We start from the raw sequence: 49,568 nt of genomic DNA, 5'->3' as shown, positions 1-49,568 counted from the left end.
CCTCACTTCGACGACCCCCCCAGGGGTTCTCATCCCGCGGGACGCAAAAAAAGCTCTCCTACCGGAGAGCACACCGACGTCCCAGTCGGGGTACAGCCGCCAGGCGGCTGACTTCGTTCCGCCATCCGTGAATCGGATGGCCTCACTTCGACGAACCCCTCTCCGGGGTTCTCATCCCGCGGGACGTAAAAAAGCTCTCCTGCCGGATAGCACACCGACGTCCCAGTCGGGGTACAGCCGCCAGGCGGCTGACTTCGTTCCGCCATCCGTGAATGGATGGCCTCACTTCGACGAACCCCTCTCCGGGGTTCTCATCCCGCGGGACGCAAAAAAAAGCTCTCCCAAAGGAGAGCTTTCACTTGACGTCCCAGAAGGGATTCGAACCCCTGACCGACGGCTTAGAAGGCCGTTGCTCTATCCAGCTGAGCTACTGGGACAAAAAATAAAATCGAGCGAATAATAATATATCATAACCTGAAGGAGTTAGCAAGGTGTTTCTGCGGAAGGACTCTTTTTTTACTTTTATAAACGGTATGTTATAATCTACAAATCATTGAGGAACGGTGGAAGGATGTGAGCCTATATTAACGGGAATCAGCAGAGCGCCAAGGATAATCTAGTTTTATTCCCGAAGACGCTCGATTATTACCAGGTTGAGCTTACCCGTATGCTGGAAACGGAATGTTACGCGAAAGCAGCGGAGCTGCTTCGCTTTTTGCTGCGGTGCGAAGTGCAGGATGACCGCCATTATGAGGAATGGGGGGCGCTGCTGAAATGGCTGGAAGAAGCATTTCCCGCCTCGGCAGGAGCAGGTAAGGACAAGCCTGGGGCCGAGGAAGAGGAGCCGGAGCATGAAGCTGATTTTGCGCGGAAGCACGCGGAGGCAAAATTTGCCGAGAACAAGGATTATGCTGCCAAGCTGCTTCAAACGGTTACGGAGAAGCCTTTGTCCGAGCATACCTTTCTTGCGCTTGAACAGCTGGCCTTTATTCAGTCACCCGAGATTGACGATGCGCTTTTGGAGTGGCTGGAACGCGGGGAACGCCATCCGATGCTTCAGTTCAGAGCCCTTCAGACGCTTCGCAAGCGTGAGGCGGGCGGTACGGTTCATTTGATCAGGGCGCGCGGACGGGTAACGATCGACATTGATTCGGTACCCTTAACACTGGAGGATTTTCCGCCTGCTGTCGGCGATGTGCTGGAAAGGGTAGGACGGGAAGCTCAGGTGCATGATCCGGCCATGTTTTATTTTGCCCAGGAATTCTGGTATCAGTTCATTATGGGAATTTACGGGACGGCGGAATACGCTTCAATCACCCGTGAAGACGACGCGTCACTGGACATCTGGGCGGCGGCGCTGCATCAGACGGTGACCGAAACGCTGCAGGGAGGAAGCGGCGGACCGGACGAAGACTTGAGGGCCGCATACGGCATAACGGGCTCTCTTCGTTTGCGGTTTGAGCAGGCTCACCGGGCAATGAAGCAGTTTGCGGCGGAAAGCGCGGTATTATGAGCAGGCTTGAATATCCGGCAGGGCTTGCTGCTCAGGAAAAAGATGACATCCGGCAGACCGATTTCGCCCACTTGTAATATCAACTATTCTTGTATATAATATAGTGGTTATTCTAAACGTGAAATACGATAGGACAAGACTGAAATCGATAACATCAAATCGTTTTTCATTGTCAATATGTGAACAATTTTTGGAGGGGAAAGCATAAAATGAAAGCAACTTGGGAAAAAATAGAGAAGAACCTCGGCGTTCTCGAGGTTGAAGTCGAAGCGGAACGCGTAGCGGCGGCGCTGGATAAAGCTTTTAACAAAGTAGTAAAGAAAGCAAATGTGCCTGGTTTCCGCAAAGGTAAAGTGCCTCGGCCGATTTTCGAAGCGCGCTACGGTGTGGAGAGCCTCTACCAAGACGCCATCGACATTTTGCTCCCTGAAGTATATGGTGAAGCGGTTGAACAAACGGATATTTTCCCTGTTGACCGTCCTGAAGTGAACGTTGAACAATTTGCAAAAGGACAAGCCTTTATTTTCAAAGCTAAAGTAACAGTTAAACCTGAAGTTACTCTTGGCGAATACAAAGGGGTCGAAGTTCCGGCTGCATCCGCAGAAGTTACGGAAGAAGAACTGAGCGCAGAGCTTGAGCGTCTGCAGCAGCGTCATGCTGAACTGGTCGTTATTGATGAAGAACCGGCTCAAAACGGCGACACGGTTGTAATCGACTTTGACGGTTCCGTTAACGGCGTGCCATTCGAAGGCGGCCAAGCAGAGCGTTATTCCCTTGAACTGGGAAGCGGCTCCTTTATCCCAGGCTTTGAAGATCAAGTAGTCGGTATGGCTACTGGCGACTTCAAGGACGTTGTTGTAACTTTCCCTGAAACTTACCATGCAGAAGAGCTGGCCGGCAAAGAAGCCGTGTTCAAAGTGAAACTGCATGAAATCAAACGCAAGCAGCTGCCTGCTCTGGACGACGAATTCGCGAAGGACGTATCCGAATTCGATACGCTTGACGAATACAAAGAAGACCTTAAGAAAGAGCTTGCTTCCCGCAAGCAGAAAGACAACGAAGCAGCACGCGAGTCTGCAATCGTTGAGAAAGTTGCCGAAAATGCGCAGGTTGACATTCCAAGACCTATGGTGCTTGGCGAGGTTCAAAACATGGTCCGCGATTTCGACAACCGTCTTCGCACCCAAGGTATGAACCTGGATATGTTCCTGAGCTTCTCCGGACAAACTCTTTCTGAGCTGCAGGAGCAAATGGAAGGTGACGCTGAGAAGCGCGTCCGCAATAACCTTGTTCTTGAGCAAATTGCGAAAGAAGAGAACATCACAGTTGGCGAGGAAGATATTGATCAAGAGCTGGCGAACATGGCTGACATGTACAAGCGTTCTAAAGAAGAAATCAAGAGCATTCTTGCTTCTAATGGTTCTTTGGGAAGCTTGCGTGAAGAAGTACAACTTCGCAAGACAATTGAATTCCTTGTAGCGAACAGCAAAGAAACAGAAGCTGCAGCTGAGTAATCCGGACTTCCGGATCTAATCAAGTCACATCTTCATATGGAAATAAGGGGAAGGCACGTAGATTTTTTGCGTGCCTTCGTTTTTCAAATGAGAGCACGAATTGTATATCCTTCAATGAGAAGCGAGAAGGATGATTCCAAGAAGAAGAGGTACCTCTTAAGCGGGTTGACAGGCAGAACGCATAGCATATAAATTAGCTGTTGCTGATACAATGTATCACTAAAGCTTTATCTTGGGAAAAATGACATGGCTCTTGGAACATGTTAGAATACAGGTGTAGCTGATGAGATGATAGGAGAAGGGGTCGGTGGCATGAGCTTAGTACCAATGGTTGTAGAACAGACTAGTCGTGGAGAACGGTCGTATGATATTTACTCTAGACTGCTTAAGGACCGGATCATCTTTCTCAGCGGCGCAATTGATGATGAAGTGGCTAATCTTGTTGTAGCTCAGCTGCTGTTTCTGGAAGCGGAAGAACCAGGCAAAGACATTCATTTGTACATTAATTCCCCGGGTGGTTCTATCACGGCAGGGATGGGTATTTATGATACAATGCAGTATATTAAATCAGACGTATCCACAATTTGCGTAGGTCTGGCTGCCAGTATGGGATCATTGCTCCTGACGGCAGGCGCCCCGGGTAAGCGTTACGCTCTTCCGCATAGCGAAGTGATGATTCACCAGCCTCTGGGTGGTGTTCAAGGTCAGGCAACGGATATTGGAATCCATGCCGAATGGATCCTGAAGACGAAAGAGAAGGTTAATCAGATTTATGTGGAACGGACCGGGCAGCCCCTTGAGAAGATACAGCGCGATACAGACCGCGACTATTTCCTTAGTGCCGATGAGGCTAAGGCTTATGGGATTATTGATAAAGTGATTGATAAGCCTAATATTTGAATAAAGGGGTGTTGTCATGTTTAAGTTTAACGAAGAAAAAGGCCAGCTGAAATGTTCCTTTTGCGGTAAATCGCAGGATCAGGTCCGCAAGCTAGTTGCCGGACCTGGCGTTTATATATGTGACGAGTGTATTGAACTGTGCACAGAGATTGTGGAAGAAGAACTCGGACATGATGAAGAGTTTGACATGAAAGAGATTCCGAAGCCGCGTGAAATCCGCGAAATTCTCGATCAATATGTAATTGGTCAGGATGCTGCGAAGAAATCGCTGTCCGTAGCGGTTTATAACCACTACAAGCGTGTTAATTCCGGTAGTAAAATTGAAGATGTAGAGCTGCAGAAGAGTAATATTTTGCTGCTTGGTCCTACCGGCTCCGGTAAAACGCTGCTGGCTCAAACCATGGCTAAAATTTTGAACGTTCCGTTTGCGATCGCTGATGCTACCTCTCTGACTGAAGCCGGTTATGTAGGGGAAGACGTTGAGAATATTCTTCTGAAGCTGATTCAGGCTGCGGATTATGATGTTGAGAAGGCGGAGCGCGGCATCATCTATATTGACGAGATTGATAAAGTGGCCCGCAAGTCCGAGAATCCTTCTATTACCCGCGACGTATCCGGTGAAGGTGTACAGCAGGCGCTGCTGAAGATCCTGGAGGGAACGGTTGCCTCTGTTCCTCCGCAGGGCGGACGCAAGCATCCGCATCAGGAATTTATTCAAATCGATACCACTAATATTCTGTTCATCTGCGGCGGTGCATTTGACGGCATCGAGCAAATGATCAAACGCCGAGTCGGCAAGAAGGTAATCGGCTTTAACGCTGCCTCCGACGGGCAGAAAGAGCTTAAGCCGGGCGAATACCTGCAGCTCGTTCTCCCCGAGGACCTGCTTAAATTCGGCCTGATTCCGGAATTTGTCGGCCGTCTTCCAGTCATCTCCTCTCTGGAGCCGCTTGACGAGAAGACGCTTGTCCGCATTCTTGCTGAACCGAAGAATGCCCTTGTTAAACAGTACCAGAAGCTGCTGGAACTGGATAATGTGAAGCTGGAATTTGAACCAAAGGCCCTTGAAGCGATTGCCCGCGAAGCGATTAAACGCAACACGGGTGCCCGCGGTCTGCGTGCCATTATCGAAAGCATTATGCTTGAGGTTATGTACGAGGTTCCATCCCGCGATGATATCACAAGCTGCGTGATTACCGAGAAGGTTGTGGAAGAGAAGATCATTCCGGAACTGAAATCGGGCAAGAATAACAAACAAGAAGAGAGCGCGTAAGGCCGGTTCTGGCTTAGCTGCGATCCAAGAATAAAATGTCCATTCCTCCACCTCTACTGGTTTAGCTAGCTTTGGCTAATAACCGGCAAGGGGTGGAGATTTGGCGTTATAGGAGAGGAAGCTAATGTACCTAAGACATCAAACACGTCCGGTTAAGGTCGGTAATTTGACCATCGGCGGCAATAATGAAGTCATTATTCAAAGCATGTGTACCACGAAGACGGCAGATGTTGACGCGACAGTAGCTGAAATTTTACGTCTTGAAGAAGCGGGCTGCCAGGTCGTCCGGGTAACAGTCAACAATGAGGAAGCAGCAGCGGCAATTAAAGAAATCAAGAAGCGTATTCATATTCCGCTTGTTGCCGACATTCATTTCAACTATAAGCTTGCCTTAATGGCCATCGAGAACGGCATTGATAAAGTCCGGATTAATCCAGGCAATATCGGCCGGCGTGAGAAGGTGGAAGCCGTTGTAAAGGCATGTAAGGATAAGGGCATTCCAATCCGGATTGGCGTCAATGCCGGTTCTCTGGAGAACCATCTGCTTGAGAAATACGGATATCCGACTGCGGATGCGATGGTGGAAAGCGCGCTTTACCACATTGGCATCCTTGAAGAGCTGGATTTCCATGATATAATCGTGTCGCTTAAGGCTTCCGATGTGCCGATGGCGATTGAAGCTTACCGCAAAGCGGCAGAGGTTATTCCTTATCCGCTGCACCTCGGCATTACAGAATCCGGTACTTTGTTTGCCGGAACGGTGAAGAGCTCTGCAGGCATTGGGGCGCTGCTGTCCATGGGCATCGGCTCCACTGTGCGGATCTCGCTGAGTGCGGACCCTGTAGAAGAAGTGAAGGTTGCCCGCGAGCTGCTGAAGACGTTCGGATTAATCTCGAATGCTGCAACCTTGATTTCCTGTCCGACCTGCGGACGTTTGGATATCGACTTGTTCTCGATTGCCAATGAGGTAGAGGAATACATTTCAAAGATCAAGGTTCCGATCAAGGTCTCCGTACTTGGCTGTGCCGTTAACGGCCCGGGTGAAGCCCGCGAGGCTGATATCGGGATTGCCGGAGCGAGAGGCGAAGGCTTGCTGTTCCGCTATGGGGAAATGATTCGTAAAGTGCCGGAAGCGGATCTGCTTTCCGAGCTGAAGAAGGAAATCGACAACATTGTTAAGGCTTATGAAGAAACGGGAGAAATTCCGGGCCGCAAGCAGCATGGTGTGGCTCAGCCGTCTTAATAGAATTTATACGGACTGTCCGCTTCGGCGGGCAGTTTTTTTATTTTTCCAGTCTTCCTGCAAAGGGTTCATCATTTTATATGAGCAAAAATTAGCCCCTAACGTTTAGCCGTTTCCGAAAAGGCTATACTACCAAGTATTAGTCAATAAAGGAACAGCGAGAAGAAAACGGAAGGTTGGTGTAACATGAATCTGAGCGTCATCGTAATGGTCGTCAACTTGTTCTTTGGCGTTATTATCGGCATGTATTTCTGGAATCTGCTGCGCAGCCAGAAAGGCAGCCGTACGGCGGTAGACCGCGAATCGCGCAAGGAGATGGAGAAGCTGCGCAAGCTGCGCTCCGTATCGCTGACCCAGCCGCTCGCCGAGCGGACGCGTCCGGCATCAATGAAGGATATTGTGGGTCAAAAAGACGGGCTGCGCGCGCTCAAGGCTGCGCTCTGCAGCGCTAACCCGCAGCACGTGATTGTTTACGGGCCGCCGGGCGTCGGGAAAACCGCCGCTGCCCGGGTCGTTATGGAGGAAGCGAAGAAGAATCCCGCTTCACCTTTCCGGTCAGACGCCAAGTTCACCGAGATTGATGCCACTACCGCTCGTTTTGATGAGCGCGGCATTGCCGACCCGCTGATCGGCTCTGTGCATGATCCTATCTATCAGGGAGCCGGGGCCATGGGGGTAGCGGGAATTCCGCAGCCAAAGGCAGGTGCGGTAACGAAAGCGCATGGCGGGATCCTGTTCATTGATGAAATCGGGGAGCTGCATCCTGTTCAAATGAACAAGCTGCTGAAGGTGCTGGAAGACCGCAAGGTATTCCTCGAAAGTGCCTATTATAACTCTGAGGATACGAATACGCCTGCGTTTATCCATGATATATTTCAGAACGGCTTTCCTGCCGATTTCCGGTTGGTAGGGGCAACTACCCGTTCGCCGCAGGAAATTCCGCCGGCCATCCGTTCCAGATGCATGGAGATCTTCTTTAGGCCGCTGCTTCCGGAGGAAATTGCGCAGATCGCCGAGGACGCGGTGAAGCGGCTCGGGTTTCAGCCCTGCCCTGAAGCGGTGGATGTCGTCAAGAAATATGCGACAAACGGCCGTGAAGCGGTTAACATGGTTCAGCTGGCGGCCGGCCTTGCTTTGACCGAGAAGCGGAACACTCTGGCGGCGTCCGATCTCGAATGGGTCGCAACGAGCAGCCAGCTTGTTCCGCGTCCGGACAAGAAGGTCGCCGAATTTCCGCAGATCGGTGTGGTTAACGGCCTTGCCGTGTTTGGGCCGAATATGGGTACGCTGCTGGAGATTGAAGCGACAGCCGTGCCGGCGCCGGAAGGCCGCCCGGGCGTCTGCAACATTACCGGCGTGGTGGATGAGGAGGAGCTTGGCGGCGGAGGAAGCCGGACCCTGCGTCGCAAGAGTATGGCCCGGGGTTCGGTCGAGAACGTGCTTACTGTGCTGAAGAGTATCGGCGTTGAGCCGGAAAAATTCGACCTGCACATCAACTTCCCGGGCGGAACGCCGATTGACGGGCCATCTGCCGGGCTGGCGATTGCGACAGCGGTAGTCTCCGCGATCCGCAAGACGCCGGTCAATCCCAAGATCGCCATGACCGGCGAGTTGGGCATTCACGGCAAGGTGAAGCCGATCGGCGGCGTGGTAGCGAAAGCGGAGGCCGCTTTCCAGAGCGGAGCAACCACAGTGCTCATCCCGAAAGAGAACTGGAACTCGATGTTCGAAGGGCTTGAAGGTGTTCAGGTCATTCCGGTCGAGACAATCCAGGAGGCCTTCGGATGGATCTTCGGGCCGGATCAGCCCGAGGAAAGCGAGGAGCAGGCATCCAAAAGTGTGGCGGAGCTCTTTATGCCGCCTGCCGCTCATCCGCCTTTTCTTCATGCGAAGCCGAACCAGTCCGGCAAAATGTAGGATGGCCAAGCAGCCTAAATGGACACACTGTCCTTAGGCTGCTTTTTTATTTTTCCATAAAGGCAAAGGTGTAGAAGGTGATCAATTGGAGTTTTAAAAGAACATTTGCTAAAATAGGAATGATATTGCAATGGCTGCTGCAAAGAGCTGTAAGACAGCAGGCAGGCAATGGTAAAAGGGAGCCAATGGAGGTGCGAAGCAATGGGACATCATAAATCCAAGGGCCGCCGGTTTCCGCTGCTGCCTTTGCGCGGTATTCTCGTCTACCCCAGTATGGTTCTCCATCTGGATGTAGGCCGTGAGAAATCCGTTAAGGCGCTGGACAAAGCGATGGTTGAAGACAACCTGATTCTCCTGTGTTCTCAGTCAGAAGTGAACATTGAAGAGCCCACGCAAGAAGATATTTTCCGTATCGGAACCGTTGCCAAAGTAAGGCAGATGCTGAAGCTACCCAACGGCACAATCCGTGTACTGGTTGAAGGCCTGGAACGGGCAGAAATCACCGAATATTTAGATAACGACGAGTTCTACGAGGTTATTGCCGAGGAACGTCCGGAAGAAGAAAGCTCTGATTCTGAAGTGGACGCCCTGATGCGCACCCTGCTGACTCAGTTTGAGCATTATATTAACCTATCGAAGAAGGTAACGCCTGAAACGCTTGCGGCAGTCTCGGATATCGAGGAGCCCGGAAGGCTGGCAGACGTCATCACAAGCCATTTGTCCTTGAAGATCAAGGAGAAGCAGGAAATTTTGGAGACGATCGATGTCCGCACCCGCCTGGAGAAGCTGCTGGACATTTTAAATAACGAACGTGAAGTGCTGGAGCTGGAGCGGAAGATCAACCAGCGCGTCAAGAAACAAATGGAGAAGACACAGAAGGAGTACTACCTGCGTGAGCAGATGAAAGCGATCCAGAAGGAGCTGGGCGACAAGGAAGGCCGCGCCGGTGAAGCGGATGAACTCCGCAGCCAGATGGAGGAGAAGAATCTGCCGGAGAAAGTCAAAGAGAAGGCCGCGAAGGAAATCGACCGTCTGGAGAAGATGCCGGCAAGCTCAGCCGAGGGCGGAGTCATCCGCAACTATGTGGATTGGCTGTTAGGTCTGCCGTGGAATGAGAAGACGGAAGATGACCTGGATCTGGGTAATGCGGAAGCCATCCTTAATGAAGATCATTATGGACTCGACAAGCCGAAGGAGCGTGTGCTTGAATATCTGGCCGTTCAGAAGCTGGTCAAGAAGCTTAAGGGGCCGATCCTGTGTCTCGTGGGTCCTCCGGGAGTCGGCAAAACCTCTCTTGCACGTTCCATTTCCCGTTCCCTTGGACGCGAGTTTGTCCGCATATCGCTGGGCGGGGTAAGAGATGAGGCCGAAATCCGCGGGCACCGCCGCACGTATGTGGGTGCCATGCCGGGCCGTATTATCCAGGGCATGAAGACAGCGGGCTCCCTGAATCCGGTCTTCCTGCTGGATGAAATCGACAAGATGGCGTCTGATTTCCGGGGAGATCCTTCGGCGGCGCTGCTGGAAGTGCTGGATCCGGAGCAGAACAGTACGTTCAGCGATCATTTCATTGAGCTGCCGTTCGACCTCTCTAACGTGATGTTCATTACGACCGCCAATACGGTTCACAATATTCCAAGACCGCTTCTCGACCGGATGGAGCTGCTGAACATTCCCGGTTATACGGAGCTTGAGAAGCTTGAGATTGCAGAAAGATACCTGCTGCCCAAGCAGAAGAAAGACCACGGCTTGAGTGAAGAGCAGCTGGAGATCGGCAACGAGGCGATTCTGAAGACGATCCGTGAATATACCCGGGAATCCGGCGTGCGGAATTTGGAACAGCAGATTGCGGCACTTTGCCGCAAGGCGGCTAAACAAATCGTCGCCAATCCGGAGCAGAACATTGTCATTGAGCCGGACCAAATCAAGGATTATTTAGGCGCGCCCCGCTTCCGCTACGGCGTAGCCGAGCTTGAAGACCAAATCGGTACGGTAACGGGTCTTGCCTGGACGGAAGTCGGCGGGGAGACGCTGGTTATCGAGGTTACTGTCGTTCCGGGCTCCGGCAAGCTGACCCTGACCGGCAAACTCGGCGATGTGATGAAGGAATCGGCGCAGGCAGCCTTCAGCTATACCCGTTCGAAAGCGAAAGAGCTGGGCATTCCTGCTGATTTTCATGAGAAGAACGATATTCACATCCACATTCCTGAAGGAGCCATTCCGAAGGACGGACCTTCAGCAGGGATTACGATTGCAACGGCGCTGATCTCCGCGCTGACCAACCGTTATGTATCCAAGGATATTGCCATGACCGGTGAAATAACGCTGCGCGGGCGTGTCCTGCCGATCGGCGGGCTGAAGGAGAAATCGCTTGCGGCGCACCGCGCCGGTTATAAGAAGATCCTGCTTCCGAAGGATAATGAACGCGATTTGAAGGATATACCGGACAGCGTGAAGAACGATGTCGAGTTTGTACCGGTCTCGCATATGGACCAGGTTTTGGAGCACGCGCTTGTGCAGCACAGCGAAGTGCATTAGAAAGGGATTGTTTTGAATATGGAAGTTATGAATATGAAAGTAACAAAGGCCGAATTTATTATCAGTGCGGTCCGGCCTGATCAGTATCCTGACGACGCCTTGCCGGAGATCGCTCTGGCAGGGCGTTCGAATGTTGGCAAGTCCTCGCTGATCAACCGGATGATATCCCGCAAGAACCTGGCGCGCACCAGCTCAACGCCGGGCAAGACCCAGCATTTGAACTATTACCGGATTAACGACGACCTTTATTTCGTTGACGTTCCCGGCTACGGATATGCGAAGGTGTCCAAAACTCTGCGTGCCGTATGGGGGAAAATGATCGAGGATTATCTGCTGACCCGTGAGCAGCTAAAGCTCGTCATTCAAGTCATTGATCTGAGACACCCTCCGACCAAGGACGATATCATGATGTATGACTGGCTCAAGGCCAACGAGCTGCCGGTCTGCATCGTGGCAACCAAGGCGGACAAGATTCCGAAAAGCCGCTGGCAGAAGCATATGAAAATTATCAAGCAGGATCTGCTGCTGCGGGGCGGGGACCCGATTATCATGTTCTCTGCAGAGGAAGGAATGGGCAAAGAGGAACTGTGGGAAGTCATTAGCCAATATTCTTCCGTGGACGAAGAAGAGATTGAGGGCTGATTATTAGAAATAACTGTGGATTTTTCGGAATCCATGGTTATTTTTTATATAGGAAGGCAACGATAAAAACTGCACGGTGTCACTCTCAACCAGCAACTTTTCATAAACATTTCATAATCCTTTCAGTAACAGCGGAGAGTTGTGTGATATAATTAACATTGCTTAAGAGCGCGATCGGAATGATTAACGCACTATTTTTATAGGCAGGTGAAACTTACAATGCACGTTATGGCAGTAGGATTAAACTATCGCACAGCGCCGGTAGAGGTAAGGGAGAAATTTACTTTTGCAGAGCAGGATCTGCCCAAAGCGCTTGCGGAGTTAAAGCAGATTAAAGGTGTATTGGAAGCCGTTCTTCTCGCCACCTGCAACCGAACTGAATTTTATGTTGTCGTAGACAGGCTGCCGATGTGCGGGTATTTTATCCGCAGTTTTATGGAGCAGTGGTTTGGGGTTCCCCAGTCTGAGTTTACACAGCATTTGTATATATACGAAGAGGATCAGGCCATCGAGCATCTGTTTCGCGTAGCAGCGGGCCTGGATTCGATGGTTTTGGGTGAAACGCAGATTCTGGGCCAGGTCAAGAACGCCTTTTTATTAGCTCAGCAGGAGAAAGCGACCGGCACCTATTTTAACCGGTTGTTCCAGCAGGTCATTACACTCGGCAAGAGAGCGCATTCGGAAACGTCGATCGGTGAAAGCGCGGTTTCCGTCAGCTATGCGGCTGTTGAATTGGGCAAACGGATCTTTGGTTCCTTCAGCGGCAAGAAAGTCATGATTCTCGGGGCTGGGAAAATGAGCGAGCTGACAGTCAAGCACCTGTTTGCCAATGGAGCGGAAGAAGTTATTGTGGCGAACCGTACGCTGGCCCGCGCGCAGGAGCTGGCTTCGAAGTTTAACGGCACGCCATGCACAATGGATGAGGCGGCGCAGCGGCTGGGTGAAGTGGATATTGTCATCAGCTCAACCGGTGCTGAAGGGTACGTGCTGAAATCCAGCGAAGTATCGGAGGCCATGAAGAAGCGGCCGTCACGGCCGATGTTTATGATTGATATTGCCGTTCCGCGGGATTTGGATCCACTGATTGCGGGCCAGGCCAATGTGTTCCTCTATGATATTGACGATCTGGAAGGCATCGTAGAGAGCAACCTGGCGATGCGCCGGAACGAAGCAGCCAAGATTGAAGTGATGATTATGCAGGATATGGAAGCATTTGCTTTGTGGCTGCAGACGCTTGGCGTTAAGCCGGTGATCCGCGCGCTTCAGGAGAAAGCGACAACGATTCATGAAGATACGCTTCAGAGCTTGTTCAACAAGCTTCCGGAGCTGGATGAGCGTCAGCGCACCGTAATCCGCCGCTTGACGAGAAGTATTGTGAATCAGATGATGCATGATCCGATTAACCGGATTAAAGAAATGGCTGCCGAGAAGAACGGCAGTGATGCTTTGGACATGTTCAGCCAAATTTTTGCGCTGGAAGACCAGCTGCTTGAAGACGGCAAACAGCCGTCCGAAGCCAGGGAAGCGGGAGAAGAACATAAGGTCCGTACCTCTTCGGTTCCGGGCAAAGTTTCATATCCTGTGGCACAGATGTCCGTATAAGGCGGTGAGCAGCCTTGATGCAGCTTGCGATTATTGATGATGCTGTTATTTATATCTATGCCCTGAGCCTTCTGTTTTACTTCTCGAATTGCTTCTACCGCAATCCGGGAGCAAAGCGGATGGGCGCAGGGCTTCTTGCTTGTTCCCTGCTTTTGATGCTGGTTATTTTTGGAGTAAGGATTGCGCAGGAAGGCTTGTCAGCCTTTTTCTCCACCTATGACTACCTGCAGCTCGTAGCGCTGTGCCTGATGGCCGCTTCAATCGTACTCACTTTTCTGCCAAGGAGTGAGCTCGCGGTCATGCTGATCAGCCTGATCGGTTTTATCGGACTGCTGGCAAGCCGTCTCGGTTCCTCGGAGGGTCAGGAAGCCTATCTGCACGGGTATGTGCTGCACAGCTTGTTAACGCTCCATATTGTTCTGGCGGGGGTAAGCTTTGCGGCGCTGACGATGGCCGCGGTGCTGGCCATTTTATATTTATTTTTGCACCACAGATTGAAAGTGAAGAAATGGGGCGACATTATGCGCCGGCTTCCCAGTTTGGAATCCCTGGACAGCTACATTCCCGCGGCCGTATTGTGGGGCGTTTCGCTGCTGGCGGTTTCCCTGCTGATTGCGGGAGCTATTATAGTAAGAGAAGGAACCTGGGGGGCTTTCCTCGATTTTAAAATGCTGCTTACCATTGGCTCTTTTGTTGTGTACCTGCTCTACTTCGCCATCCGCAGACACAAGCGTTCTACAGGCGTCTCGATGGCAAAATGGGTGCTGCTGGGGTATGCTGTTATTATCGTCAGCTTTCTGAGCAATTCATTCTCAGCCTTTCACAGCTGGAATTGGAGGTAGCCCGGACATGGCATACTATATTCCGATTATGCTTGACTGCGAAGGCTTGAAGGCAGTGATTGTCGGCGGAGGCCGCATTGCTGCCAGAAAGGCAGCCCCGCTGCTGGAGGGCGGAGCAGCTCTCATGGTCATCAGCCCGGAGCTGGGCTCCGAACTGGAGAGAGAGCACGAGGCAGGCCGGATTACCTGGATTGGGAAAAATTATGCGGCTGGAGACCTCATCTCCGCCCAGCCTGGCCTGGTCTTTGCCTGCACTCCTGATGAAGCGGTGAACCGGCTGATTGCGGAAGAAGCAGGGCATTTGCATATTCCTGTAAATGTGGCGGCCCGGTCCGCGGACGGCAATTTTATTACGCCGGCGGTGGTGCGGCGCGGAGATCTGATCTTCTCAGTATCAGCTTCCGGCGCCAGCCCGGCCCTGTCGCGGAATATTGCGAAGGAGCTTGCCTCTCATTATGGCGAAGAGTTTGAAATCTATCTGTCTTTGTGCCGCAGGGTCAGGCAGCGGATCAAACAGGTGGTTCAGGAGCCCGCCAGGAGGGCAGAGCTGCTGAACAAATTGACGGAACTGGATATTTTGGAACAAATCCGGTCAGGGCAGTTTCAGGATTGGCCGGAAGAACAAATAGACGAATGGATTGTGAAAGGATGAACAGCATGCGCACAATTATAGTAGGAACCCGGCAAAGCCAGCTGGCTCTAACCCAAACAGGCCAGGTAATCGACGATTTGACCCGGATCTGCGAGGAGAATCATCTCCCTTACCGGTTTGAAATCCGCAAGATCGTAACGAAGGGGGATCAAATCCTTGACGTTACTCTTTCCAAGGTTGGGGGTAAAGGTTTATTTGTAAAAGAAATTGAACAGGCCATGCTGGACAAAGAAATTGATATGGCTGTCCACAGCATGAAAGATATGCCGGCCTGGCTCCCTGACGGATTAATCAACGGCGCGGTTCCCCGCCGGGCGGATGTGCGGGATGCCGTCATTTCAAGGCATGAGAACCTGACCTCCCTGGCAGATCTGCCTGTCGGCGCCAAGGTCGGCACTAGCAGCCTACGCCGGGCGAGCCAGCTGAAGGCGCTCCGTCCGGATTTTCAAATCGAATCCCTGCGCGGCAACATCGACTCCAGACTGCGCAAGCTGGAAACGGAAGGCTTTGATGCGATCATTCTGGCCTCTGCCGGACTTCAGCGTATGGGCTGGAGCGACCGGATCAGCTATTTCCTTCCGGCAGATGTCTGCATTCCTGCTGTAGGGCAGGGGGCGCTCGGCATTGAATGCCGCGAAGAGGATAAAGAAGTGCGCGAGCTGCTGGCGCTGTACAACGATCCGGCTACAGCCTTGACCGTGCAGGCCGAGCGGCGCTTCCTGGGCGAGCTGAACGGCGGATGCCAGATCCCGATCGGCGCTTTTGCAGAGCTGTCATTTGACCAAGAGAATACGGGCCAGGCTCCCGAACTGACCTTAACAGGTATGGTGGGATCGCCGGACGGAAGCAAAATCCTGAAAGAGACGATCAAAGGAACGGATCCGGAACGCCTTGGCAAAGAGGTTGCGGACAAGCTGATGGCCCAAGGGGCAGGAGATATTTTGGCTGAAATTAGGAGATGATAACGGATGGCGGGAAAAGTATTTCTGGTAGGAGCGGGTCCTGGGGACGCGCGGCTCATTACGGTCAAAGGACTGCAGTGTATCGAACAGGCTGATGTCGTTGTGTATGACCGTCTGGCCAATCCTTCTCTGTTGAAGCATATGAAAAGAGGGGCGGACAAAATTTACGTCGGCAAACGGCCGGACCGCCACACGATGAAGCAGGAGGAGATCAACCAGCTGCTCGTAGATCTTGCTCTGGAAGGTAAAACCGTTGTCCGGCTAAAGGGCGGCGACCCGACGATCTTCGGCAGAGTGGGCGAAGAGGCCGGGCTTCTGCGCAAGCACAGCATCCCGTTTGAAATCGTACCGGGGGTTACCGCATCGATTGCCGTTCCGGCGTATGCAGGTATTCCTGTAACTCACCGCGACCTGGCTTCATCACTCTCCATCATTACCGGCCATGAAAGTCCTGACAAGCTGGACCATTCCATTAAGTGGGACAAGGTGACGAATGCGACCGGCACGCTGATCTTCATGATGGGGGTTGCGAAGATCGGCTATATCAGCAGACAGCTGATGGAGCATGGCCGTTCGCCCGAGACGCCTGTGGCGCTGGTCCGCTGGGGAACAAGAGCCGAGCAGGAGACGCTGACGGGGACGCTTGCGGATATTGAGGACAAAGTGGCTGCCGCCAATTTCCAGCCGCCCGCTGTCATCGTGGTTGGTGAGGCTGTGCTGCAGCGCGAGGAGCTGCGCTGGGCGGAGGAGCTGCCGCTGTTCGGCAGACGCGTGCTCGTCACCCGGGCGAGATCGCAGTCAAGCCAGCTTGTCCGCCGGATCGAGGAGCTCGGCGGGGAGCCTTACGAATGTCCCGTTATCGAAACCGTAATGCCAGTGTCAGAGGAGACGCTGCAGCATAGCCGCCAGGTCTTATCCGCCTTGGGCGAGTATGACTGGGTATTTTTCACCAGCGTCAACGGGGTGGAGTTCTTCTTCCGCCATCTCCAGCAGTCCGGCGTCGACATCCGCTTGCTGTACCGGGCGAGAATCGCTGCGGTAGGGCCCGCTACCCGGGCGGCGCTTGCGGAACGCGGCATCGTGACTGAAGAGCTTCCGGAACGTTTTCAGGCTGAGGGCTTGGCAGAGCTGCTTGGCGAGGAATGGGAGTCCGGACAGAAGGCGCTGCTGCCGCGCGGCAATTTGGCGCGTTCATGGCTGCCTGAGGCTTTGCGCGGGAAAGGCCTGGAAGTAACGGAGATGGTCACTTATGACACAGTTGTGCCTGAAGAGAACGACGACGAGCTGATTTCCCTGCTTGAGGAAGACAGCATTCATATCATAACTTTTACAAGCTCGTCCACGGTAACCAACCTCATCGCAATGCTGAAACGAATGGGCTTGTCTGATCCGGCTTCCGTGTTGAACCGCTCGGCAATCGCCTGCATAGGGCCGATCACAGCCAAAACGGCGGAGTCCTGCGGGCTCCGGGTAACTGTCACGGCCGAGGAATCCACCATCGACAGCCTGGTTGAGGAGCTGTGCCGGTTAAATCATAAAACATAGATCAAACTAAGGAGCTGTTTAAATATGTCTTTCCCCATTGTACGTCACCGGCGTTTGCGGCAGTCCGCGAATATCCGTAGTCTTGTCCGTGAAACGGTATTGACGGTGGACGATTTCATCCAGCCTATCTTTGTCACCTACGGTACCGGAGTCAAGAAAGAAATCCCGTCCATGCCCGGAGTCTACCATTTTTCGCTGGATACCCTGAAGGATGAAGTTAAGGAGATTGCCGAGCTCGGCATTAAAGCGGTGCTGCTGTTCGGCATTCCGGAAACGAAAGATGCGGTCGGCAGCTCTGGCTTTGCAGAGGACGGCATTGTGCAGGAAGCGACGCGGGTAATCAAATCGCTATATCCGGACCTGCTGGTTGTAGCGGACACCTGCCTGTGCGAGTTCACGGACCACGGCCACTGCGGCATGGTGCACACCTTTGAGCGGGACGGCCATGTATGCGGCGATGTGCTGAACGATGAATCCCTCGAGCTGCTGGCCCGTACAGCTGTATCCCAGGCCCGCGCCGGCGCGGATATTATTGCTCCATCCAACATGATGGACGGCTTTGTGCAGGCGATCCGCCATGCGCTGGATGAGAACGGTTTTTCCCACATCCCTATCATGTCTTATTCCGTAAAATATGCCTCCGCCTTCTACGGTCCGTTCCGGGAAGCGGCGGATTCGGCTCCGCAGTTTGGAGACCGCAAAACGTACCAGATGGACCCTGCGAATGTGCGCGAAGCGCTGCGCGAGGCTGAGTCTGACGTGCTTGAGGGCGCGGACATGCTGATGGTGAAGCCGTCCCTGGCGTTTATGGACGTGATCCGCCTTCTGCGCGACCAGTTCGACCTTCCGCTGGTAGCCTACAATGTAAGCGGCGAGTACTCCATGGTGAAAGCAGCTGCTATGCAGGGCTGGATTAACGAGCGTGCCATCGTGACGGAAATGCTGCTCGGCATGAAGCGCGCGGGTGCTGACATGATCATTACGTATTATTCGAAAGATATGGCCCGCTGGCTCCGGGAAGTTTGATCCAAAAAAAGTGAAGGCAGAAGCCCAGGAGAAGCTGGAAGCTCTGCCTTCCTTACATAATAAGGAGTGAAAATGACATGAGTACAGAACAATCGAAACGCCTCGACACCAAGTCACAAGCAGCCTTTGAAGAAGCCAAACAGTACATCCCGGGCGGCGTCAACAGCCCTGTCCGTGCTTTCAAATCTGTTGGATTAACCCCGATTTATGCCGATCACGGTGCAGGCTCCAGAATCTATGATATCGACGGGAACTCTTTTATTGATTACGTAGGCTCCTGGGGACCGCTGATTATGGGACATGCTCATCCGGAAGTGGTACAAGCCCTGCAGGAAACAGCCGCCAAAGGCACCAGCTTCGGCATGCCAACCCTATTGGAAACGGAAATGGCCAAGCTGGTTGCCGAGCGTGTTCCTTCAATCGACATCGTCCGGATGGTCAACTCCGGAACCGAGGCAACGATGAGCGCGATCCGGCTGGCACGCGGATATACCGGCCGCAGCAAAATCCTCAAGTTCGAAGGCTCGTACCACGGGCACGCGGACAGCCTGCTGATCAAAGCAGGGTCGGGTGTTGCCACTCTGGGACTGCCGGACAGCCCCGGCGTACCTGAAGGGGTAGCGGCCAACACGATTACAGTGCCGTACAACGACTTGGAGACCGTCAAGCTGGCCTTTGAAAAGTTTGGCGAAGAAATTGCCGGTATCATTGTGGAGCCTGTAGCCGGAAATATGGGCGTAGTGCCTCCTCAGCCGGGCTTCCTGGAAGGCCTGCGCAGCGTGACCGAGCAGTACGGCAGCGTGCTGATTTTTGATGAAGTAATGACCGGCTTCCGCGTCGGCCTGAACTGCGCGCAGGGCCGGTTCGGCGTGACGCCGGATCTGACTTGCCTTGGCAAGGTGATCGGCGGCGGACTTCCGGTCGGTGCTTACGGCGGCAAGCGGGAGATCATGGAGCAGATGGCGCCGTCGGGCCCTATCTATCAGGCCGGTACGCTGAGCGGCAATCCGCTCGCGATGACCGCCGGATTCACGACCTTGTCCCTCCTGACACCGGAGGTATACGACCGTCTTGAGACCCTGTCGGCGCGCCTGCAGGGCGGCTTTGAGCAAAATGCGAAGGAACGCGGCATCCCATGTACGGTTAACCGGGTAGGTTCCATGGTCTGCCCATTCTTCACCAGTGAGAAGGTTGTTAACTTTGACACGGCCAGAACAAGCGACCTCGATCTGTTCCGCCGTTATTTTGCAGCCATGGTGGATGAAGGCATCAGCATTGCTCCTTCCCAGTTTGAAGGCATGTTTGTGTCCGGCGTGCACTCGGAAGCTGATATTGACGATACGATCGAAGCGCACCGCCGCGCCCTTCAGCGTCTGTAATGAGCGGGAGATTCGGACAGCGCAGGGGAGAGTGGCTGGAGCTTACGCCAGGGAAGGCGTTAAGAGGAACTGAGGACCGGATGGCCGCTGCCCTCGTCTGGCTGGAGAAGGATGCCGGTATTCCGGAGAAGCTGGTCAAGCGTTTATGGTCAGGCGGAGACATCAAGCTGGCGGGAGACCGGCTTAGAGTTAGAGTTTTTCCTGAGCGGGAATTCGGCTTTGAGCCTGCGGCGCAGCCGGCTTCCATTCTGTACGAGGACGATTACTGCCTTGTAGCGCACAAGCCTGCAGGGATGAAGGTTCACCCGGACGGGGAGGACAAACGCCAGACGACTTTGGCCAATGCGGTAGCGGCTCATTACCGGGATGCCGGCGAGCGCGCGGCTGTGCGCCATATTCACCGGCTTGATGAATATACCTCCGGTCCTGTGCTGTATGCCAAAAATGAATGGGCCCAGCTGAAGCTGGATGAGGCCATGGCCGCCAAAAAAATCGGGCGCACCTACGCAGCCTGGGTGGAGGGCGCCGTTGACCCTGCGCTGAAAGTAATCGATGCGCCGATCGGCAGAGACCGTCACAACAGCCGCAGGCAGCGGGTTTCGCCAGGCGGCAAGAGCGCTGTAACCCATGTGGAGCGGCTCGCCGTATACGGAACAGGCAGGGGAGCCGCCTCGCTCGTCCGCCTCACGCTGGAAACGGGAAGAACGCATCAAATCCGCGTGCATATGGCGTATGCAGGTCACCCGCTAATTGGTGATCAGCTGTATGGAGCCAAAGGCGGACAGCTTGCGTATCAGGCGCTGCACGGCGAACAGCTGACATTTGAACACCCTGTTACCGGGGAGATTGTTTCGATTGGAGATCCGTGGCCGCCGGAGCTTGTCCGGTTGGACAGGGAGCTGGCGCTGCTCAGAAGTTGAATCTGCTAGCCATGCTTCATTAATTCATCAGCAGTGTAGTGAACTATGAATTCTCAGGGTAGGCCAAAAGAATGGCATGCTCTCCTTTTTGCGGCATATAGATAGAAACGAGCGATGATTGAGCTTCGTTGTTTTGTTACAAGCGAAGAATCCCGTTTTGGCAAGCGTAAAAAGGAGGTATGTGCCCTTGTCTGATCAGTCTTACGGTTTGAGATTTGATATTTATGAACGTGTCCATTTATCGGCAGAAGAGACCGGCATTGACGAGTTGGAAGAGATTGAGCTTTACCCGCGGATTCAGGTATTTTCCGGTGAGGATTACGCCACGCTTCGCGGTCATTTGCTGCTTACAGGTCTTTACCGCGGGGAAGGAGAATCCCGTGAGCTGTCCCATCTCATCCCGGTTGAAATTACGGTTCCGCTGAACCGCGTCAACCGGCTGGAGGACATCTCTGTCGAAATTGAGAATTTCGATGTGGATCTCTTGAACGAGCGGAGTCTGAACGTAACCGGCGTGCTGTCGCTGCAGGGCATTGAAACGGCTGCTGCCTTCACCCCTGCTGCCCAGGACTGGACCAATCGTGAATACACGGTTTCTTACGAGCAGAGCGACAGCTTTAATCTGCCAAATGACCCTTGGATCACTGCGGACGCATCGACTTTGCAGGCGGATAAACAGGCAGCACCGGAAAGCCCGGCGCAGGCTGAGTCTTCCGCTGATTTTTCCTCCAAGGAGGTCTACGTTTCTTCGAGTACGGCTGCTCAGGCAGATGACGATCTGGAATTTCTGGAGGAGGAGCCTGGCGCTGCCGGCGGTGACCCATTTACTGCAGACAGCCTGACAGATTTTGCGCGTTTTGGACAAGAAGAGCCTGAGGCGTTCAGCTTCCCGCAGGAAGCTCTGCCGAAGATCAGCTTTGCCGCGCTTGACCAGTCTTCTTCTCAGGAGCAGGGCGGCTGGAGCATCTTTGGGGACGTTCCGGCACAGGCATCTGCCTCTCAGGAGGCTGTGAACGAATTCGAATCGTCCGCTCAAGAGCCGTCTCCATCTGAATTCTCGTCCGGGTTCTCATCTGAAATTCCGGTATGGCGTCTTGATTCTCCGTTAGCGGAAAATGCCTTCCAGGCGGGGAGTGCAAACAACGCCTTCGCTGCCGAGGCTGCCGCCCGCCGTTCGGAGGAGCCGCCGAAGCAAACGGAAGCGCAGCAGACAGCACCTCAGCAGACAGTACCTCAACAAACAGTACCGAAGCAAACGGAGGAGAAGCAGGCTCCTGCTGCCAAGGAGAAGGGGACAGAGGTGAAGCCTGCCGAAGAGAATGCGCCGGAGAATGTTCTGCCGGAGCAGACGGCGCCTGAGCAGGAAAATGTCCTCCCCGGGAACCTTCCGGCCGAGAATAATCAAGCCCCATCAGAGGAGAATACGGCTCCGGAAGCCGAGAAGCCGGCTGAGCCCAAAATTGCGCTGGGCAGCAAAAATAAACCGGCCGCCTCAGGCAGCGAGCATTTTGGCTTCAGCAAGCTGCTGCATTCCTTTTCCAAAGGGAAGGATTCAGAGGATTCGCGCTCGCAGGAAACGGAACAGCCGGCCGAGGAGCTTTACCACACCGACCGGGAAGACCGGCTCTGGAAGCAGGCCTTTATTTCCAGCCTGGATGATGCCTCTTCTTTCCGCAAAGTGCGGATGGTCATCGTGCAGCGCGAGGAGACGATCGACGAAATTGCCGACCGCTACAGCGTAAGCGCGCGGGAGCTTCTGCTGCACAACCGGTTGTCGGAGCAGAACATTTCCGCAGGCCAGATTTTGTACCTGCCGTAAGCTGTCCGCAATCCCTTGCTGCAGTCTTTGCCGCAGTCCTTTGTCAAGTCTTTATTGATCGTAGTTTGTTACCCGCAATCCTTTATCCGCCACTGGCTGAAGCCTGAACGCTCAAACGGGCGCGGGTTTCCGCGTCCCGCCATTGACTATGTCCGGCAAGAAAGTTATGATGGACTATAGTCAAAGACGATGACCGGGAAGAGTAGGCCGTATGACCTTCAGAGAGTGGAATCACTTGCTGTGAGATTCCGCAGGAAACAGCCGCTGAAGTCGCCCGTAAGTTGCCTGTTTGAAGCCGTGATGAGATCCAGGTTAGAACAGGCCGTTTCGCAACCGTTACCTTGCGCTAAAGTGTCGTTTGAGTACGGCCTGCTGCTTCAGCTTACATACCGCAGCTATGCCTGTTCAAGCGAAACAAAGGTGGTACCGCGAGAGATCGAGCCCTTTCGTCCTTTGAGACGAAGGGCTTTTTTTGCATTTCTGACGTTATCTTCAGACCAATACAGGAGGGTAATCCAAACATGACAGAGGAACAAAAAGCACCGTCTTCGGCGGAAATGCCGACAACCTATGATCCGAAAGCGGCGGAACAGAAATGGTACCGCTACTGGATGGACAATGAATTTTTCAAAGCAGGACAGCGCAAGGACGCCGAGCCTTACACCATCGTTATTCCCCCGCCTAACGTAACCGGGATGCTTCATATCGGCCACGCGCTGGATTTCACCCTGCAGGATATTCTGATCCGCACCAAGCGGATGCAGGGCTATGATGCCTTGTGGCTCCCAGGCTCTGACCATGCGGGCATTGCAACCCAAACCAAAGTCGAGCAGAAGCTGCGCGAGCAGGGCGTATCCCGGTATGACCTGGGACGCGAGAAGTTTCTGGAGAAGGTTTGGGAGTGGAAGGACCAATACGCGGCGACCATTCATGAGCAGTGGGCCAAAATGGGCTTCTCCCTGGACTACTCCCGCGAGCGCTTTACGCTCGACGAGGGCTTGTCCGATGCGGTTCGCGAGGTATTCGTCAAGCTGTATGAGAAAGGCCTCATTTACCGCGGCAAGAAGATCATCAACTGGGACCCGGCCGCCCGTACGGCGTTGTCCGACATCGAAGTTGAATACAAGGAAGTGAACGGTGCCCTTTATCATCTGCAGTATCCGCTCAAGGACGGCAGCGGCCATTTGACGGTGGCGACAACCCGTCCCGAAACGATGCTGGGCGATACAGCCGTCGCGGTGCACCCGGAGGACGATCGCTACAAGGACCTGATCGGCAAAACTTTGGTTCTCCCGATCATCGGCCGCGAAATTCCGGTCATTGCAGACGAATATGTGGAAAAAGATTTCGGCAGCGGAGCCGTAAAGATTACGCCTGCGCATGACCCGAATGACTTTGAAGTCGGTCTTCGCCATGACCTGCCGCAGATCATCGTCATGGACGAATCCGGCATTATGAATGAAGAAGCCGGCAAATATCAGGGCATGGACCGTGCGGATGCGCGCAAGCAGATCGTCAGCGACCTCAAGGAGCTTGGCGTCCTGATCCGTATTGAAGAGCATGTTCACCAAGTTGGCCACAGTGAGCGCTCCGGCGCTGTTGTCGAGCCTTATCTGTCCACACAGTGGTTTGTAGCGATGCAGCCGCTGGCTGAAACTGCAATCAACGCGCAGAAGTCCGGCGAAGGCGTTAACTTTGTGCCTGAACGCTTTGAGAAGACCTACTTGAACTGGATCGAAAATGTCCGCGACTGGTGTATTTCCCGCCAGCTGTGGTGGGGACACCGCATCCCCGCCTGGTACTCCAACGAAACCGGCGAGTTTGTTGTGGCCAAGAACGAGGAAGAAGCCCGCGCGAAGCTCGGCACGGACGACATCCGCCAGGACGAAGACGTGCTGGATACCTGGTTCAGCTCCGCCCTCTGGCCGTTCTCCACACTGGGCTGGCCGGATGAGAACAGCGAGGACTTCAAGCGGTATTATCCGACAGATGTGCTCGTTACCGGCTACGATATCATTTATTTCTGGGTAGCGCGGATGATTTTCCAAGGGATCGAATTTACAGGAAAAATGCCGTTCAAAGACGTGCTGCTCCACGGTCTTGTGCGCGACAGCGAAGGCCGCAAAATGTCCAAATCGCTCGGCAACGGCGTCGACCCGCTTGAGGTGATTGAGAAGTACGGCACGGATGCCATGCGCTACATGATCTCCACCAGCAGCACGCCTGGCCAGGATCTCCGTTTCCGCTGGGAACGCGTAGAGCAGGCCCGCAACTTTGCCAATAAAATCTGGAACGCTTCCCGGTTTGCTCTTATGAACCTGGAAGGCGTTACAGCTGATCAAATCGACATTACCGGCGATCTCAGCACAGCTGACCGCTGGATTCTGCACCGGTTTAATGAAACGGCCCGCGACATTACCCGTTTGATCGACAGTTATGAGTTCGGGGAGACTGGACGCCTTCTGTACAACTTTATCTGGGATGATCTGTGTGACTGGTACATCGAGTTCTCAAAGCTGTCCCTGTACGGTGAAGATGCGGCCGCCAAGGCCAAAACGCAGTCTGTACTGGCCTACGTGCTGGACCGCACGCTTCGTCTGATGCATCCGTTTATGCCGTTTATTACAGAGGAAATCTGGCAGCACCTGCCGCATGTGGGCGAAACCATTACACTTGCCGAATGGCCGAAATACGACGAAGCCCTTTCAGCTCCGGATGCGGTTCAGGAGATGAACCTGCTGATCGACATCATCCGTTCTGTACGGAACATCCGGGCGGAAGTGAATGTGCCGATGAGCAAAAAAGTCGAGCTGCTGCTGAAGCCGGCTTCCGATGAGCTGCAGAACATCATCGACCGCAACGCGCACTACATCCGCCGGTTCTGCAACACGTCCGAGTTTGCGTCCTCGACGTCGGCAGAAGCTCCGGATAAAGCAATGACGGCGGTTGTCACCGGCGCCGAGCTGTATTTGCCGCTCGCAGGCCTGCTGGATATCAGCCAGGAGATTGCCCGCCTGGAGAAAGAGCTTGACCACCTGAACAAGGAAGTGGAGCGGGTCGAGAAGAAGCTGGGCAACCAGGGCTTTGTCTCCAAAGCACCGGCTGCAGTCATTGAAGAAGAACGCGCGAAACAGAAGGACTACGCGGACAAACGCGATAAAGTGCTTGCCCGGATTGAAGAATTGAAAGGGTAAGGTGAGCAGCCATGAACCAGCATGATGGGGAACTAACGCCGCTGCGGACCTACCAGGAGGCGGTGGACTGGATCAACGGGCTGATTCCATTCGGAATCCGGCCCGGGCTTGAACGAATTTATGCCTTGATGGAACGGTTCGGCAATCCGCACCGCCGCCTGAAATTCATTCACGTGGCCGGTACGAACGGCAAAGGCTCTTCGTGCGCATTTTTGACAAGTGTGCTGCTGGAGAGCGGCTACAGCGTGGGGACTTATACGTCCCCATATATTACAAAATTTACGAATCGTTTTCAGTATAACGGTGAAGATATACCCGAGGACGTTTTGCTGGAGCTTTCGAACCGTCTTCATCCGGTAGTAGAGGAGCTGGCGGCAGCGGAGCTGGGCTCCCCGACCATGTTCGAGGTTTCTACCGCTTTGGCGATTCTGTACTACGCCGAAGTTTGTTACCCGGACGTTGTGGTTTGGGAGACCGGCCTCGGGGGGCGCATGGATGTGACCAACATCGTGACGCCGATTGTTTCGCTCATTACGAACATCGGGTATGACCATATGGACGTGCTGGGCGATACGCTGGAGAAGATCGCCGGAGAGAAGGCCGGCATCATCAAGCCGGGAGTGCCTGTGGTCAGCTGCGTGGAGCAGCCTGAGGCTGTCCAGGTGATCAAGGAAACGGCTGCCCGGAACAAATCGACGCTCTACCTGATGAATGAGCAGTTCTGTTACGAGCGGGGCGAGCTGAAGGAAGGGGCACAGCAATTTCTCTTTAAAGGCCCTTTCCGCAACCTTGAGGCAGAGATCAGCCTGCTCGGCGAGCACCAGTGCAAGAACGCCTCCGGCGCTTTAATGGTGCTTGAGGTTCTCCGCCAATATATGGCGTTTATCCTCGACGATGAGGATGTGGCCCGCGGACTGCGGCAAACGGCATGGGCCGGACGGCTGGAGCAGGTGAGCACAGAGCCGCGGATTGTGCTCGACGGCGCGCATAATCCGGAAGGTGCGGAGATGCTTGCACGGTCGATTCCGGAAGCTTTCCGCTATAACAAACTCATTTTAATGATGGGTATGCTGTCCAATAAGCATCATCAGGGATACTTCAAGCATATATTACCGATAGTGGATACAATAATCCTTACAGAGCCGGATTTCCGCCGAAAGATGGACGCGGAAGCGTTGTTAGGCCTTGTTGAAGAATTGAAGGAAACGGCAGCGAAACCGGGATTGGAAATCATAGTCGAACCTGATTGGAAAACGGCTCTAGAAATATTAAAGCAGAATACAAAGGCAGAGGATCTGGGCGTCGTATCCGGTACGCTGTATTTAATTTCTGATGTTCGGGCAGCGCTGCTGCATCAAACCGATTCTGAAAAAGGCTGGTGAATTCAATGTCAAACACGGTTACAGAACACGTTCATTTTATCGGGATCGGCGGTTATGGCATGAGTGCAATTGCCCGGGTCATGCTGGAAATGGGCTATACCGTTACGGGTTCAGATGTCGCATCCCAAGAACTTACCGAGAAGCTCGCGGCTAAAGGAGCTAAAATTTATATAGGGCATACCCCCGAACAGGTACACGGCGCCGATATGGTTGTTTATTCCACTGCGCTGCCGAAAGATAATGTGGAGCGCTTGGAAGCGGAAGAACAGGGGATACCGATTCTGCACCGTTCCCAAATGCTTGCAAGGCTGCTTAACGAACGCAGGGGAGTTGCGGTTGCAGGCGCGCACGGCAAGACGACTACCTCTTCAATGATCGCGCTTGTTATGGAGGAATGCGGAACAGATCCGACCTACATTATCGGCGGAGAAATTATGAATATCGGAACGAACGCCAAAGCCGGCAAAGGGGAGTACGTTGTGGCAGAGGCGGACGAGAGCGACGGCTCATTCCTTCATTATTTCCCGGCGCTTTCCGTTGTGACCAACATCGAAGCCGACCATCTGGAGAACTACGGCGGAGATTTTGAGCGTCTGAAGCAGGCCTATGTTCAGTTCCTGAACCAGACCAAATCCGATGGAAAAGCCGTTGTCTGCGGGGATGACCAGATCATCCAGGAGCTGCTTCCGCAGGTGAAAGCGAACGTCATTACTTACGGAATGAATCCGGACTGCGAATATACGGCGGGCGATATTAAGCTTGGAGACCGGAAAGTATCCTTTACGGTAAGCCATCATCAGCAGAAGCTGGGGACGATCGAGCTGTCCGTTCCAGGCAAACACAACGTTTATAATGCGCTGGCTACTGTAATAGTATGTCTGGAGGCCGGAATCAAGTTTGAGCGGATTGCCGGGGCCATTCATCTGTTTAACGGAGCGAAGCGGCGTTTTCAGGTGCTCGGAGAATCAAATGACATTTTGGTTATCGACGATTATGCCCATCATCCGACGGAGATTCAGGCAACGATCAGTGCTGCTAAGGCGACGGGCAAGCGGATTGTGGCGGTATTCCAGCCGCAGCGGTACACACGGACCTTCTTCCTGCTGGATGCGTTCAGCAAAGCTTTTGCCGATGCGGATGAAGTCATTATTACCGATATTTATTCTCCTGCCGGTGAGAAGCAGATTGAAGGGGTAAACTCCTCCAAGCTGGTTGAGCTGATCAAGCAGAACAGCAATCCGGGCGCGCGCTACATTCCGACCAAGGAAGAAGTGCTCGCCGATCTGGCGGGACGGGTTAAGCCGGGTGATCTTGTGCTCACAATGGGCGCTGGAGACATTTGGAAGGTGGGCTATGCCCTGGCCAAACAAATCCGTGACTAAACCTAAACCCTGACCAAGCAAGAGTGAGGCAGCTGAAAAAGAATACAACCGCAGACCCGGCCGGATTCCTCCGCTGCCGGGTCTGCTGCTTGTATGGCAGAGCAAAGCGTTTAGCGGCTGCGCCTGGCTATTTTTAGTGGCATAACTCCGGGTCTTGTCTCATAGGCTGGAAGTAGAAGAGACGGACAAGGAGAGTGTGACGGTGAATAAAGCCAGAATGACATTCCGCTTTGATGACCGGGGGACAAGCCAGCCGGCCCGAAACGAACCGTTATGGAATCCTGCAAATAAGAAGCCAATGGAAAATAATTCTGATTCACGTGCAGAAGCGGAGCATCCGCATTTGGAGCTCGTGCAGCCGGAACAGGAGCAGCCGAAGCGCCGCAGCTATGCGGATATGAATGCGGCGATCAGCAACTGGCCTGAGGAAGACCCCGGCAATCCGTTTCAGGCGCATTCCGGACTTGGCATGTACGGCTTCCCCGAAGAAGAGGAGCTGGAGAAGGGCGGCAGACCGGGATGGAACAGGGAGGAACGCTCCGCCCGCACAGGATACGAGCCTTTTCCGCAAGTGGACAAGGAGGACGAAGGGGGAAGCTTCGGGCCTGCATGGTCAAACGATCATTGGTCAGACGATCATCGGTCAAACGATCATCGGTCATACGATCGGTCACACGACCCGGTCCGGCACCGCACGCCAGGCCGCAATTCCGGCTGGAAAGTGATCGGATCGGTAACCGGGGCTATTGTAACCGGGGCTTTGTTTGGCATGGTGGTATTGTCTTTCTTCAATAAGGAAGCGGAATTTCCGATTCCCGGCCTTTCGGCAATCAGCGAATCGGCCCAGAAGGCAGTCCAGGCTCTGCCTGTTGTCGGTGAGCTGAAGCAGGAGGAGACAAGCGGCGCGGCCGTACAGATTGCCCTGCCGGCGCAAACCTATTATTTTCTCCAGTACGGGGTCTTCAGCTCGGCCGACGGCGTGGACAGGGCGCAGCAGGAGCTGAAGGATGCCGGTTATGCCGCAGCCCAGGATACGCTGGACGACAGCAGAGTATATGCCGGCATATCCGCAGACAGGGAGCAGGCCAAACTGCTGAGCAGTGAACTCAAATCAGAGGGCGTTGACCTGATTCTGCATGAGGCGTCGATTCCGTCTGCGGCAGCTGTGCCTTACAGCAAGGAGACCGGAACACTGGAGCAATACGCGGTGCAGAGCGCGGAATTGGTCAAGCTGCTCAGCGAAACCTCCGCTTCTTTGCTGCTTGAGGAGTCCCCGGACCTGGCTGACGATCAGATCAGCGCGCTGAAGGACCAGCATGTCCAGTTCACCAAGAATGCGGCCGCGGTGCGCGGCGGCTTCAGTGGAAGCGGGGAGCAGCTTATCGAGAATATGGAGACCGAAATGAACAGCGCGGTGGAGGCCCTTCTGCAGTTTGACAAGACCAAGGCCAAATCCCATTTGTGGGAAGTACAGAACTCCATGATGCGTTATGTGCTGGATGAGCAGCGGCTTTTTAGTGACAATTAAATCTTCAGGATTTGAGAATCCGGCATAATGTGGCAATCACATCCAATGCCGGATTTTGTTTGTATTGTGAAACAAATGACCTTATAATAAGTAGTGTCAAAAAATGGCGAGGCTTGACAGGGTTAACAGCTTGTCACAAGTTGGGCCATTTTGTTTTTTTGAGGCGCATTTTATGAAATCGTTCCGTACATTTTATGGACATAGACCTGTTTGAAGGAGAACGTTACGTTTGAATAAACTACCTTCCAAATCCATTATTTTAGCCTCAACCTCTCCCCGCAGACAAGAACTGATCGCCGTTTTAGGCATCCCGTTTACCGTTATACCCAGCCATGCGGACGAAACGCTGTCACAGGAATGGACTCCGGCAGAAGCTGTGTCCGAGCTTGCCCGCCGCAAGGCGCAGCAGGTCTATCAGTCCCTGGAGCAGCGCCCCCGTGCTGTAATTGTAGGCAGCGATACGGTTGTGGTTCGGGATGGGGTCATATTGGGTAAACCGGACAATGAAGAGCATGCGCGGCAGATGATTTTCTCACTCCAGGGGCGGCAGCATGAGGTTTACACAGGCGTAGCTTGTCTCGATGCCGAAACCGGCCTGACGGTGGTAGACTGCAAAATGACAAAAGTAACGATGAAACCGATGTCCGAAAGCCAGGTTGCTGCTTATGTGCGCAGCGGCGAGAGCCTGGACAAGGCCGGGGCTTATGGGATTCAGGGACTTGGCGCCGCGCTGGTAACCGGAATTGAAGGCGACTATTTTAATGTGGTCGGACTGCCCTTGTCCCTGCTTGCCGATATGCTCGGCGGGTTTGGTGTGCACGTGCTGAAGGAAGACGAAATTTGAAGAGACATGTAACTTTTGCTTGTCCTGAAACGTTACTTGAATGCCTGTTTGAAACAGAGACCATCAAATTAGGGTGAAGAGAGGGTACTAGATGGAAGCGCCGATTTACAGGCTGCGTGACATCCCCCATGAAGAACGACCTAGAGAACGCTTAATCAGATATGGAGCGGAGGCGCTGAGCCATGCCGAATTGCTGGCCATACTGCTGCGTACAGGGACTCATCAGGAGTCCGCGATTCACGTTGCGCAGAAGATTCTATCCAAAGCCGGAGAGATCCGCGGTCTGGTCGATTTAAGCTTGGATGAACTAATGGAGATCAAAGGAATCGGGGAAGCTAAGGCGATCCAGCTGCTCGCAGGAATTGAAATCGGGCGCAGGCTGGCCAGATCTGTACGCAGGGATGCGGTGGTCATCCGCAGTCCGAAGGATGCGGCCGAGATCGTGATGGATCAGCTCCGGTACCTGAATAAAGAGCATTTTATATGTTTGTTTCTCAATACGAAAAATCACCTTATCGGTCAAGAAACGCTTTCCATCGGAAGCTTAAACGCTTCTATTGTTCATCCGAGGGAGGTTTTCCGGGCGGCTGTGAAGTGCAGCAGCGCGTCGATTGTCTGCGTACATAATCACCCCAGCGGTGATCCCTCGCCCAGTCCGGAAGATATTCAGATTACCAAGCGGTTATGCGAAGCCGGGGAGATTATCGGAATCGACGTATTGGATCATCTGATTATCGGTGACGGACGGTTTGTCAGTTTGAAGGAACAAGGCTTGATGTAATATAATAGTCCAGATATCCAGCCGGTCAGCGGCGATATAAGAAAAGGAGATAACAGCATGTTTGGTGGTAAAGATTTAGGAATTGATTTGGGAACAGCTAATACACTTGTATATGTACGGGGCAAAGGCATCGTTGCCAGAGAACCTTCCGTCGTAGCAATTCATACGGATACGAAAAATATTGTAGCGGTAGGGGAATCCGCTAAGAAAATGATCGGCAGAACGCCGGGCAATATCCGGGCCATCCGCCCGATGAAAGACGGCGTTATCGCCGATTTTGATACGACGGCAACTATGATTAAATATTTTATTTCGCAGGCCCAGAAGCAGCGTTCCATGTTCCAGCGTCATCCGAATGTTATGGTTTGTGTGCCTTCAGGCATTACAGCGGTTGAGCAGCGCGCGGTTGAAGACGCGACGAAGCAGGCGGGAGCCCGCGAAGCTTATACCATTGAGGAGCCGTTTGCGGCGGCGATCGGCGCAGACCTTCCGGTCTGGGAACCGACAGGAAGCATGGTTGTAGACATCGGCGGCGGAACAACGGAAGTTGCGGTTATCTCCCTCGGCGGAATTGTAACCAGCAAATCTGTACGCGTGGCCGGAGATGAAATGGATGAATCCATCATTCAATTTATCAAACGTCAATATAATCTTATGGTGGGCGAAAGAACAGCTGAGCAGCTCAAGATGGATATCGGCTCGGCAATGCCGCTTGAGACGGTTGAAACGCTTGAAATCCGCGGCCGTGACCTTGTAACGGGTCTGCCGAAGACCATTACCATCACCTCTGACGAGATTTCCGAAGCGCTGAACGACACCGTCAACGCAATTGTTGAGGCTGTTAAGGTGACCCTGGAGAAATGTCCGCCGGAGCTTGCAGCCGACATTATGGACCGGGGCATTGTGCTTACAGGCGGGGGAGCTCTGCTCCGCAACCTAGACAAGCTACTGGCCAAGGAAACAGGCATGCCGGTAATTGTAGCCGAGAATCCGCTGGATTGCGTCGCGATCGGCACCGGCCGTGCGCTTGAGAACATCCATATGTTTAAATCGAAGAGCCAGTCAAGCCGTTCGAAACGCTAACCGTTCGAAATGCTAAATAAATAGAGATTGACAAAGATAGACCACCCTTGAAGTGGGAGAGAATATGATGGTTAGAGGGTGCTTAAACTGTTCAAATTGCTGGGCAATAAACGACTGTTTTTCCTGCTGATGGGACTGATCCTGTTTATCGCGGTTATGGGTTTTACGCTTGGACCGCGGGCAGGCTTGTCCTGGCCGGAGAAATTTACCAAGGATACCGTCGGATTTGTACAGTATATCGTCTATAAACCCGTCTCCTATGTTGCGGGTTTTTTCCACGATATTGCCGATTTAAGGTCGGTGCAGAAAGAGAACGAGGAACTGAAGATCGCGCTTGCGCATTATACGCGGGATAAAGCCAAATACAATACAATCGAGCAGGAAAATGAACGGCTTTATGACGCGCTGAAGTTCACGGAGGAGCAGAAAGCTCGAAACAAGAATTATGAATACCGGATTGCCCATGTGGTCAGTGTCAGCGATGACCCGGACAACCGGACGCTTGTAATCGACTTGGGAAGCCGGAATGGAATCAAGACCGATATGGCGGTGACTTCGGATAAAGGGCTGGTTGGCACCATCAGTCAAGTCAGCAACTTTACGTCGACTGTCAAGCTTGTAACGACACTTGATTCCAAGGACCCGAATTCCAATGCCATCGCGGCTACGGTTCAGGGTAACGAGAACAAATCGTTTGGCATGATTGAAAGCTACGATCAGGAGAAAGGCATGTTCCTGATGACAAAGATTAAGAGCGACGACCCGCTGAAGAAGGGAGATACGATCATTTCTTCCGGGCTTGGCGGCGAGTTCCCGCGCTTTATCGTCATTGGTACGGTTGTCAGCCGTCAGGTTGGCGAATTTGGTTTGACAGATACGGCCTATGTGAAGCCGGCGACCGAGTTCTCTGACTGGAACGAGCTGTTTGTGGTTGTGACGCCGGAGGTACCGGAATAATGAAACACCGTAATCTGCTGCTCGTCATCCTGCTGTTTGCCTTGTTTCTTGCGGAGGGAGCCATCCTGCCGTGGCTGATTCCTCCTGCCTGGCAGACCCGGATTGTTCCGCATCTGGTTTATATCGTTATTTTATTTGTTTCTGTCTATCAGAACCGGCATAAAGCTCTGCTTCTCGGCATTCTGTTCGGCTTGCTGCAGGATGTCATTTATTACGGCGCGATGATAGGCGCCTATTCTTTTGCAATGGGCTTCTCTGCTTACTTAATCGGACTGCTGTTCAAGCCTAACCGAACACCGCTTCCGTTTATGCTGTTTGCTGTCTTAATGGGAAGCCTGCTGCTGGATTCGATCCTCTCTGGTACTTATAAGCTGTTCGAAATCAACCATCAGGCCTATACCTGGACCTTGATGAATCATATTTTACCGAACATGATTGTTCATTTTATTTTTGCGCTTATCGTCTATGTTCCTCTGCGGCGCTTCCTGGAGAAGACGAAGTTTCGAAACCGTCCAAGGGAAGAGAAGGCTTAGCGTCTGTTGTCAATTTACGCAGAAAGCAGGAGTTTTTGCAGGTCTGCGCGAATTAACATAAAGGGAGGGACAGGCGATGACAGTTAAATCCAACCATGTGACGATCAAGGGAATCAAAGATGGCCTGATTTTCCTTTTTGATGATCAATGTGAATTTTCAGAGCTTCTAAACGAGCTGAAATATAAACTGGAGCACAGCCATCAGAGTATATTAACAGGCCCTATCGTTCATGTTGATGTGAAGATGGGCATGCGGAATATGACCGAAGAACAGAAAACGCTCATTCTAGATACATTAAAGCAGAAAGGCAATCTGCTGATCCGTTCAGTGGATACGCCGGGAAGTATGCCGGATGAATCTGCCGGTCCGGTGATAAAGACCCTTTGCGGAATGGTTCGTTCCGGTCAGGTGCTGAAGCACGAAGGAAATCTTCTGTTTCTTGGGGACGTCAATCCGGGCGGGCAGATTATCTGCACCGGTGACGTTATCATCATGGGTGCGCTTCGGGGAACGGCCCATGCCGGAGCTGACGGGAATGAGAAGGCGGTGATTGCCGCCTCCTATCTGGCGCCTACCCAGCTTCGGATTGCTGAAGTGATCAGCAGGCCTCCCGATGAATGGGAGAACCGGGAAACGAGCATGGAATTTGCTTTTCTGCAGAACGGCACCATGCAAATTGATAAGATCAACAATGTGGGGAAAGTTCGACCGGACTTCAATGTGTTTAAAGGGGTGTAGATATGGGAGAGGCAATAGTCGTCACTTCAGGCAAAGGCGGCGTAGGCAAAACAACTACATCGGCTAATATTGGCACGGCTCTCGCGTTATTGGGGAAGAAAGTCTGTCTGGTGGATACGGACATTGGGCTGCGGAATCTGGACGTGGTGATGGGGCTTGAGAACCGCATTATTTATGATCTGGTCGATGTGGCGGAAGGGCGCTGCCGGCTGAACCAGGCTCTCGTCAAGGACAAGCGGTTTGATGAGCTGTACATGCTGCCTGCCGCACAAACCAAGGACAAAAATTCCGTTACTCCGGAACAGGTCCGTGATATTGTGCTTGAACTGAAGAAAGAATATGAATATGTCATTATTGACTGCCCAGCCGGAATTGAGCAGGGCTTTAAGAATGCGATTGCCGGTGCTGACCGCGCGATCGTCGTAACGACTCCGGAGCATGCCGCAGTGCGGGATGCGGACCGTGTAATCGGGCTGCTGGAAGGCTCGCAGGTGGAAGCGCCGAAGCTGATTGTTAACCGGATTCGTCCGAATATGGTCAAATCAGGTGACATGCTGGACATTGAAGATATTATTCAGGTGCTTAACATTGATTTAATCGGGATCGTTCCCGACGATGAGCATGTCATTAAAGCGGCGAACAGCGGCGAACCGACGGTGATGAACCCGGATTCCTCCGCTGCCATCGCATACCGGAACATTGCCCGCCGCATTTTGGGGGATTCGGTTCCGCTGATGCCGCTCACCCAGAAGAAAGGCGCATTTACAAAATTCAAGAAATTTTTCGGCATGGGAGGCTGAGCGGCCTTTACCGGAACTCATCCGCAGACAAGCTGTCTCCCTTTGAAAGGGTGCTTTCACTAACCGCTGGACGGTTAGGAGGGCACCCTTTTTGTGTGCGCGCCTGTTGTTCATATTCCTGTCCCCTGCTTCATAAGATGTAGCGAACAAGCTCCAGGGAGCCGCAAGCTGTGGAGAGGAGAAGGTATCTGATGGATGTTAAAAACAACGTGAAGAAACGGCGCGAGGAAAGGATCCGGGAGCTGCTGGGCAGAGAAGAACAGGCCCTTCGGCTTTATACACAGTCTTCTTATCCGGAGGATTTTGAACCGTACCGGGAGGCTGGCCAGCCGGCCCGGCAGCAGCCTGTCACATCTGACTCCGGCGGGATGGAAGAGAGAGATCCCGAGCTCATGTGGAAGCAGGGACGGGGATTATGGCGCGAGGATGCCTTTAACGCCCCAATTGCGGGAAGGCCGCCCGGTCCGGGAGGAACGCGTTTCGCGGGATATGACCCCGGCACTTCTGGAGAGCGGTATGATGCTCCCCGCAAAGGATCCTTTTTCCGCGCTTTCATGACAAGGACTTTAATCAGCGCCGTCTTGTTTGGAGGGCTGTGGGGAATTCACCGCTACCATCCGTCCTGGTCAGCACCGCTTGAAAGCTATGTGACGGCATCCCTTCACCAGGAAATGGATTTTCAGGCCGCCGAAGCCTGGTATGAACGCAATTTTGGAGGGGCGCCAAGCTTCATTCCTATATTCGGCAGCAAGAGCGAGCCGCAGCAGCTGGTCCAAAGCGCTCATGGATTTACAATCCCGATCGAGGGTAAGCTTGCCGAGAGCTTTGCGATCAGCCTGAAAGGTGTAGAAATTATCCCAGAATTGGATTCATCGGGCATTCAAGAGGTTAAAAGCGTGGAAACGGGCCGGGTAACAGAGGTTAGTGACGACGCGCTCACGGGCAGAACCGTTGTTGTGCAGCACAGCGGGGGTTATGTATCCGTTTATGGGCGGTTGACGGAGGTGTCAGTATCCAAAGGGGATTGGCTGGAAGGCGGAGAAAGCGTTGGCCGCTATTCCCGGAGCGGAGGTTCCGATACTGTCTATTTTGCCATCAAAAAGGACGGCCTCTACATCGACCCGGCAGAAGTGGTGCCGCTTGATTAAGATTGCCGGAATTCCGGTTTCTTTCCACCCCTTATTTGTTATAATTATGTTAACCTCCGTTCTCACCGGACATTTTGCCGAGCTGATTGTTCTGTTCGGAATCGTATTTGTCCATGAGCTTGGACATGCTGCGGCTGCCCGAATGCTTGGATTAAACGTCCTTTCCATTCAGCTGCTTCCGTTTGGAGGCGTCGCGGCGGTTGAAGACAACGGAACCCTGAGCGCAGCGAAAGAAATCTGGATTGCTGCAGCCGGGCCGCTGCAAAATGTCATCCTGGCAGGCACTGGGCTGCTGGCTCATTTAGCCGGCTTGTGGCAGGGGCCGACATTGGCCTATTTTGTACAAGCTAATATTCTGATCGTCTTATTTAACCTGCTGCCGATTCTTCCGCTGGACGGCGGGAAAATGGCACAGGCGCTGTGCAGCCTCTTCTTGCCTTACCATTCGACCTTGCTGTGGGCGGCGAGAATCAGCGTTGTTTTCAGCGTGCTGCTTATCGCTTATTCTTTCTATCCGCTGCTTAGCCATCAAGGCGTTCAGCTGAACCTGCTGATGGTCGGCATTTTTTTGTTCTACTCCAACTGGGTGGATCATCGGAATATTCCGTTCCGTTTTATCCGCTTTCTGATCGGCAGGCAGCGCCTGTTTGCGGGACAAGATCCATCTGCCAAAAATGCCCAGCCGATTGTCGCAGATGAGACGAAACCTTTGGATACCGTCCTGCGTCTACTTAAGAGAGATAAGTATCATTTTGTTTATGTACTGAACCCGGCGGGAGAGCTTCTGCAGATTGTGCCGGAGCATAAGATCATTGATCTGTTCCTGTCCGGCTGTTTGATTCATGAGTATAAATGACCAGGGTTACATCAAATATATGGGGAAATGGCAGTAGGTGAGAGTATGAAACAAATGGTAGTGCACTACGAACACGGTTCTGCCGAAATGGCGCTGCTCGAAGACGGCCGACTGGTTGAATACGCCGTTGAACGTTCTGACGGGAAAGGGCTTGTAGGCAGTTTGTTCAAGGGACGTGTCGCTAATGTTATCCCGGGGATGCAGGCGGCTTTTATAGATATTGGACAGAAGAAGAATGCTTTCCTGTACATAGACGATTGCCTTTCCCCGCATCTTGAGAAGCAGCCGAAGATCAAACCTTCGATTACAGAGCTGCTTACTCCGGGACAGGAAATTGTGGTACAGGTCACGAAAGACGCGATGGGAACCAAGGGAGCGCGGGTTACAACCCATTATTCGCTGCCGGGACGTTTTATTGTGTATATGCCGACGGCCGGTTATATTGCCATTTCGAAAAAGATTGAGAACGAAGCCGAGCGGAGCCGCCTTAAAGAGATCGGCGAGGAGCTTCGCCAGGAAGAGGAAGGCCTGATCTTCCGCACGATCGTTGAAGACCACGACAGGAGTGCCATAGAAGAGGATCTTGCTCTGCTGCGCAGACAGTGGGAGGACGTGCAGCTGAAATCGCAGCAGTTCGGTGCACCTGCTCTTCTGCACCGCGAGCTCAGCATGGTGCAGCGGCTGATCCGGGACGTCTTCAGCCCGCAGACCGACGAGCTGCTGGTGGACTGTGCTGTTCAGGCGGAGGAAGCAGGCCAATTTTTGGATAATCTGAATCCGGGAACAAAGCCGCAGATCGTCGTGCATAAATCCGCTGTCCCGCTGTTTGAGGCTTATGGAGTGAAGCAGCAGCTGGATAAGGACTTTCAGCGGAAGGTTTGGCTGCCGGATGGAGGTTATCTGATCTGGGATCAGACGGAAGCGATGAACGTCGTAGACGTCAATACAGGAAAATATGTAGGCACGGATTCGCTGGAGGACACCGTATTCCGGACGAACCTTCAGGCGGCGGAGGAAATTGCACGGCTGCTGCGTGTTCGTGACATCGGCGGGATCATTATTATTGATTTCATTGATATGGAGCTTGAAGACCACCGGAATGAGGTGCTTGCGAGATTGCAGACTTGTATGCGCGGCGACCGTACCCAACATCATGTTTTGGGATGGACCCGGCTTGGTCTGGTGGAGATGACCCGCAAGAAAATAAGGGAAAGCGCTGACCGCAAATAGAATCTGGAGCGCCGGAGCTGGGCTTTGATCATTATCTCTGATCATTATATAGGTTGATTTTACGTTTAACCTGTGTTAACATAATCGAGTATGTGTTTCAAGTGCATCTTGTACACATGCTGTAACCGCACCAATCGGGTGCCAAAGTACGCGTGAAACAAAGCGTCACCTGAATTAGGCGAGTCTGAGACATGAGGAGGTGCAAGCAAATGTACGCAATTATCGAAACTGGCGGCAAACAATACCGTGTTCAAGAGGGCGATGTTCTCTACATCGAGAAGCTGAATGCAGCTGATGGTGAAACTGTAACTTTTGACCGTGTATTGGCTGTTTCTAAAGAGAACGGCTTGGTAACAGGAACTCCGGTTGTATCCGGCGCAACTGTAACAGCAAAAGTTGAACGTCATGGTAAAGGTGCTAAGGTTGTTGTATTCAAATACAAGCCTAAGAAGAACTACCACAAAAAGCAAGGTCATCGTCAACCGTACACGAAGGTGACTATTGAGAAAATCCAAGCGTAAGAAGGTGACGATACTTGATTATCGTAACCATCAAACGCGATAAGCAGAAATCCGTAACCGGATTTCGGGTAGAAGGCCATGCGAACTTTGCTGAGGCCGGCAGGGATATTGTTTGTGCTGGTGTTTCCGCTGTTACTGTTGGTTCGGTGAATGCTGTTGAAGAACTAACCGGAATCGTAATGGATTCACGTATGAAGAACGGCTTTTTAAGCGCGGATCTTCCGCTTGCATCTCCCGCTGAGGCCAAGGCTCAAGCTATGCTTCTCTTGTCTGCGCTTGTCGTGATGCTTCGGACTATTGAGCAATCTTATGGGCAGTATATTCAGATAATAGATAGTGACTAATTAAAGAAGGAGGTTGACCAGACATGTTGAAATTGGATCTTCAGTTATTCGCATCCAAGAAAGGTGTAGGTTCCACAAAGAACGGCCGTGACAGTATTTCGAAGCGCCTTGGCGTTAAGCGTGCTGACGGACAAGTGGTTACCGGCGGAAGCATTCTCGTTCGTCAACGCGGAACGAAAATTCATCCGGGCACTAACGTAGGCATCGGCAAAGACGACACTTTGTTCGCCAAAGTGGACGGCGTTGTTAAGTTCGAACGTTGGGGCCGCGATCGCAAGAAAGTGAGCGTGTACCCTGTTGAAGTCGCTCCTGTAGCGGCTGCTGTTGAAGCTTAATAACAAGCCCGAACGGCTTAGAAATCCCCGGCATTTTGCCGGGGATTTTTTTTGAGAACCATCACTGGAAAATTACAGCAGGACGCTCAAGCCGGTCCGTCCAAGGAGTTATTTTTCCAGCAAATCAGGTATAACGCAGCAGCTCACTCCACTTCGAAGATGATACTTTATGTTATACTGTTGTATGTTGGACAGAAAGGTAAAAATGCGTAGAGGATTGAGAATAATCATGAAGGACCGTAGATCGTTAACGATCATAGCCGGAATTCTGCTGCTGATCCCTTTGGTTCTCTTTTATTTTAACCGGTCGGTGGTTGGGCATATTGGCCTTTGTTTGTGGGTTGGAGCTGTGCTGTACGGGTACTGGATATACATCCGCAGGCAGCAGGAAGCGGACAAGCGGCGGCTGGTTGAATCTGTTCAGCGGACAGCAACTTCTACCCTTGCGCGGTACCGGCACGACTGGATGAATGATTTGCAGATTTTGTATGGATATATTCAGCTTGGTAAATATGATAAACTGCGCGGCAGTTTGGACAGAATAAAAGAACGAATGGCCGCGGAGAGCCACATCTCCAGATTGGGCATCCAGCCGCTAGTCTTTTATTTGCAGTCTTTCCGGGAAATGAACCCTTCCGTCCAGCTGGAGGTTTCCATTGAAGAAGGACTGGAGCTCGGGCAGCTGCTGGACCGGGAAGAAGCGGAGAATTGGGCGGAGACCGTCATGGAGACCATCAGAGCCTATCAGTTTGCCGGGCGGTCTTCATGGGGAGAGACGCTGCAGCTTAATATGTCCATTTACCGGGAAGGCGGCGAAGTCGTGGTCCGCTTTGAGCTGGAGGGCGGCTCGGGGAATTCGGAGCTGTTAAAGGCCAATACGCTTAAAGCGATCCGGGGCAAGCGGATTTATGCGAAGGAAGAAGCCATGCAGAAAGGGGTTTGTGAACTCCGGATGCCGCTGGCAATTTAAAAGAGGTGGAAGAATATGTTCGTAGATAAAGCGAAAATTTATGTGAAGGGCGGCGACGGCGGCGACGGAATCGTCTCCTTCCGGCGGGAGAAGTACGTTCCCGAAGGAGGTCCTGCCGGCGGTGACGGAGGAAGAGGCGGCAGTGTTATTTTTCGTGTAGACGAAGGACTGCGGACCCTGATGGATTTCCGCTACCAGCGCCACTTCAAGGCACAGCGCGGTGAGAAGGGCCGCAATAAGAGCCAGCACGGAGCGGGCGCAGAGGATATGATCGTCCGGATTCCGCCGGGCACCGTCATTATTGATGATGAATCCCAGGAAGTGCTGGCGGATATGACCCGCCACGGCCAGCAGGTCGTCGTAGCCCGCGGCGGAAGAGGCGGACGGGGCAACATCCGGTTCGCTACGCCAAGCAATCCGGCTCCCGAGCTGGCTGAGAACGGGGAGGAAGGCGAGGAGCGCTGGATCATTCTGGAGCTCAAGGTCATGGCCGATGTCGGCCTTGTCGGATTTCCGAGCGTGGGCAAATCCACGCTGCTGTCTGTCGTTTCCGCGGCGCAGCCGAAGATCGGCGCGTACCATTTTACAACGATTACTCCGAATTTGGGGGTTGTCAGTGTTGGTGAGGGGCGCAGCTTTGTGATGGCCGATCTTCCGGGACTGATTGAAGGCGCACACGAAGGTGTAGGCCTGGGCCATGAATTCCTGCGGCATGTTGAACGTACTCGCGTCATCATTCATGTGGTGGATATGGCAGGTTCGGAAGGCCGTGACCCGTTTGACGACTGGGTGAAGATCAACGATGAGCTGAAGCAGTATAATGCTGAGCTTGAGAACCGCCCGCAGATCGTAGCGGCCAACAAAATGGATATGCCGGAGGCGGAAGAGAATTTGGAAGTGTTCCGCAAGAAAGTTGCCGAGCTCCGGCCTGATTTGATGATTATGCCGATCTCTTCCCTGACCCGCCAAGGGGTCAAAGAGCTTATGTACAAAACTGCGGATCTGCTGGATCAGATTCCGGAAGCCCCTGCTATTGAAGAGGTAAGCGCTCTGGAAGAGCGGAAAATCTACAAGCTGGATAAAGAGGAAGACAACAGCTTTACGATTACCCGTGACAATGAGGCTTATGTGGTTTCCTGCCCGCGTGTTGAACGGATGATGAAGCGGATGCAGCTGAACTCCCATGATGCTATTCTCAAGCTTGCCCGGACGATGCGCCATATGGGCATTGATGATGAGCTGCGCAAACGCGGGGCTACGGATGGCACGATCGTGCGGATCGGCGATTTTGAATTTGAATTTGTAGAAGGCAGCAGCTACTACTATTAATTTTATACTGTCTTTTCATATTGGCATGGCATGAAAGCTGTTGTTCTCCAGGTAACGGGGCGGCAGCTTTTCTTTTATTAAGGCGTTTCTCTATTGCTTACATAGGATGTATAGGTTATAATGTCCACTATATAAAAACAAAAGTCTTTAAGGAGAGGACGATATTGCGGGAACGTTATTATCTGGTCCGAGAGGATGTTCTGCCGGAAGCAGTGCTTAAGACGCTTCAGGTGAAGCAGCTGCTTGCAAGCGGTAATGTCAAAACCGTACATGAAGCGGTTGAACAGGTTGGCTTAAGCCGAAGCGCTTTTTACAAATATAAAGATGGCATCCATCAGCTGAATCAGCTGGAACGTGATCGGATCGTTACCATTTCCCTTGACCTCGAACACAGGTCCGGTATCTTATCCCAGATGCTGGCGCTGGTGGCCAGCTTTGGGGGGAACGTGCTTACCATCAACCAAAGTATTCCTCTTCAAGGGGTGGCGAATGTGGTTATTTCCGTGGAGACGTCCAGGCTGACAGAAGAGCTGGATGAAATGCTGGGCAAGCTGCGGGGAGTTCAGGGAGTCCGAAAGGTTCAGATTATCGGCCAGGGATAGTTTGGACGCACCGGACTATTAATAGTTTACAGAGATACTAAGGAGCGGAGGGGATCAGTTGAAAGCCATAAAGGTTGGTCTGCTAGGACTTGGAACTGTCGGAACGGGTGTTGTGCGTATCGTTGAGAAGCATCAGGAGGATCTGCTCAGTCAGGTCGGCTCTCCTATTCAAATTGAGAAGATTGCTGTGAAGAATTTAAAGAAGGAACGCAGCATTTCAGTCGATTCCAGCGTTCTTACCGAGGACCCGTGGGAGGTTATCCGCCACCCCGAGATTGATGTCATTGTTGAAGTAATGGGCGGAATCAATGAAACCAAAACTTATTTGCTGGAGGCGCTCGCGCTCGGCAAACATATCATCACAGCTAACAAAGATCTGATGGCGCTGTACGGGAGTGAAATTCTGGCCAAGGCGCTTGAGCATCAATGCGACGTCTTCTATGAGGCGAGCGTGGCCGGCGGCATTCCCATCATCCGGACGCTGATTGAGGGCTTCTCCTCGGACCGGATTACAAAGATTATGGGGATTGTCAATGGAACCACAAACTATATTTTATCGAAAATGAGCCGGGAAAGCGCATCTTATGAGGATGTTCTTAAAGAGGCCCAGCAGCTCGGTTATGCCGAATCGGATCCGACCTCTGATGTTGAAGGGCTGGATGCAGCCAGAAAAATGGCCATTTTGAGTACTTTAGGCTTCCGTACAAATGTCGAGCTTAAAGACGTAAGCGTCCGAGGCATTTCTTCCGTCTCGAAAGAGGATATCACTTATGCGAAGCAGCTTGGCTATGAGATGAAGCTTCTCGGCATTGCGGAATGCCATGATGACGGGCTTTCGATCAGCGTCCAGCCTACCATGGTTAAGGCTTCCCACCCGATCGCGGCAGTCGGCGGCGTTTATAATGCTGTATATGTTCATGGGGAAGCAGTGGGAGAGACGATGTTTTACGGGGCTGGGGCAGGCGAGCTGCCAACGGCAACCTCAGTTGTTGCTGACTTGATCGCTGTTATCAAGAATATGAAGCTTGGCGTAACCGGGCTGAAGGCCATTGTTCCTTATAAGGAAAAGAAACTGCGGGCAGATGAACGGATTTTCTATAAGAATTTTCTGCTGCTTCAGGTGGATGACAAGGCCGGTGTACTGGCGCAGATTACCCAGGTTTTTGCTGAATACGAGGTCAGCCTTGATTCTGTCATTCAGACGCCAAATGCCCAGCAGCCTGGGGCGGAGATTATGATTGTAACGCATCTGGCGAACAAGGCGAGCATGGATAAAGTCGTGAAGCATTTTGAATCGATGAGCGTCATCCGCCGGATCAAAAGCATATACCGGGTAGAAGGCTGATTGTCGTTCTTACAAATTACCAATATAGAGCTATTTAATTGAACAAGGGAGCTGGAGATTAATGAGATACCAAGGATTGCTGCACACTTACAAAGAATTTCTGCCTGTAACGGAACGTACGCCAATGCTGACTCTTCAGGAGGGAAATACTCCGCTTGTGCGGGCTGAGAACCTCTCGGAGGAGCTCGGACTCGACCTCTATTTCAAATATGAAGGCTTGAATCCGACAGGAAGCTTTAAGGACAGAGGCATGGTGATGGCCGTCGCCAAAGCGGCTGAAGAAGGCAGCCAGACGATCATGTGCGCTTCCACAGGGAATACATCTGCCGCTGCTGCTGCATATGCTGCAAGACTTGGTATTAACTGCATCGTTCTTATTCCGAATAATAACATCGCGCTGGGCAAGCTTGCTCAGGCCATGATTTATGGAGCCAAGGTTATTGCCATTGAGGGCAACTTTGACCGGGCGCTTGAAATTGTACGCGAAATTACGGCCAAACATCCAATCACGCTGGTGAACTCGGTGAATCCATACCGGATCGAAGGACAGAAGACCGCTGCTTTCGAGGTGTGCGACCAGCTTGGCGGCGCTCCGGACGTACTGGCGATTCCGGTGGGGAATGCCGGGAACATTTCTGCCTACTGGAAAGGCTTTAAAGAATATCATGCCAATGGAAAAATCAATTCCTTGCCGCGTATGGTCGGCTTTGAAGCCGAGGGAGCGATGGCGATCGTCAAAGGCGAGCCGATTCTGGAGCCGGAGACAGTAGCGACAGCCATCCGGATCGGGAACCCGGCGAGCTGGAAGACAGCTGTTGCCGCTGCCGAGGAGTCGGACGGCCAAATCAATTACGTAACAGACGAGGAAATTTTAAGTGCGTACCGGACGATTGCAGCGCGCGAAGGCATCTTTGCTGAGCCGGCTTCCGCAGCTTCTGTGGCAGGGGTGTATAAGCTGAAGCGCGAGGGCTACTTCAAAGGCGGAGAGAGAGTAGTTTGTGTGCTTACAGGCCACGGCTTGAAAGATCCTAACATTGCGATCAAAAGCATCGGCGGAGAGCCGCTTGTCGTTAAGGATAAAGAAGAAGCCGTAATGGAAGCTATCTCCAAACTGGAAGGTAAGAGCGTATGATCAAGGCTCAAGGAGTAAGGATTCGGGTTCCGGCCAGCACGGCCAATCTTGGACCCGGATTCGATACGCTGGGCATGGCATTGTCCTTGTATGCCTGGATCGAGATGAAGCCGGCTGAGCAAACCAAATTTTACTTGTACGGAGAAGAGCTGAAGGGCATTCCCCAAGACAAAAGCAACCTCGTTTACAAATTGGCGCAGAGGGTATTTGAAGAAGCGGGTGTATCCGTCCCTGAGCTTGAAATATCCATGGCTTCCGAAATTCCCTTGACCCGGGGCTTGGGAAGCAGCGCTTCGGCAATCGTTGGTGCGCTTTATGCGGCTAATGAATTGATCGGCGCCCCTCTTTCGGCAGATAAGCTGTTTGACATGGCTGCCGCGATTGAGAAGCATCCGGATAATGTGGGAGCTTCCTTGTTCGGAGGAATAATTTCGGCTGTGTGGGACGGAGAACGCGCGCATTATCTGCGTATAGAACCGCCTAAGGAGCTGCGGGCCCTGGCCGCGGTTCCTTCCTTTTGGCTGGCTACCGAGCAGGCGCGGTCGATTCTGCCGGAGACTTTTTCAATGGAAGACACGGTTTACAATGTGAGCAGGGCTGCTCTTCTCACTGGAGCATTTGCAGCCGGAAGACTTGATCTTATTGCTGAGGCCATGAAGGATCGAATTCACCAGCCTTACCGGGCGCCCCTGATTCCGGGAATGGACCGGATACTGAAAGAGGCGGTCAACCATGGTGCCCTTGGCGCTGCGCTCAGCGGTGCGGGCCCTACGCTGCTGGCTTTAACAAGCCGGAGCTCAGACCGCTGCAGTGAACTTGAAGCTTTTATATCGGATGTATTAGGCGAACATGGCATTGAAGCCAAAATGTTATGGCTCGATCCGAGCTCGGAAGGAGTCCGCTGCCTGCTGAGCCATGAGCAAGCTCCGTTTAACGCGGGCAGTCTGGTTTAACTTTTTTTGGAGGAAATAACGGGGCTTAAACAAGCTGTGGTTATGCAGCAAGCCTGACTCCATGCTTATGAGATGCAAAGGGGAAATTTGATGAGAACAGTTGCGCTGCTTCCGGAGGGTACAGTTTCGCATGAAGCTGTTCTGTACCTGTTCGGGAATGAGCCGGTCCAGCTCAAGCATTACAAACAGATATCGGACGTCTTCCTGTCTGTGGCGAACGGAGAAGCTGATTTCAGCGTAATTCCGGTGGAAAATACAATTGAAGGCTCGGTAAGCCTCCATATGGATTGGCTCGTCCATGAAGTGGATGTGCCTATGCAGCTTGAATGGGTATACCCGTCGATTCAAAATTTGATCGGACGCAGAAACGAATTCGAATCGGAAGAAAGCCTGGATTACTCCAAAGTAAAACGTGTTCTCTCTCATCCAGTGGCCATGGCTCAGTGCCAGCAGTTTATCAGAAGCCGGATGCCGCAGGCTGAGCTTGAGAATGTCGGCAGTACAGCTGAAGCCATTCAAAGCGTTGCCGGGCATCCGGGCGAAGGCTGGGCGGCGATCGGTACCGCGCTTGGCGCACAAAGATATGGACTGGACACCCTGGCCCGCCGGGTCACGGATCATAACAATAATTTTACCCGGTTTGTCTTGATTGGCCCTGGTCCGATTGAACTTTTCGGCCGCCAGGCCACACAGAAAACAAGCATTCTGGTTACGCTGCCCGCCGACTTCCCTGGTGCGCTTCACCAGGTATTGTCCGCCTTTGCATGGCGCAAGCTCAACTTATCGCGGATTGAATCACGGCCGACCAAAAAGAAGCTTGGCAGCTATTATTTTTATATGGACGTGCTTGAAAATATAGACTCCATCCTGCTCGGTGCCGCCATTTCGGAGATCGAGGCGCTGGGCTGTCAGGTCAGGGTTCTGGGCTCATATCCCAGCTATCCCTACGACGAGGAGTAAACAGCGGATAACCTTTCGGAACCCTTATGGGGAAGCCGGAAGGTTTTTTTTAGTTTTGAGGATAACAATTTCCGGGCAGGTGCATAGGATGTATCAATGGGAAACGGGCTAATATCACGGCCCAAGAAGATTAGGAGGTTTTTGCCGCGTGAAAATACACATGGTCAAAGAGGGCGATACGTTATATGAACTTTCGAAAAAGTATGCTGTGCCTCTGCAAACATTGATAGACGCCAATCCGCAAATCACCAACCCGGATGTACTGATGGTTGGGGACAAAGTAAAGATTCCTTCCTCGGCCGTACCTGTCGGCAATGACGAAAACGTCATTTATAAACATGTCGTCAAACAGGGGGATACGCTTTGGAAGCTTTCAAAGGCCTGGGGCGTATCGCTGAAGTCGTTGATTGATGCGAATTCGCAGCTTAAGAGTCCGAACGCCTTGCTTGCCGGAGAAGTTGTAAACATCCCGGGTGGCGGGCAGGAGCCGGAGCAGTCGTCTGAACAAGCGCCGCAGCAGGCGTCTGAAACAGCACCAGAATCACAGACTGGCACCGGCACGGGCGGAACGGTCGGCAGCGGCAAGAAAAATACTGCGCCAAAGACGCCGACAGAGCCTGTTCCCGTTCCAGTTGAACCTGCGCCAGTAGAGCCTATAGCTGAAACCCCTGCACCGGCTCAGCCTGTTCCTGAACAGCCTGCAGTTCCGATTCCGGTTGCCCCTGCTCCTGAACCGCCAAAGAATGAAATTCATTATGAATTCGAATTTTCCGAATTGATCATGCAGCAGCCGACGCATTTTGAATACGTTAATACAATCCCTCAGTATACGCCGGCTCCTCCTGTTCAAGAAAAACCTTGCGGCTGCTCGGACACCAAGCCTGCAGAAAATAGTTATATGATGCCGTATCAGCATATGGCACCACAAGCTGCTTCTTACTATGATTTTCCTAATATGCCTATGACTAACGAGTCTCCAGCCTATACGTCACCGGCTAATACAGCACCTAATTTGGGCCCGATAAACTATATGCCATCGAATATATCTCCTGCTGACTACGCACCTAACCTTGCTCCAGTTTATTACGCTCCTGTTAACATCGCCCCAGCTTATGCTGCTCCAAATGCTGCTCCTAATCTTTCGCCTTTCCAGTATATGCCTAATGCGGTTCCGTCGAATCTCGGCCCTTATTCACCGTTTAACAACAGCGCTCCGAATTTGTCTCCATCCCAGATTTCTCCGATGAACGCTGAAAATAACAGTATGCTTCCTCAATTGGAATCTTACAGCGGCGGATATCCGGGAATTACAAATGATCCGTACAATCCGTATACGGGAAGCATGCCGAATATGGTATCGCCGGAAATGTATGCGCCTAACTCCAATTCATTTATGCCTCAGCCATGCGGCTGCGGGGAAGGAATGCCGGCAGGCTATCCTGCTCAAACGTTTCCTGCCTATGCTCCGGAAGGAAACCAAGGAGGCTGGAATATTCCGTCTCAACTGAACTACGAAGCAGCACCGGGAACCTATCAGGCTCCTTACTGGAATATGCAGCAGCCGCAATACCCGGCCGGATATCCTTATGGATTTAACACTCAGGGATTTATGCCGGATGCCTATTCATCCTATGGCAATCCCTATGGGTTCATGGTTCCAGGCGCGCCAATCGGGGGAACCGGAGTGCGTGAGGAGAATGAATACACATCTGCGGAATTTGCCGGTGCAGGCAGTGAAGAACAAAGCTTGAATGCCCAATTCCAAGCGAATAGAGCCGATACGGAAAAAGTAAAGGTCTCAACTCAGCCTGCTGAGAAAAGAACTGCAAAAAAACAATCAAGAACTCCGGAGAAAAATGCTAAAGCCCGCAGCACTTCAAACAAGGCAAAGAGCCGGAGAAACCCCTGGATCGGCAATTAATAATAATTAATAAAGAGGAAGCGGATAAAGCGGAGCTATTGCTTCGCTTTATTTTTGTTAGGGTAATATGCGGCGATACTTTTGCTGCTTACAAGTGATATAAAATGATTTAATAAAAAGCTTGCATGCTTACCAGGACGTGTGATATTATATAAGTCCGGCCAAGTTAAAAGTCATTTTCGACAAGTGAGAAAAAATGTCGAAAAAAAAGACTTGCAATATCGACTGGAAGATGATAAGATATAAGAGTTGTTAAAGAAGTTTAAGAAAACAGCGACAACGAAAAAAAACTTGATCTTTGAAAACTGAACAACGAGTGAGAAATAAACAACGAGTAACAACTCGTCAGATTCAAAATGAGCTACAAACTTTACTTTTATGGAGAGTTTGATCCTGGCTCAGGACGAACGCT

Annotated in this window: 42 protein-coding genes, 1 tRNA gene and 2 other annotated features; of the genes, 42 read left to right on the top strand and 1 reads right to left on the bottom strand. The window is 52.5% G+C overall.

Going from position 1 to position 49,568, the window contains the following annotated elements; genetic code table 11:
- Window positions 1-363: 363 nt before the first annotated feature.
- Window positions 364-437, bottom strand: a tRNA-Arg gene (locus FCN15_RS17445).
- Window positions 438-667: 230 nt separating this feature from the next.
- On the opposite strand from FCN15_RS17445, the gene FCN15_RS17440 reads away from it, so the two are divergent.
- The 42 genes from FCN15_RS17440 (at window position 668) to FCN15_RS17235 (ending at window position 49,156) form a co-directional block, all read left to right on the top strand.
- Window positions 668-1,513 carry a hypothetical protein gene (locus FCN15_RS17440; protein WP_238996733.1) on the top strand — a complete coding sequence of 282 codons (846 nt, stop codon included), beginning with the start codon at window positions 668-670 and terminating at the stop codon, window positions 1,511-1,513.
- Between the two features lie 209 nt (window positions 1,514-1,722).
- On the top strand, window positions 1,723-3,027 hold the full coding sequence (tig, locus tag FCN15_RS17435) for a trigger factor (protein WP_138496261.1): 1,305 nt from the start codon (window positions 1,723-1,725) through the stop codon (window positions 3,025-3,027).
- A gap of 312 nt (window positions 3,028-3,339) precedes the next feature.
- Window positions 3,340-3,927, top strand: coding sequence for an ATP-dependent Clp endopeptidase proteolytic subunit ClpP (gene clpP / locus FCN15_RS17430; protein WP_138496260.1), 588 nt, complete (start codon window positions 3,340-3,342; stop codon window positions 3,925-3,927).
- A gap of 16 nt (window positions 3,928-3,943) precedes the next feature.
- Entirely contained in the window at window positions 3,944-5,200 is a 1,257-nt protein-coding gene (gene clpX, locus FCN15_RS17425) for an ATP-dependent protease ATP-binding subunit ClpX (RefSeq protein WP_138496259.1), read from the top strand.
- A gap of 124 nt (window positions 5,201-5,324) precedes the next feature.
- Entirely contained in the window at window positions 5,325-6,443 is a 1,119-nt protein-coding gene (ispG, locus tag FCN15_RS17420) for a flavodoxin-dependent (E)-4-hydroxy-3-methylbut-2-enyl-diphosphate synthase (protein WP_138496258.1), read from the top strand.
- 186 nt (window positions 6,444-6,629) lie between these two features.
- Window positions 6,630-8,360, top strand: a complete 1,731-nt coding sequence (lonB, locus tag FCN15_RS17415; protein WP_138496257.1) for an ATP-dependent protease LonB — start codon at window positions 6,630-6,632, stop codon at window positions 8,358-8,360.
- A 201-nt stretch (window positions 8,361-8,561) separates the two neighbouring features.
- Window positions 8,562-10,898 carry an endopeptidase La gene (gene lon, locus FCN15_RS17410; protein ID WP_138496256.1) on the top strand — a complete coding sequence of 779 codons (2,337 nt, stop codon included), beginning with the start codon at window positions 8,562-8,564 and terminating at the stop codon, window positions 10,896-10,898.
- 33 nt (window positions 10,899-10,931) lie between these two features.
- Complete coding sequence (gene yihA / locus FCN15_RS17405; RefSeq protein WP_138496255.1) at window positions 10,932-11,540, top strand: ribosome biogenesis GTP-binding protein YihA/YsxC; 609 nt, start codon at window positions 10,932-10,934, stop codon at window positions 11,538-11,540.
- A 219-nt stretch (window positions 11,541-11,759) separates the two neighbouring features.
- Complete coding sequence (gene hemA / locus FCN15_RS17400) at window positions 11,760-13,142, top strand: glutamyl-tRNA reductase (protein WP_138496254.1); 1,383 nt, start codon at window positions 11,760-11,762, stop codon at window positions 13,140-13,142.
- Window positions 13,143-13,159: 17 nt separating this feature from the next.
- Window positions 13,160-13,984: a cytochrome c biogenesis protein CcsA gene (gene ccsA / locus FCN15_RS17395; protein WP_238996734.1), complete on the top strand. Its 825-nt coding sequence runs from the start codon at window positions 13,160-13,162 to the stop codon at window positions 13,982-13,984.
- Between the two features lie 7 nt (window positions 13,985-13,991).
- Window positions 13,992-14,636, top strand: a complete 645-nt coding sequence (locus FCN15_RS17390; RefSeq protein ID WP_138496252.1) for a precorrin-2 dehydrogenase/sirohydrochlorin ferrochelatase family protein — start codon at window positions 13,992-13,994, stop codon at window positions 14,634-14,636.
- Between the two features lie 5 nt (window positions 14,637-14,641).
- The gene (gene hemC, locus FCN15_RS17385) at window positions 14,642-15,598 is read left to right on the top strand and encodes a hydroxymethylbilane synthase (RefSeq protein ID WP_138496251.1); all 957 of its coding nucleotides are present in this window, start codon (window positions 14,642-14,644) and stop codon (window positions 15,596-15,598) included.
- A gap of 6 nt (window positions 15,599-15,604) precedes the next feature.
- Window positions 15,605-17,143, top strand: coding sequence for a uroporphyrinogen-III C-methyltransferase (gene cobA, locus FCN15_RS17380; RefSeq protein WP_138496250.1), 1,539 nt, complete (start codon window positions 15,605-15,607; stop codon window positions 17,141-17,143).
- A gap of 24 nt (window positions 17,144-17,167) precedes the next feature.
- Window positions 17,168-18,169, top strand: a complete 1,002-nt coding sequence (hemB, locus tag FCN15_RS17375) for a porphobilinogen synthase (RefSeq protein WP_138496249.1) — start codon at window positions 17,168-17,170, stop codon at window positions 18,167-18,169.
- Between the two features lie 77 nt (window positions 18,170-18,246).
- Window positions 18,247-19,548 carry a glutamate-1-semialdehyde 2,1-aminomutase gene (gene hemL, locus FCN15_RS17370; protein WP_138496248.1) on the top strand — a complete coding sequence of 434 codons (1,302 nt, stop codon included), beginning with the start codon at window positions 18,247-18,249 and terminating at the stop codon, window positions 19,546-19,548.
- A complete protein-coding gene (locus tag FCN15_RS17365; protein WP_138496247.1) occupies window positions 19,548-20,468 on the top strand; it encodes an RluA family pseudouridine synthase in 921 nt (306 codons plus the stop codon). Before hemL ends, FCN15_RS17365 begins: the two co-directional genes overlap by 1 nt.
- 187 nt (window positions 20,469-20,655) lie before the next feature.
- A complete protein-coding gene (locus FCN15_RS17360; protein ID WP_138496246.1) occupies window positions 20,656-22,287 on the top strand; it encodes a LysM peptidoglycan-binding domain-containing protein in 1,632 nt (543 codons plus the stop codon).
- 180 nt (window positions 22,288-22,467) lie between these two features.
- Window positions 22,468-22,744: a binding site (T-box leader), on the top strand.
- 64 nt (window positions 22,745-22,808) lie between these two features.
- The gene (locus tag FCN15_RS17355) at window positions 22,809-25,481 is read left to right on the top strand and encodes a valine--tRNA ligase (RefSeq protein ID WP_138496245.1); all 2,673 of its coding nucleotides are present in this window, start codon (window positions 22,809-22,811) and stop codon (window positions 25,479-25,481) included.
- A gap of 11 nt (window positions 25,482-25,492) precedes the next feature.
- Window positions 25,493-26,863 (top strand): bifunctional folylpolyglutamate synthase/dihydrofolate synthase, encoded by a 1,371-nt coding sequence (locus FCN15_RS17350; RefSeq protein ID WP_138496244.1) that lies wholly within the window; start codon window positions 25,493-25,495, stop codon window positions 26,861-26,863.
- Window positions 26,864-26,868: 5 nt separating this feature from the next.
- Window positions 26,869-28,245, top strand: coding sequence for a UDP-N-acetylmuramate--L-alanine ligase (gene murC, locus FCN15_RS17345; RefSeq protein WP_138496243.1), 1,377 nt, complete (start codon window positions 26,869-26,871; stop codon window positions 28,243-28,245).
- Between the two features lie 202 nt (window positions 28,246-28,447).
- On the top strand, window positions 28,448-29,773 hold the full coding sequence (locus tag FCN15_RS17340) for an SPOR domain-containing protein (RefSeq protein WP_138496242.1): 1,326 nt from the start codon (window positions 28,448-28,450) through the stop codon (window positions 29,771-29,773).
- A 229-nt stretch (window positions 29,774-30,002) separates the two neighbouring features.
- Window positions 30,003-30,617: a Maf family protein gene (locus tag FCN15_RS17335; protein WP_138496241.1), complete on the top strand. Its 615-nt coding sequence runs from the start codon at window positions 30,003-30,005 to the stop codon at window positions 30,615-30,617.
- Between the two features lie 91 nt (window positions 30,618-30,708).
- Window positions 30,709-31,398 (top strand): RadC family protein, encoded by a 690-nt coding sequence (gene radC, locus FCN15_RS17330; protein ID WP_138496240.1) that lies wholly within the window; start codon window positions 30,709-30,711, stop codon window positions 31,396-31,398.
- A 57-nt stretch (window positions 31,399-31,455) separates the two neighbouring features.
- Window positions 31,456-32,481 carry a rod shape-determining protein gene (locus FCN15_RS17325; RefSeq protein ID WP_138496239.1) on the top strand — a complete coding sequence of 342 codons (1,026 nt, stop codon included), beginning with the start codon at window positions 31,456-31,458 and terminating at the stop codon, window positions 32,479-32,481.
- A gap of 78 nt (window positions 32,482-32,559) precedes the next feature.
- Window positions 32,560-33,438: a rod shape-determining protein MreC gene (gene mreC, locus FCN15_RS17320; RefSeq protein ID WP_138496238.1), complete on the top strand. Its 879-nt coding sequence runs from the start codon at window positions 32,560-32,562 to the stop codon at window positions 33,436-33,438.
- On the top strand, window positions 33,438-33,971 hold the full coding sequence (gene mreD, locus FCN15_RS17315) for a rod shape-determining protein MreD (RefSeq protein WP_138496237.1): 534 nt from the start codon (window positions 33,438-33,440) through the stop codon (window positions 33,969-33,971). Before mreC ends, mreD begins: the two co-directional genes overlap by 1 nt.
- Before the next feature lie 76 nt (window positions 33,972-34,047).
- Window positions 34,048-34,710, top strand: a complete 663-nt coding sequence (gene minC, locus FCN15_RS17310) for a septum site-determining protein MinC (RefSeq protein WP_138496236.1) — start codon at window positions 34,048-34,050, stop codon at window positions 34,708-34,710.
- A gap of 2 nt (window positions 34,711-34,712) precedes the next feature.
- Complete coding sequence (minD, locus tag FCN15_RS17305) at window positions 34,713-35,510, top strand: septum site-determining protein MinD (protein ID WP_138496235.1); 798 nt, start codon at window positions 34,713-34,715, stop codon at window positions 35,508-35,510.
- A 191-nt stretch (window positions 35,511-35,701) separates the two neighbouring features.
- A complete protein-coding gene (locus tag FCN15_RS17300) occupies window positions 35,702-36,658 on the top strand; it encodes a M23 family metallopeptidase (protein ID WP_138496234.1) in 957 nt (318 codons plus the stop codon).
- A gap of 46 nt (window positions 36,659-36,704) precedes the next feature.
- Window positions 36,705-37,514 carry a M50 family metallopeptidase gene (locus FCN15_RS17295; RefSeq protein ID WP_338044384.1) on the top strand — a complete coding sequence of 270 codons (810 nt, stop codon included), beginning with the start codon at window positions 36,705-36,707 and terminating at the stop codon, window positions 37,512-37,514.
- Window positions 37,515-37,559: 45 nt separating this feature from the next.
- Window positions 37,560-38,744 carry an Rne/Rng family ribonuclease gene (locus FCN15_RS17290; protein WP_138496232.1) on the top strand — a complete coding sequence of 395 codons (1,185 nt, stop codon included), beginning with the start codon at window positions 37,560-37,562 and terminating at the stop codon, window positions 38,742-38,744.
- A 113-nt stretch (window positions 38,745-38,857) separates the two neighbouring features.
- Window positions 38,858-38,940: a sequence feature (ribosomal protein L21 leader region), on the top strand.
- Window positions 38,941-38,953: 13 nt separating this feature from the next.
- Window positions 38,954-39,265 carry a 50S ribosomal protein L21 gene (gene rplU, locus FCN15_RS17285; RefSeq protein WP_138496231.1) on the top strand — a complete coding sequence of 104 codons (312 nt, stop codon included), beginning with the start codon at window positions 38,954-38,956 and terminating at the stop codon, window positions 39,263-39,265.
- A gap of 14 nt (window positions 39,266-39,279) precedes the next feature.
- Entirely contained in the window at window positions 39,280-39,609 is a 330-nt protein-coding gene (locus FCN15_RS17280) for a ribosomal-processing cysteine protease Prp (protein WP_138496230.1), read from the top strand.
- Between the two features lie 23 nt (window positions 39,610-39,632).
- On the top strand, window positions 39,633-39,944 hold the full coding sequence (gene rpmA, locus FCN15_RS17275; protein ID WP_138496229.1) for a 50S ribosomal protein L27: 312 nt from the start codon (window positions 39,633-39,635) through the stop codon (window positions 39,942-39,944).
- Between the two features lie 229 nt (window positions 39,945-40,173).
- Window positions 40,174-40,914 carry a Spo0B domain-containing protein gene (locus tag FCN15_RS17270; RefSeq protein WP_138496228.1) on the top strand — a complete coding sequence of 247 codons (741 nt, stop codon included), beginning with the start codon at window positions 40,174-40,176 and terminating at the stop codon, window positions 40,912-40,914.
- A 15-nt stretch (window positions 40,915-40,929) separates the two neighbouring features.
- A complete protein-coding gene (obgE, locus tag FCN15_RS17265) occupies window positions 40,930-42,243 on the top strand; it encodes a GTPase ObgE (RefSeq protein ID WP_138496227.1) in 1,314 nt (437 codons plus the stop codon).
- Between the two features lie 164 nt (window positions 42,244-42,407).
- Window positions 42,408-42,845: an ACT domain-containing protein gene (locus FCN15_RS17260; RefSeq protein WP_138496226.1), complete on the top strand. Its 438-nt coding sequence runs from the start codon at window positions 42,408-42,410 to the stop codon at window positions 42,843-42,845.
- Window positions 42,846-42,903: 58 nt separating this feature from the next.
- Window positions 42,904-44,190, top strand: a complete 1,287-nt coding sequence (locus FCN15_RS17255; RefSeq protein ID WP_138496225.1) for a homoserine dehydrogenase — start codon at window positions 42,904-42,906, stop codon at window positions 44,188-44,190.
- A gap of 61 nt (window positions 44,191-44,251) precedes the next feature.
- Window positions 44,252-45,322 (top strand): threonine synthase, encoded by a 1,071-nt coding sequence (gene thrC, locus FCN15_RS17250; protein WP_138496224.1) that lies wholly within the window; start codon window positions 44,252-44,254, stop codon window positions 45,320-45,322.
- Window positions 45,319-46,275, top strand: a complete 957-nt coding sequence (gene thrB, locus FCN15_RS17245) for a homoserine kinase (protein ID WP_138496223.1) — start codon at window positions 45,319-45,321, stop codon at window positions 46,273-46,275. The genes thrC and thrB overlap by 4 nt, the downstream gene beginning before the upstream one ends.
- Before the next feature lie 90 nt (window positions 46,276-46,365).
- The gene (gene pheA, locus FCN15_RS17240) at window positions 46,366-47,235 is read left to right on the top strand and encodes a prephenate dehydratase (RefSeq protein WP_138496222.1); all 870 of its coding nucleotides are present in this window, start codon (window positions 46,366-46,368) and stop codon (window positions 47,233-47,235) included.
- 148 nt (window positions 47,236-47,383) lie between these two features.
- A complete protein-coding gene (locus FCN15_RS17235; RefSeq protein WP_138496221.1) occupies window positions 47,384-49,156 on the top strand; it encodes a LysM peptidoglycan-binding domain-containing protein in 1,773 nt (590 codons plus the stop codon).
- Window positions 49,157-49,568 lie beyond the last annotated feature (412 nt).

This window comes from Paenibacillus pinistramenti (assembly GCF_005869875.1).
GTDB classification, from domain to species: Bacteria; Bacillota; Bacilli; order Paenibacillales; family Paenibacillaceae; genus Fontibacillus; species Fontibacillus pinistramenti.
The sequence above is the reverse complement of the archived record's forward strand: the minus strand, read 5'-3'. Positions and strand labels throughout refer to the sequence as shown.

Excerpts from the sequence above, each read along its gene's own strand:
- FCN15_RS17440 (WP_238996733.1), top strand. The coding sequence starts at position 668 with ATGCTGGAAACGGAATGTTACGCGAAAGCAGCGGAGCTGCTTCGCTTT.
- tig (WP_138496261.1), top strand. The coding sequence starts at position 1,723 with ATGAAAGCAACTTGGGAAAAAATAGAGAAGAACCTCGGCGTTCTCGAG.
- clpP (WP_138496260.1), top strand. The coding sequence starts at position 3,340 with ATGAGCTTAGTACCAATGGTTGTAGAACAGACTAGTCGTGGAGAACGG.
- clpX (WP_138496259.1), top strand. The coding sequence starts at position 3,944 with ATGTTTAAGTTTAACGAAGAAAAAGGCCAGCTGAAATGTTCCTTTTGC.
- ispG (WP_138496258.1), top strand. The coding sequence starts at position 5,325 with ATGTACCTAAGACATCAAACACGTCCGGTTAAGGTCGGTAATTTGACC.
- lonB (WP_138496257.1), top strand. The coding sequence starts at position 6,630 with ATGAATCTGAGCGTCATCGTAATGGTCGTCAACTTGTTCTTTGGCGTT.
- lon (WP_138496256.1), top strand. The coding sequence starts at position 8,562 with ATGGGACATCATAAATCCAAGGGCCGCCGGTTTCCGCTGCTGCCTTTG.
- yihA (WP_138496255.1), top strand. The coding sequence starts at position 10,932 with ATGAAAGTAACAAAGGCCGAATTTATTATCAGTGCGGTCCGGCCTGAT.
- hemA (WP_138496254.1), top strand. The coding sequence starts at position 11,760 with ATGCACGTTATGGCAGTAGGATTAAACTATCGCACAGCGCCGGTAGAG.
- ccsA (WP_238996734.1), top strand. The coding sequence starts at position 13,160 with ATGCAGCTTGCGATTATTGATGATGCTGTTATTTATATCTATGCCCTG.
- FCN15_RS17390 (WP_138496252.1), top strand. The coding sequence starts at position 13,992 with ATGGCATACTATATTCCGATTATGCTTGACTGCGAAGGCTTGAAGGCA.
- hemC (WP_138496251.1), top strand. The coding sequence starts at position 14,642 with ATGCGCACAATTATAGTAGGAACCCGGCAAAGCCAGCTGGCTCTAACC.
- cobA (WP_138496250.1), top strand. The coding sequence starts at position 15,605 with ATGGCGGGAAAAGTATTTCTGGTAGGAGCGGGTCCTGGGGACGCGCGG.
- hemB (WP_138496249.1), top strand. The coding sequence starts at position 17,168 with ATGTCTTTCCCCATTGTACGTCACCGGCGTTTGCGGCAGTCCGCGAAT.
- hemL (WP_138496248.1), top strand. The coding sequence starts at position 18,247 with ATGAGTACAGAACAATCGAAACGCCTCGACACCAAGTCACAAGCAGCC.
- FCN15_RS17365 (WP_138496247.1), top strand. The coding sequence starts at position 19,548 with ATGAGCGGGAGATTCGGACAGCGCAGGGGAGAGTGGCTGGAGCTTACG.
- FCN15_RS17355 (WP_138496245.1), top strand. The coding sequence starts at position 22,809 with ATGACAGAGGAACAAAAAGCACCGTCTTCGGCGGAAATGCCGACAACC.
- FCN15_RS17350 (WP_138496244.1), top strand. The coding sequence starts at position 25,493 with ATGAACCAGCATGATGGGGAACTAACGCCGCTGCGGACCTACCAGGAG.
- murC (WP_138496243.1), top strand. The coding sequence starts at position 26,869 with ATGTCAAACACGGTTACAGAACACGTTCATTTTATCGGGATCGGCGGT.
- radC (WP_138496240.1), top strand. The coding sequence starts at position 30,709 with ATGGAAGCGCCGATTTACAGGCTGCGTGACATCCCCCATGAAGAACGA.
- FCN15_RS17325 (WP_138496239.1), top strand. The coding sequence starts at position 31,456 with ATGTTTGGTGGTAAAGATTTAGGAATTGATTTGGGAACAGCTAATACA.
- mreD (WP_138496237.1), top strand. The coding sequence starts at position 33,438 with ATGAAACACCGTAATCTGCTGCTCGTCATCCTGCTGTTTGCCTTGTTT.
- minC (WP_138496236.1), top strand. The coding sequence starts at position 34,048 with ATGACAGTTAAATCCAACCATGTGACGATCAAGGGAATCAAAGATGGC.
- minD (WP_138496235.1), top strand. The coding sequence starts at position 34,713 with ATGGGAGAGGCAATAGTCGTCACTTCAGGCAAAGGCGGCGTAGGCAAA.
- FCN15_RS17300 (WP_138496234.1), top strand. The coding sequence starts at position 35,702 with ATGGATGTTAAAAACAACGTGAAGAAACGGCGCGAGGAAAGGATCCGG.
- FCN15_RS17295 (WP_338044384.1), top strand. The coding sequence starts at position 36,705 with ATGTTAACCTCCGTTCTCACCGGACATTTTGCCGAGCTGATTGTTCTG.
- FCN15_RS17290 (WP_138496232.1), top strand. The coding sequence starts at position 37,560 with ATGAAACAAATGGTAGTGCACTACGAACACGGTTCTGCCGAAATGGCG.
- rplU (WP_138496231.1), top strand. The coding sequence starts at position 38,954 with ATGTACGCAATTATCGAAACTGGCGGCAAACAATACCGTGTTCAAGAG.
- rpmA (WP_138496229.1), top strand. The coding sequence starts at position 39,633 with ATGTTGAAATTGGATCTTCAGTTATTCGCATCCAAGAAAGGTGTAGGT.
- FCN15_RS17270 (WP_138496228.1), top strand. The coding sequence starts at position 40,174 with ATGAAGGACCGTAGATCGTTAACGATCATAGCCGGAATTCTGCTGCTG.
- obgE (WP_138496227.1), top strand. The coding sequence starts at position 40,930 with ATGTTCGTAGATAAAGCGAAAATTTATGTGAAGGGCGGCGACGGCGGC.
- thrC (WP_138496224.1), top strand. The coding sequence starts at position 44,252 with ATGAGATACCAAGGATTGCTGCACACTTACAAAGAATTTCTGCCTGTA.
- thrB (WP_138496223.1), top strand. The coding sequence starts at position 45,319 with ATGATCAAGGCTCAAGGAGTAAGGATTCGGGTTCCGGCCAGCACGGCC.
- pheA (WP_138496222.1), top strand. The coding sequence starts at position 46,366 with ATGAGAACAGTTGCGCTGCTTCCGGAGGGTACAGTTTCGCATGAAGCT.